The sequence below is a fragment of the Ideonella sp. WA131b genome, assembly GCA_023657425.1.
GTDB lineage: Bacteria > Pseudomonadota > Gammaproteobacteria > Burkholderiales > Burkholderiaceae_C > Rubrivivax.
Genome location: JAGTJW010000001.1, coordinates 1416130 through 1473800 on the forward strand (window position 1 = coordinate 1416130; position 57671 = coordinate 1473800).

Here is a 57671-nt window from a genome sequence, read left to right on the forward strand (position 1 = left end):
TCAACACCGTCGGCCGGGCCGGCAAGCTGGGCCAGCACGTGCGCTGCGTCGTCAGCGTGGGCATGCTCACCGAAGGCTGGGACGCCAACACCGTGACGCACATCGTCGGCGTGCGCGCCTTCGGCTCGCAACTGCTGTGCGAGCAGGTGGCCGGCCGTGCCCTGCGCCGCCGCCACTACCTGCTGGACCCCAAGACCGGCCGCTTCCCGCCCGAGTACGCGCACATCATCGGCGTGCCCTTCAAGTTCTTTCGTGGGGGCGAGATCGATCCGCTGCCCGTGGTGGAGCCCAAGCCCATCCGCGCGCTGCCCGAGCGCGCGGCGCTGGAGATCCGTTTTCCGCGCCTGCTGGGCTACAAGCTCGCACACGCGGCCGATCGCGTGGAGGCCGACTTCGATGGTGTGCCGCCCTTCCGGCTCGACCTCACCAGCCACCCCGCGCACACCGAGCTGGGCAGCGCCTTCTCAGGCGAGCGCGAGGCCCTGCGCCTGGATCTGGACCGCCTGCGCGACCAGGAAGTGGTGTTCTGGGCCGCCGCGCAAGTGCTCTCGCGCTACTACCGCGGCGACGACGGCCGCGTGCGGCTGGAGCATTTCGGCGACCTGCGCCACATCGCGCAGACCTGGTACGAGCGCCAGGTTGACCTGATCGGCGAGCGCGACCCGCGCTTCAAGCGCCTGCTGCGGTTTGAGGACGCCACCCGCGTGGCGGCCAGTGTGTTCATGGGCATCGAGCAGGCCGCGCGGCGGCACCCGGCCGCGGCGGCCGGCGGCCCCAGCGTGCTGCCGCTCTTGAACCACCACAACCCGCGCGGCAGCACGGCGCATGTGTCGGGCAGCACCACCAAGCCGGTGTTCGCCACCACCAAGAGCCACGTCAACCGCGTCGTGGCCGACACCGACAGCTGGGAGCAGATCGCCGCCAAGACGCTGGAGCAGAACCCGCGCGTCGAGAGCTACGTGAAGAACGCCTTCCTCGGCTTCGAGGTGCCGTATGTCGACGCCGCCGGCACCGAGCGCCGTTACCTGCCCGACTTCATCGTGCGCGTGTGCACGCCGCAGGGCCGCTGCTTGAACCTGGTGCTGGAAGTGACGGGATTTGCCAAAGACAAGGCCGAAAAGCGCTACTTCATGCGCGAGCGCTGGCTGCCCGCCGTCAACGCGCACCTCGAGCTGCTGCAGACCGAGCCCTGGCACTTCTTCGAGGTGACCGAGATCGAGCGCGTCAAGGAGCAGCTCGAAGCCGAGCTGGAGCGCCTGGCGGCCGGGCTTGATGCGCCCGCGCCAGCGCAAGGCAAAACCGCCTGGGACGTGTTCCAGGTGCTGCTCGCCATGCCGGACGAGATGTTCGTCAGTGTGAAGAATACCGCGCCCCCCGAACACCGCCCCGGCCTGCTGGACGACGACGAGTACTAGCCCCAACACGATGCCCACGTACCTGCTCGACACCAATGCCTGCATCGGCATTCGCCAGCATCTGAAAGGCCGACCGCCACGGGACGTGGCTCGGCAGGTTCGACACCAGCGGCTGGTGCAGCGGCTTCAAGCCGTGCCGGCCTCGGACCTGGCGATGTCGCTCATCTCCCTGGGTGAGCTGCGCTATGGCGCCGAGAAGAGCCTCGACCCCGAGGCCAGCCGCGCGGAGCTGGATCGCCTGCAGGCCCTGGTGCCCGTGCTCGACCTCACGCCGCCCGTGGCCACGCGCTACGGTGAAGTGCGCCGCGCACTGGAGCTGGCGGGGCAGCCGATCGGCCCGCAAGACCTGTGGATTGCCGCCCACGCCCTGGCTGCCGGGCTGGTGGTGGTGACGCAAAACACCCGCGAGTTCGCCCGCGTGCCGGGCCTGCGGGTTGAAGATTGGACGGAGGCTTGACCATGCTGACCCGCTTGTCGCTCCGCAACTTCAAGCGCATCTGCGAGGCGCAGATCGAACTGGGCGGGCATGTCGTCTTTGTAGGCCCCAACAACTCCGGCAAGACGAGCGCACTGCAGGCGCTGGCCTTGTGGCACACCGGGCTGCAGCAGTGGGTGCGTCAGAAGTCCGACGATGCCAGCGGTCGCAAACGCCAGGGCGTGACGCTCAACCGGAAGGACTTGTTTGCCCTGCCGGTGCCCCACACCAACTTGTTGTGGAAGGATCTCCATACGCGTACCGGCGGCCAAAACGCTGAGGGCAAGCCCACGACGGAGTCCATCCTGGTCACGGTCGCGTGCGAGGGTGTGCTCGGCGACGAGGCATGGTCCATCGCGCTCGATTTCGACTACGCCAACGCCGAGTCGCTGTTCTGCCGACCCTCGGCCGCCCAGCCGCTGGACGAGGCTCAGATTCAGCGCATGAAGCGTGTGTCTGGCGCCTTGAATGTGGCCTTTTTACCGCCGATGTCGGGCCTTGCCACCGAGGAGCCGCTGCTGCCGCCCGGCCGTGTGAATGTGCTCATCGGCCAGGGTCGCACCGCGGAGGTGTTGCGCAACCTGTGCTATTCGGTGGCCGAGACCTCACCTGCCGACTGGCAGCAGGTCGTGAGCCGGATCGAGCAGCTGTTCGGCGTTCAGATTCAAGTTCCTGAGTTCGATGCCGTCCGCGGCGAACTTCGCCTGGCCTATCGGGCTGCAGGCCGGGCGCTGCTCGACATTTCTGCTGCGGGGCGTGGCCTGCAGCAGACGCTGTTGCTGCTGACCTACCTGTATGCCTACCGGGGCAGCACCATCCTGCTTGACGAGCCCGACGCGCACCTCGAAGTGCTGCGCCAACGCCAGAACTACGACCTCATCACCGAACTGGCCAACCGCACCGGTTCCCAGCTGATTGCTGCCACACATTCGGAAGTGGTGCTCAACCGTGCCGCGGGCCGCGATACGGTGATCGCCTTTCTGGGAGCGCCACACCGCATCAACGACCAGGGCTCGCAGCTGAGCAAGGCCCTGCTGAGCATCGGCTACGAGCATTACCTCCAGGCCGAGGCACGAGGCTGGGTGCTGTACCTGGAAGGCTCCACCGATGCCGCGATCTTGCAGCGCCTGGCCGCGCGGTTGGGGCACCCGGTGGCGCCGCTGCTCGACGCGGCCTATGTGGACTATCTGGACACCAACTCGCCACCGCTGGCCCGCGACCGCTTTCATGGCCTGCGCGAGGCAGTACCCGACCTGCGCGGCCTGGCGTTGTTCGATCGCTTGCAGCGCGCACTACCCGAAGACGCGGTCCTGCAGATGGTGGCATGGCGCAAGCGCGAGATCGAGAACTACATCTGCACGCCCGAGGCCTTGCTGGCCTATGCCGCGGCCGACGGCCGACCCGAGCTGGCCGTACCCGACGCCGGTGATCTGATCGACCAGGCTGAGGCACCCCAAAGGGCAGAAGCCATGCAGCGCGCCATCTCGGCCATGGAACAGGCCCTCGAGCGCCTGCGCAAGCCCTCGCCGTGGACTGGCGACCTGAAGGTCAGCGACGAGTTCCTGGAGCCTCTGTTTGCCAGCTACCACCAGAGCCTGGGCCTGCCCGAGGCGCTGATGCGCAAGAAGCGCTATCACCTGCTCGCCGACTTCGTGCCGTTGGAGCAGATCGACCCCGAAGTGCTGGAGAAGCTCGACGCGATCCTGGCCGTGGCCCAGGCGGCCCACCCCACCGACTGAACACGCCATGCCGACCAAGAAGACGCCCGCCACCAAGCCCGCTGCGCCTGCTGCGGCGCCGGCCTCTGCCCCCGTGGCGCAACCGGTCGACGCCCTGGTGCATGCCGGCGACGGCCGCCTGTTCATCCCCAGCCGCGAAGAGGCCGGCCAGGAGGCCGAGGCCCTGGCCGGCCGGCCCACCGAGAAGACGGTGCCGCTGAACCCCGTCACGACGCGCGGGCAAGACCCCGAGCTGTACTGGATGCACAAGTACGGGCCGGGCGACGACCAGCGCGCGCTGCGCATCGACATCCGCAGCCTCTACCGCCACGAGCACGTGGAGCCCGAGCGCCTGATTGCGCGGCTGTATGCGCTCAAGGCCCAGGCCGCGAGGCAGAACGACCTGTTCACGGCCGAGCTGCACGGCAACCCGCTGGCCATCGACGAGCTGGAAAAGCCCGCCAGCTGCTACAAGCGCCACGACGCCTGGCGCAACCGGCTCATCCAGGGCGACAGCCTGCTGGTGATGACGAGCCTGCTCGAACGCGAAGGCATGGCCGGGCAGGTGCAGTGCATCTACATCGACCCGCCGTATGGCATCAAGTACGGCAGCAACTGGCAGATGCGGCAGAACGACCGCAACGTGAAGGACGGCGCCGACGACCACTTGAGCGGCGAGCCCGAGGTGATCAAGGCCTTCCGGGACACCTGGGAGCTGGGCATCCACAGCTACCTGAGCTACCTGCGCGACCGGCTGCTGGTGGCGCGTGAGTTGCTCAGTGCGAGCGGGTCTTGTTTTGTGCAGATCAGCGACGAGAACGTGCACTTGGTGCGCTCGCTGATGGATGAGGTATTCAAGAGCGAGAACTTCTGTTCGCTGATTGCGTTCAAGAAGACATCTGGCGCTGGCAGTCTGGCGCTCGGCACTGATGTGCTCGCCTCGACTTGTGACTACATCATCTGGTATGCCAAGGACAAAGAACAAGCGAAAAGCAAGTTCCACCAGCTCTACACCGAGAAGACATCCGCTGAGGGTGAAGGCGCGTACACATGGCTTGAGCTGGCCGATGGGACGCGTCGCAAGATGAGCTTGGAGGAGCGCAGGGAGCCGAGTCTGTGGCCAAGCAATTCAAGAGTTTTCCGCGCGGATAACCTGCAATCGCAAAGCGGTGTTGACACGACGCGCTACCCCGTTGAGTTCGAAGGCCGGACCTTCGTACCGACGAAAGGGGTCTGGAAGACGAGCAAAGCGGGCATGGCTGCATTGAAGGCGGCCAAACGACTGATCCTTATCGGCAACACGCTTTCGTACCTTCGCTACTTTCAAGACTTCCCCGTTCAGTCAATCAATAACTTCTGGGACGACACAACGGTCGCCGGATTCGCTGACGAAAAGGTGTATGTCGTCCAGACCACCGCGAAGGTGGTCCAGCGCTGCCTCCTGATGACCACCGACCCCGGCGACCTCGTGCTCGACCCCACCTGCGGCAGCGGCACCACTGCCCACGTGGCCGAGCAGTGGGGCCGGCGCTGGATCACCAGCGACACGAGCCGCATCGCGCTCAACATCGCCAAGACGCGGCTGATGACGGCCACCTACCCTTGGTACACGCTCGAAGACGCGGCCGGCGGCGACATCCGCCACGGCTTCAAATACAAGCGCGTGCCCCACGTCACGCTCAAGTCCATCGCCAACGGCGAGCCGCCCGAGACCGAGACGCTGTTCGACCAGCCCGAGGTCGACAAGAAAAAGCTCCGCGTGGCCGGCCCCTTCACGGTGGAAACGCTGCAGGGCTTCGAGCCGCTGCCGCCCGAGGCGCTGGCCACGGCGCACACCCGCGCTGCCGACGTGCAGCGCTTTGCCGACCGCGTGTTCGAGCACCTCAAGCACGCCGGCATCAAGAACGGCCTGAAGAACGAGACCGCGGTGTTCAACCGCGTCGACGCCATCAACGAGCAGATGGGCGACGGCGGCGCGCTGCACGCCGAAGGCTGGTATGAATCACGCAAGGACGGCGCCGCCCGCGAGAGCAAGGCCTACTTCCACATCGGGCCGCAGTTCGGCACCGTCAGCAAGAAGGCCGTGAACGACGCCATCCTGGCCTGCCGCCGCCGCGCCGACGCCGACTGGCTGGTGATCCTGGGCTTCGGCTTCGAGAGCGATGTCGACAACCGCAGCGTCACCGTCAAGCTCGGCAGCTTCGAGGTCACCAAGGTGCGCATGCACGATGACCTCATGCAGGACGGCCTCATCAAGAAGGACAAAAAGGCCGCCAGCTTCGTGACGATCGGCGAGCCCGACATTGCCACCGTGCCGGCCGCCCTGGCCGACGGCAGCAAGGGGGTGGCGGTGGAGATCCGCGGCCTGGACCTCTACGACCCCATCACCGACGAAGTGAAACCGCGCAATGTGGCCGACATCGCCTACTGGATGGTGGACGAGCACTACGACGGCAGCAACTTCGTCGCCACGCAGGTGTTCTTCTGCGGCGGCGACCACGACGAGTTCGAGAAGTGGAAGAAGGGCCTGTCAGCGCTGGCCCTGGCCGACACCAAGGCCCGGGTGGAGAAGACGTTGAAGCTCGAACTCGACGACGAGGCCTTCGGGCGCGTGTACGGCCACCGCTCGCACCCGATCGAAGTGCGTCCGGGCCGGCGCGTGGCGGTGCGGGTGATCAGCCAGTTTGGTGAGGAAAGTACCAAGGTGCTGACGCTTTAGCAGGGGCCGCGAGAGAGCAGGCGGCGGGCACAATCGCCGCATGAGCTTTCGTGCGCAACTGGACGCCGCCACGGCCCGCCACGCCTCGATGCTGTGCGTGGGTCTCGATCCCGAACCGGCCCGGTTCCCGCTCGCCTGGCGCGGCGACGGGCGCCGCATCTTCGACTTCTGCGCGGCCATCGTCGATGCCACGGCCGATCTGGTCTGCGCCTTCAAGCCCCAGATCGCGCACTTTGCCGCTGCACGTGCCGAGGAGCAGCTGGAGCGGCTCATCGCCCACATCCACACCCGCGCCCCCGGTGTGCCGGTGATCCTGGACGCCAAGCGCGGCGACATCGGCAGCACCGCGGCGATGTACGCGCGCGAGGCTTTTGTGCGCTACGGCGCCGATGCGCTCACCCTCTCGCCCTTCATGGGCCTGGACAGCCTGGAGCCCTACTCGGCCCTGGCCGAAGGCGGCGCTTATGCCGGCAAGGGCCTGATCCTGTTGTGCCGCACCAGCAACCCGGGCGGCGCGGATCTCCAGGGCCGGTGCCTGGAGGGCGGGGAGCACCTGTTCGAGCGTGTCGCGCGGCTGGCGGCGGATGAGTGGCCCGGGCGCCTGGGCGGCAGCGAGCTGGGCCTCGTGGTCGGCGCCACCTACCCGGAAGAGATCGCCCGCGTGCGCGCGCTCGCGCCGACGCTGCCGCTGCTGATTCCCGGCGTGGGTGCGCAGGGCGGCGACGCCGAGGCCACCGTGCGCGCCGGCTGGCGCGAGGGCGGGCCCATCGTCGTCAACAGCTCGCGCGCCGTGCTGCACGCCGGGGGCGATGCCCCCGACATCGCGGCGTTCGCCAGCGCCGCCCGGGCTGCCGCCGAGGCCACGCGGGCGCTGCTGCAGCGTGCGCTGCCGGCCGCCCAGGGCCCTCGGCCGGCCCAGCGGGGACGAGATTCATCGCCTCAAGGGGTCTGAGCCGCATGGCCGCGGTGCCGCCGCCGCCCGGACCGGTCGTCTCGCCCGAGCTGCTGCGGCTGTACCTCATGCTGGGTGCGGTCGCCCTGCTGATCGGCAGCGTGCTGATCGCGTTGGAGCACCCGCGCCAGCCCTGGGCCCTGCCCATCGCCCTGGTCTACGCTGTGGTCGGCCTCGCCGGTGCCGGCATGCGCTGGGCGTCCTCAGCCTGGCTGGCGCGCTGGGGCGCACGCGCGCTGCTGCTGGTGGTGGCACTGGCCATCGTCGCGGCCAGTGTGGGTGCCGGCGTGCGGGGCTACGGCGTGGCCGCGCCGTCGATGCTCCTGGTGCCGGTGCTGGTGTTTGCGATCGCGGCCTTGCTGGGCTGGCGCGCCGCTGGGCTGATGGCCCTGCTGGCGGCGCTGTCCGTCGGCCTGGCGCAGGCGCTGGCCGAACTGGTGCCGCAGGCCGTGCCCTGGTCGTCGCTGCTGGCGGGCCAGGCCGTGGCGCTGGCGGTGGCGGTGCTGGCCGGTGGCGCGCTGCACGCACGCATCCACGACGCCGTGCAAAGCGCCACGCGACGCGAGCAGCGCTTCCGGCGCCTGCTCGGTCTGGCGGCCGACGTGTACTGGAAGGTCGACGACGAGCTGCGGCTGGTGACTGTCGGCCTCTACGACAAGAGCTGGCGCCCGCTGGCTGCCCGGCAGTCCTCGGGCCAGCGATTCGACACGCTGCCGGGCTTCGTGATGCAGCCGCCCGACCGCCAGAAGCTCGATGCCGACGTGGCGGCGCGGCGCGCCTTCCGCGACGTGCCCGCGGCCCGGCGCAACCGCGACGGCCAGCCCCGCTTCTACCTGCTCAGCGGCGAGCCGCGGCTGGGGCCCGACGGCCGCTTCCGCGGCTACTGGGGCGTGGCGCGCGACGTCAGCGCGCTGGAGGCCACGCGCACGGCGCTGGCTGACTCGCACACACGCTTCGAGGCGCTGTTCCGCCACGCGCCGCTGCCGCTGATGGTGCACGTGGACCGCCACATCGTGGACGCCAACCCGGCGGCGGCGCGGCTGCTTGGCTTCGAGTCGGTTGATGCGATGCAGGGTGTCTCGTTGCTGGCGTTCTACCCCGACCAGGCCGACCGCGACAAGGTCGAGGCCCGGTTGCGCAGGCTGGCCGCGCAGCCGGCCGGCGTGCGGCTTCCGATCGCCGAGCTGCGCATGCGCGCCTGCGACGGCCGCATCGTTGTGGTCAACGCCACCGCGGTGAGCGTCGAACTCAAGGGCGAACTGGCCGTGCTGGCCATGTTCGTCGACAACACCGAACGCCACGAGGCCGAGCAGGCCCTCCGCCGATCCGAGGCGATGCTGTCGCATCTGGTGAACACCAGCCCCGACCTGATCACGCTCACCGAACAGGCCAGCGGGCGTTACCACATGGTGAACCCGGCCTTCGAGCGCATGCTCGGCTGGTCGCAGGCCGAGGCCGTGGGCCGCACCGCACTGGATCTCGGCGTCTGGGGCAGCGCGGCGGCGCGCGAGCAGTTCTTGCAGCGCCTGCGGGTCGAGGGTGGCGTGTCCGACCTGCCGATCCCGTTCCGCTGCCGCGACGGCAGCCCGACCACCCTGATGATCTCGGCGGCGAACTTCGCGCTCGAGGGCCGTGACATGCTGGTGATCAACGGCCGCGACGTCAGCGCCGGCGAGCGCGAGCGCCTGGAGCGAGCCGCCATCCTTGACAACGCCAGCATCGGCATTGCCGTCACGCGCGAGCGGCGCTTCGTCATCGCCAACGCGGAGTTCGAGCGCATGATCGGCTGGCCCTGTGGCAGCCTGCTGGGGCAGAGCGGATCCGTCGTCTGGAAGAGCGAGGCCGACTATGCCGAGGTCGGCCGCCTCGTCGGCCCGGCGCTGGCCCGCGGTGAGACGGTGGAGCTCGAGCGCGAGGTGCAGCGCCGCGACGGCGGCCGCTTCATCGCGCGGGTGCGTGCCGGCGTCGTCGACGCGCAGCGGCCCAGCGCCGGCGGCACAGTGTGGATCGTCGAGGACGTGACCGAGCGCCGCCTGTTCGAGGAGGCGCTGGCGCGCGCGCGCGATGCCGCCGAGGCTGCCAACCGCGCCAAGAGCGCCTTCCTGGCCAACACCAGCCACGAACTGCGCACGCCGCTGAACGGTCTGCTGGGGCTGGCGCGGCTGGCGCGCGACACCGGCGTGCCCGAGGCGCAGCGTCAGCAGTACCTGTCGCAGATCGAGGACAGCGCGCAGACCCTGGCGGCCATCATCTCCGACATCCTTGACCTGTCCAAGATCGAGGCCGGCCGGCTGCCCATCGACTCGGCGCCCTTCGACCTGGTGGAACTCTTGCAGTCGCTGGCCCGAACCTACAGCACGCTGGCCGAGGCCCGGGGCCTGCAGCTCCTGCTCGACATCGACCCCGCGCTGGGCCCCGGCGTGCACGGCGACGCGCTGCGCGTGCGCCAGATCGTCACCAACTACGTCGCCAACGCCATCAAGTTCACCGAGCGCGGCTTCGTGCGCCTGTCGGCGCGGCGCCTGCCGGGGCGGGGCGGCGGGGTGCGGCTGGAGTGCGAGGACACGGGCCCGGGCATCGCCGCCGAGGTGCTGCCCGAGCTGTTCAAGCCCTTCACGCAGGCCGACCAGAGCACAACACGGCGCTTCGGCGGCACGGGCCTGGGCCTGTCAATCTGCCGCGAGCTCGCGGCCTTGATGGGCGGGCAGGTGGGCGTGGCCAGCGAGGAGGGCCGCGGCAGCCGCTTCTGGGCAGATCTCCCGCTGGCGCCCGCCGTGGCACCCGCGCCGCCCGCCCCGCCGGCGGCGTCAGCCGACGCCATGGCGGCCCTGGCTGGTCTGCACGTGCTGCTGGTGGAGGACAACGCGGTGAATATGCTGATTGCCGCGGCCACCCTGGAGCGCTGGGGCGTGCACGTCACGCAGGCGCAGGACGGCGTGGAGGCGCTGGCCGCGATCGACCGCGCCCCGCGACCCTTTCACCTCGTGCTGATGGACGTGCAGATGCCCGGCATGAGCGGCTACGAGGCGACTCGGCTGCTGCGCAGCCGGCCGGCCGGCCGGGCGCTGCCGGTGGTCGCGCTCACGGCAGCGGCCCTGGTGAGCGAGCGCGAGCAGGCCCTGGCCGCCGGCATGGACGACTTCCTGACCAAGCCGATCGACGCCGAGCGCCTGCAGGCGGCGCTGCTGCGCTGGCGGCGCGGGCGCGAGGCCTGATCAGGCCGCCGCCGGGCCGGGCAGCGCCGAGGGCGGCATCGGCTTGCCGGCGATGTCGAACAGCCGCCCCGGCGGCAGCTTCAGCCGCGGGCATCGATGACGAGATCGCACTGTGCGTCGCGGCCGATGCGCAAGCGCAGCTTGGTGATGCCGTGGCTCACGCGCGAGCCGTCGGCTGCCACGGGCTCCAGGAACCAGCGTCTCATGCCCTCTACGCCACGTTCGTGCCCGCGGTGCGGGCGGCGCTGCGGCGCCATGCAGACCCGGGGCGCGGCGCCCCACAATTGCAGGGATGCAGGCCGCCATCGTTCACCGCGCGGAACAGCAGGCCTTCGTGGCCGAGATCGACGGCCGCACCGCCGTCTGTGCCTACCGCCGCGACGGCGACACGCTGCTGCTGCACCACACCGAAGTGCCCGCGGCGCTGCAGGGCCGCGGCCTGGCGGCGGCGCTGGTGCAGGCGGCGCTGGCCTGGGCCCGCGCCGAGCGGCTGCGGGTGCGGCCCACCTGCAGCTACGTGGCCGCCTACATGCGCCGCCATCCCGACACGCAGGACCTGCTCGCGCCCCGCGGCTGAGCCGCCGCAGCCGGCCCCGTGGGCGCCGCTACAGCACGCGCGGCAGCTCGCGCCGCACGCACTGGCGGTCGCCGTGGTCGAAGTGCCACCACTCGTTGGGGATGCCCTCGAAGCCGCCGGCGCGCAGGGCGGCGGCCAGCAGCTCGCGCTCGGCCACCTGGGCCGGCGTGAGCACGCCCGCGGCCAGCAGCTCGGCGTGCAGCGCCGGGTGCGAGCGCGGGCTCATCTCGTCGAAGCCGCTGCCCATGTCGGCCTCGCGGTCGTCGGGGCCCAGCAGCGTCGCGTCGATCGCCATGCCGTAGCTGTGGATGCTGCCGCGCTCGGGGTTGGCGAAGTACTCTTGCGCCGGCGTGCCGGCCACGTCGAGCCAGATCGCCTCCTGCACGCGCTGCGGGCGCAGCGCGTCGAGCACCAGCAGCCGCCAGCCCGGCCGCGCCTGCGCGAGCCAGCGCGCGGCCGCCTCCAGCCCCGCGGCCGCCTCGCGGCGCAGCCAGGCGCAGTCGAGCCGGCCGTAGAGGTTGCGGCCGGCGAAGTTGTGGGTGCCGGCGTAGCGCAAGTCGACCGCGATGCCGGCCAGCGTGCCCAGGTGGCGGTAGTCGGCGTGGGCCGCGATGTCCTCGACGCGGATCATCGGGCGCGGCGGCGGGCGGGCGGCAGACGGAACGTCATGCGAACCATCATAGCCAGCGCCCGCTGTGGTGAATCTTCACCGGTCGCTACGAAGCGATTCACCCCCCCGCGCGGGGTCGTCTGCCCACCATCGGGTGGATGACGCACGGCCGTGCGTGCACCCCAGGCCCGCCCGAAGCCGAATCAGGAGAAGCCCATGCTCGACACCGTCACCGACACCGAGCCGGTCCCGACGCCCGCGCTGCGGTTCGCCCCGTCGGGGACCGAGCGGCCCGGGCCGCAGGCCATGCAGCTGGCCCATTGCCTCACGCGCATGCTCGACGAAATCGACTACGGCATGCTGCTCGTGGGCACCGATTCGCAGGTGCTCTACTGCAACCACGCCGCCTGCTTCGAGCTTGACGGCGAGCACCCGCTGCAGCTGCTCGGCCGCACGCTGCGCACCCTGCGCCCCGAAGACGTGCTGCCGCTGCACGCCGCGCTGGCGGCGGCGCAGCGCGGGCTGCGCCGGCTGGTCACGCTGGGCGCCGGCGTGCACCGCGTCGGCGTCTCGGTGGTGCCGCTGCCGGAGAACGCCGCCGAGCGCGACTGCGGCGAGAAGCCGCTGACGCTGCTGGTGCTGGGCAAGCGTCAGGTCTGCGAGCAGCTCTCGGTGCACGGCTACGCCCGCAGCCTCAACCTCACACCGGCGGAGACGCGCGTGCTCGAGCTGCTCTGTGACGGGGTGCGGCCCACCGCCATCGCACGGCAGCAGAACGTGGCGGTGAGCACGGTGCGCACGCAGATCGGCAGCATCCGCGCCAAGACCGGCGCGGGCAGCATCAGCGAGCTGGTGCGCCAGGTGGCCGTGTTGCCGCCGCTGGTCGGCGCGCTGCGCGGGACCGGCTGGCCCCTGGGGGGCCCGGCCGGGCTGGGCGTCATGGGCGCTCGCTAAGATCCGGCCCCGGGCGGCGCGGCGCACCGGATCCCCGGTGCGCCGCGCCGTCCAGGCCGCGATGTCCCAGCCCCCAGCCACCCCGATCCCGAGCGATCCCAGCGCCGACGCCGCCGCCGCCTGGTCGCCGTCGCTGCAGCGACTGGCGGCGCGCGGCGTCGTCAAGCGCTTCCGCAGCGGCACGCAGTTCATCACCGAGGGCGAGCCCGGCGACACGCTGTACATCGTGCTTGAGGGCCGCCTGCGCACCTTCAGCGAATGCGCCGACGGCCGCGAGGTCCGCTACGCCGAGTACGGCCCGGGCGACTACGTCGGCGAGATGAGTCTGGACGGCGGCCTGCGCGCGGCCAACGTGGCCACGCTCACGCCCTGCCGGCTGGCGATGGTGACGCGGGCCACCCTGCAGGCGCACCTGGCCGAGGAGCCGGCGTTTGCGTTCGAGCTGCTGGCCAAGGCCATCCGCCGCGCCCGGGCGGCCACCGTGGGGCTGCGCGAGATCGCGCTGAACGATGTCTACGGCCGCCTGAAGCGACGGCTCGACGAGAAGGCCGGGCCCGATCCCGGCGGCGGCCGCGTCATCGCCGCGCCGCCGTCGCACGCCACGCTGGCGGCGTCGATCGGCTGCACGCGCTCGATGGTCAGCCGGGTGCTGAAGGACCTGGAGCGCGGCGGCTGGCTGGTCGTCGTGCCGCGCGGCGGCTGGCGGCTGCCGCGCGAGCTGCCGGCCAAGTGGTGAGCGCCGCCGCCAGGACCGCCCCGGCTTGCCCGGGTCACCGGTGCCATCCACAATCCGGGGGAAACAGGTCCCAGGCCTCGCATGACTCTTGCTGATCGGTCCGGTGAGCCGGGCCTCAGCCCCGACCGGCGCATCCTCACCGTCCTCTTCGTCGATCTGTGCCGCTCCACCGCGCTGTCGGGCGCGCTGGAGGCCGAGGTGCTGGCGGCCCTGATCGGCGACTTCCGGCGCCTGTGTGAACAGGAGGTCCACGCCCGCGGCGGCACCCTGAGCCAGCTGCAGGGCGACGCGGTGCTGGCCGTCTTCGGCCACCCGCACCCGTCCGAGGACGACGGCCGCGTCGCGGTCGAGGCCGCGCTGGCCATCCACGCCGGCATGCGCGCGGTCGAGGCCACGTACACCGCGCACGGCACCGGGCCGCTGCGCGTGCACTCGGGCGTGCACGCCGGCCTCACGCTCGTCGGCGAGGGGGATGCCGCCGGGGGGCGCCTGGGGCTGTACGGCCCGGTGCCGGGCCTGGCCAAGCACCTGTCCGACGTTGCCGAGTCTGACGAGATCCTCGTCAGCAGCGAGGTGCTGGGCCCCATCGCGGCCTTGTTCGCCGCCGAGGAGCGCCTGCTGCCCACGCTGCAGGGCAGCCGCGGGCCGGTGCGCGTGCACCGCGTGCACGGCCGCAGTGCGCTGCGCACGCGCTTCGAAGCCCACCGCCAGCGCGGCCTGCTGCCCTTTGTGGGCCGTGCCGCCGAATGGCAGGCCTTGCGGGCCCGGCTCGGCGCCGTCGCCGCCGGGGGCGGGCCGGCGCTGCTGGCGCTGGAGGGCGCGCCCGGCGTGGGCAAGACGCGGCTGGCGCACGAGTTCCTGGCCGAGGCCGAGGCGCGCGGCCACCGGGTCCTGCGCGGCTGCTGCAGCGCCGGTCTCGATGCCGAGCCGATGCAGCCCCTGCTGCAGGCCCTGGGCCAGGGCCCGGGCACGCTGCTGCCGGCGCTGCAGGGCTTGCGCCCCGACGCCTGGCGCGCGGCCCTGCAGCAGCAACTGCAGGCCGCGGTGGTGCCGCCGGTCACGCTGCTGTTTATCGACGACTGGCAGTGGGCCGACGACGCCTCGCGCCAGGCCGTGAACGGGCTGCTGGCCCTCGCCGGGCTGGCCATGTTCGTGCTCGTGACGACACGCCCGCGACCCCCGGGCGAGGCGGCCCTGCAGCCCGCGGCCGCGCTGCCACTGGGGCCGCTGGCCGAGGCCGAGGCCGAGCGCGCCGTGCAGGCCGGCCTGCCGTCCGCCGACCCCTTCCTGCGGCGCGAGATCGGCCGCCTGGCCGGTGGCAACCCGCTGTACATCGAGGAGCTTTGCCACCAGGTGCGCCACGCCCCGCTGCCGATGCTGCCGCTGGCGGCGGTCGGCCTGCCGTTGGCGGCCGACGCCCAGCGGCCGGGCGGCAGCTGGCTGCGTGCGTTGATCGACATGCGCGTGGCCCGGCTGGCCCCGCCCGCCCGCAACCTGCTGGCCGCGGCCGCGGTGCTGGGCACCCAGGCCCCGGCGGCCCAGGTGCGGCGGCTGGCGGCGCAGCCGCCCGACGACGCCGTGCTCGCGGCGCTGGCCCGCGAAGACCTGCTGTTCTTCGAGGCCGAGGCGCCCGACGACGCCCAGGCCAGCGTGCGCTTCAAGCACGGCCTGACGCGGGACGCGGTCTACGAGTCGCTGGCGCTCGAGGACCGCCGCGCGCTGCACCGGGCCGCCGCGGCCCTGCTGCTCGACAGCGCCCCCGGCGGCGATCCCCGCGCGCTGTGCGAGCCGCTGGCGCTGCACAGCGCCGGCGCCGGCGACGCCGAGGCCGCTGCGCACTGGTCCGAGATGGCGGGCGACAAGGCCATGGCCACCTCGGCCCTGGACCGCGCGCGGGCCCACTACCGCGCCGCGCTGCACTGGCTGGAGCGGCAGCCCGACACCGCCGAGTGCTACCAGCGCTGGCGCGCCGTGGTGCGGCGCCTCGGGCTGGCTTGCGTGTTCGACCCCGCGCGCGCCGACCTGCCGCTGCTGCAGCGGGCGGTGAGCGAGGCCACCGCCCGCGGCGACACCGGCGGCGTCGCCTACGCCACCTACTGGCTGGGCTACCTGCACTACGCCCTGGGCGATGGCCGGGCCGCTGTGGTACTGCTGGAGCGCGCCGCCGACATCGCCGGCGCCGCCGGCGACCGCGGCCTGCCGATGCAGGTGGCCACGACCCTGGGCCAGGTGCTGGCTGCCACCGCGCAGCACGCGCGCGCCGAGGCGCTGTTGGCGCCGGCGCGCGCGCTGGCAGCGGCGCCGCCGGCCGGCCGGCCATTGCCCTCGGGCGTGGCGTACTCGCTGGCCTGCCTGGCCAGCCTGCTGGGCGACCAGGGCCGCGACGCCGAGGCCGACGCTGTGTTCGAGGAGGCGCTGCGCGCCGTGCCCGAGCCTGGCCACGAGGTCGAGGGCTCGGTGCGCTGCTCGCGCGCCGGCCTGCGGCTGTGGCAGGGCCGGGCCGAGGAGGCACGGGCCGACGCGCAAGCCGCGCAGCGCGTGGGCGAGCGCGTGGGCAGCCTGTACCTCTACGGCATGGGCCGTGCCCTGGCGGCGCGGGCCGCCTGGGCCCTGGGTGGTGGTGACGCGGCCCTGCAGGATCTGGCGTCGGCCGCCACCTGGCTGCGCACGCACGACAAGAACCTGTTCGTCTCCCTGCATGCCGGCTGGTTGGCCGAGGCCTGGGCCGGCCTTGGCCGGCGCCGCGAGGCGCGCCACGAGGCGGCGCGCGCCCTGGCCCGCACGCGCCAGGACGACTGGCTCGGCGCCGCGATGGCCGCGCGCGCCCTGGCGCGCCTGGCAGCCGTCGAGGGCCGGGCGGCCGCGGCGCGGCGCCACCTGGCGCTGGCCGACCGCGCGGCCGATCGCCGCGGCTCGCCGCACGAACGGGCGGCCAACGCGCGCTGCCGCGCCGAACTGGGCCTGTAGCGGGCTGCGCCCGGGTTCAGGGCCGCAGCGTCAGCAGCGCCGGCGAGGGCCCGGGCTGCAGGCCGGGCTCGGCCATCAGCGCATCCAGCGCGCCGGTCAGCACGCCCAGCGCCATCGCCTGACCGGGGCAGGCATGCAGCGGCACGCTGTCCTGGCCGGGCGAGTGCCGGTCGCCGCCGAACAGCGCGCTCAGGGACGGGTCGTCCTCGAGCTGCCGCTGGTGCAGCGCCGAGCCGATGCCCACGACCACGACGTCGCCGGGCTGCAGCGACACCTCGCCCAGCGTGTGCGCTTGCACGACGGTGCGCCAGACCAGGTCGGGCACCGGCCGGCGCTGCAGGCCGCGCGCCAGCGGGGCGTCGAGCACGGCGCGGACCCGGGCCAGCGCGTCGTCGTCGTCGGCCGGCTCGCCAGCGGGCCGGGCTGCGGCCAGGCGCCGGCGCAGGTCCCAGAACGTGCCGTCGTCGAGCCAGTCGAAGAGCACCCCGCGCAGGTTGCCGTCGACCGTGGGCAGGAAGCCCATCATGACGCCGACCAGCGTGCGCGCGACCAGGTCCTGCGCGTCGGCCTCGTCGGGCTCCAGCGCGTGCAGCGCGGCATGGATGGCCATGCCCAGCCGGCCCAGCGGAGCGGGCTGCCGCCAGTGACGGGCCACCAGGTTGCCGACCTGCTGGCGCAGCAGCTGGCCATGGGCCTGGCCCACGGCCGCGGCCTCGGCGCCCGGGTGCGGCTGGAACAGGTACCGCGACGGCGTGTGGAAGTGCCCGGGGCAGCGGGGCGGGCCGTCGCGCCAGTGCCAGCCGCCCTCGTGCACGAACCCGTCGTCGGGCAGGCCGAACCACGACCGGCTCAGCGCCGCCAGCAGGGTGTCGACGAGGTCGCGCAGGTCCAGCACCGCGTCGCTGCGGCCGGGTCCGGCCGGCGGCCGACGCGCCTGGAGCACCGAGGCCATCGCCGCCCGGGCCTCGCGCCAGGCCTCGGGCAGGGTGACGTCCATGATGGCTGCGTTGACCTGCGTGGCCTCACGCGCGTAGTCTGCGCCGGCGTCCATGCCCAGGAAGATCGGCCCGAAGGACTTCTCCATGCGCGCCTGGTAGCCGGCCACCGTGTAGCGCCCGGAAGGGGCGCCGAAGACCTCGGCCACGCGCTCGGCCGAGCCCACCAGCACGCCGAAGGGCGTGCGCAACAAGCCGCCCGGGGCCGCGCGCACGGCGGCCCACACGGCCTGCGGCAGGCCCTGGCGCCGGGCGCCCGGGTCCTCGAGCAGCAGCTTCCATTCGCGCAGGGCGGTCTGCGCGTCCAGCCCCAGCGCCTGCTCGGCGCGCTGCAGGCCCTGCACCACGCGCTGGCCGGCGACGGCCAGACCCAGCCGTTCGCGTTCGAGCGCCAGCCGGCGCTCCTCGCGCATCGGTCCGGCCGCGGGGGCGGGGTGCCGCGCCACCTGCGCCGCGATGGCGATGCGCCGCAGCTCGTCGAGCCCTTCCACCGATGGCGCGAACAGGTACAGCCCCCACTCCAGCACCGTGAAGGGCTCGGTCCCCAGCGAGACCTCGTGCTCGACGCAGGGCACGGCCGCGCCGGCCGCTGCCGCCGTGCGGAAGCGGAAGCGCGCCGGCTCCCCCGGGTGGTGCGCCGCCAGGAACGGGTCGGCCAGGCGGGAAGGCAGCGTCGGGCTGCTGCTGTTGCCGCCGGCCAGCCAGCCCTGGATCACCTCGAACTGCTCGGCGATGGACGTGTTGTAGGCCATGAACACCAGCCCGCGCTCCGCATCGGCGGGCCCCTCCTGCGACGAGGGCCCGTACGACATGCCCCGGCGCATCAGCCGCGGCAGCGTGACCTGGTCGGCCACCGCCGCCCCGTGGCGCGTGGCGCGCGGGTTGGCGCGGCGCACGTGCGACTGCCACGGGCACTTCACCCCCTGCGGATCGGCCTGGTAGTCGAAGCGGTTGCCGGTGGTGTCGTCGACGAGGTTGCGGCCGTCGTGCCGGCGACCCATCAGCAGCGCGGCCACGTCCTGGCTTGACAGCGTCAGCCCCTGCGCCGCCAGTTGCTGCACCGCCCCCTGCAGCGCCCGCTCGTACGCGGCGACGTCCTGGCGCAGGCGGCGCACGACGAGGAAACTGCCGTTCTCCCACAGCCGCCCGGTCAGCGGCTCGTCGCCCAGGCTGTTGGGATGGCCCAGCAGCAGGTCGCCGGCGGGGACCTCGTCGGCGCCGGCAGGCGCGGTGGCAGGAGCCCTGCCGTCGGGCGCGACGACCGGCTGACTCAGGCCGTCGGCGAAGCCGAAATGCCCGCCGGCCGCGGCCGCGCCGGCCGGCTGCGGGGGCGGCACCCGGCGCATGGTCTGCACCGACAGCAGCCGCACGCCCTCGCCACCCGCCCGGCCTGGCAGATCGGCAAGCAGCCGCCGGATCGAGCCGTGCAGCGCATGGGCAGGATCCGTGGCCTCGCACCACGGCGCCGGTGGGCCGCCACGCAGCGCCACCTGCACCACCGCGTGCACGCCGGCCAGCTCGACGCGGCCGGGCTTCATGACGGCCTTCCCGTCGGGCGCGCAGGCCAGCGGCGGCCGCCAGCGCGAAGGGTGGTTGTGCTGCACGTCGCCCAGCACGCTGGCCCGGGCGGCCATGCCCTGCACGAACTCCGCCGGCAACTGCTCGAGCTGCCCGGCGTCCAGGCCCAGGCACGCCAGGCCGTTGGCCGTGAAGGACACGGTCCAGTACACGTCGCCGGCGGCCGGGGCCGGGTGCGCGGGCTCGCCCCGCGCCAGCCGGCCCTCGACCACCAGCCACTGCAGCAGCGCGGCACCGGCCTGCGGCGAGTCCAACGACAGCAGCAGCAGCGCGGCGTGGTGCACGCCCTCTTGTCGACGCACGATGCCGGACTGCACCTGCGACAGCGACCAGGGAATGTCCGGCCAGAGGGGCCTGGCCGCCGGCACCCGCGGCTGCAGCCAGGCCAGCGCCGCGGACTCGGTGGCGGTGGGCGCGCGGCCGAGCGCGGCCGTGAGGTCGGCGTCGCCCAGCCCGTCCAGGCCCGGCAGCAGCAGGCGCGCGGCGTGCAGCAGGGTCAGGCCGTCGTCGGCCGCCAGCCCCTGCAGGCCCGGCTGCGCGGTCACCGTGGCCGGCGGGTGCATGTCCGTCAGCCGGTACAGCGCGGTCAGCGCCGGAAGGCACTGCCGCAGGAGCTCGGAGGTCGGCACCCCAGGCTCCGGCGCCGGCGTGCTGGCGCGCGGGCTGCGGGCGAACACGGTGACGAGATCGTTCACCGTCGCGGCGCCCCAGTGGTAGACGAACTCCGTGGTGGCCTGTGATCGCCGCACCCAGCGTGCGTAAGCCGCGTAGCCGCTGCGGCGCGACAGCGGGTAGCCGTCGCAGTTGCCGAACAGCAGGTCGAGGAAGGGCCCGAGCTCGCGCCAGATGCGGCGCAGGTAGGGCTCCCACCCGCCGTCGAAGCTGACTGCCAGCAGCAGCTGGCGCCGCAGCGGCTCGCCCACCACGGCGAGGCGGAACGAGTGGATGCCGCGGATGCGCTCGATGACGTCCTGGATCAGCGGCGTCGGCTCGGTCTCGACCGACGAGACGCGGAACGCGTCGAGCGTGCGCATCACGGCCACGACGCGGGTCTCGTGGCTGCGCGTGTCCATCGCGGCAACGGGTCCGCGCTTCAGCGGCGCCAGCACCGTGAGCTCGGTGACGCCGTGCAGGCTGCGCGACGGGGTGCGGTCGGTGGCTCTCTGGGTCATCGCGGCTCCTGGTGGCGCGGGTTCACAGTGGGGGTCGCTGGCGCAGTTCGGGCGGCGGGCCGGGTGCGTCGGGCACGGCGCCGGCGGCGCGGCGCAGCGCCGGCTCGGCGGTCTGCAGCGCCTGCAGCAGGCCCTGCAGCGTCGCGGCCTCGTGGGCCAGCAGCGTGGCGCGGCGCCGCCGTCGGTGCTCGGCCTGCGCCGTGCTGCGCGCCAGCGGGGCGTCGTGCCGTGCGCGCTCGATCTGCTGCGGCAGCGGCTCGGCGTGCGGCGCCCGCAGGGCCGACCAGCCCAGGCTCTCGCCGGCCTTGGCCAGCGACTGCGCGAGCAGCGCGAAGCGCGTCCAGCGGTGCTCGCTCCAGCCGCGCGCATGGCCGCCGGGGCCGAGCTCGAGCACGTAGCGGCGCAGCAGCTGGTAGCCGGCCTCGCCGCCCAGCTGCGCCAGCTGGCGGATGCGCTGCGGCGACATCCGGATGTTGAGCCCGCCGACGTCAGGCCGCAGCGAGACGTGCGCCACGCGGTCGCGCACGCCGGCCATGCGGCGCACGGCGTTGTCGTTCCAGCCCGTCAGCGTGGACAGCAGGGCGCCGGCGAAGCCGACAAGGTCGGCCAGGCCGCGCGGCGGCTGCGAGGGCGTGTCCCAGCGCTCGGGGCCGAGGTCGTCGGCGCCCGCAGCCACGCGGACCCGCCCGACCTCGTCCTCGGACAGCGCCTGCAGGTCGTCGGCGCCCAGCGGGTGCAGCGCGATGCCGAAGGTCGGCCAGGCCGGCAGCAGGCTGTCGAACAGGTGCATCGGGAAGGCCGAGATCAGCCCGCCGTCGGAGAACAGGCAGCGGCGCAGTTCGGGCGGCGGGGGCGGCTGGCCCGCGCGGGCCGCCGGGCGGCTGAGGGCCCACAGCGGCACGGCGCGGAACAGCAGCGGGAAGCTCACCGTCATGCGCGCGGCCACGATCACCGGCAGCTGCGCGCCGGGCAGCCGGCGGAACCCGGACAGCGCCGGTGCCCCGGGGCCGCCGGCCACGCGCAGCCCCTGCCCCGGCGCCGGGGGCGACACGGCCAGCAGGTGCGCCATCACATCGGCCGGGAACAGCGTGGCCAGCTCCTGCGGCAGGAAGTACAGCGCGGCGTCGTCCGGCACGCTGGGGTCGCTGCCGGGGGTGGCGTCCGGCAGCGGCAGCTGCAGCGGCAGGCCGCGCGTGACGTCGGCGCTGAACATGCGCAGGTCGATCGAGCGCGCGCCGGCCGAGGAGCCGTCGTTCAGCGCCTGCGCCGGGCCGCCGGGCGCGCCGTGCAGGTCGGCAAAGCTCAGCGGCGCCTCGCCGGGCGCGCGTCCGGCCACCTGCTGGATCAGGCCGTGCAGCCAAGGCGTGATGGGCTCGCGCGGCGCGTCGGCCTGGCGCGCCAGGCCCGAGCACAGGCCGTGGTCGGCGGCGGCCAGGCGGCGCAGGTCGCGCCACAGCACGAGGCCGGCGACCACGGCGCCCGCGGCCAGGGCCAGCGCCAGCAGCCCGAAGCCGGCCAGGGCGCCGAGCCACGAGGCGGGGAAGTGGCTGGCCAGCGCGAGGTAGGCGACGCTGCCCAGGCCCGCGGCCGGCACGAGCGCAAACGGCCCGTAGGCGAGCAACAGCCCGCGCACCAAGGCCCAGAACTTGCCGGTGGGTGCGACCACGCCCGGCACGATGGCGTCGAACAGCCGCTGCAGCCCGGCGTCGGGCTGGAACAGCCACGCCAGCCCGGTGCGGCCCTCGAAGCCATCGGCGACCTCGGCGCTGCCGGCGAGCATCTGCCGGAAGCCCTCGGCCGAGCCGTGGCGCCGGCGGTACTCGGCCGCCGCGGCCAGCGCCGCCGTGCCGCCGCCCGACGACGACCCGCCGATGCCGTTGAAGCGGAACACCGAGCCGAGCGCGTGCACCGCGCCGGGGTAGGCGATGGAGCTGGTGACGCCGCCGGTGAGCACGAGGTCGCAGAAGCGGTCGGGCTCGGCACGGTCCACGAAGCCGGGCAAGGGGCCCGGCTCGGAGCCCTGCGGCGTGTTCGGCTGCGGCTCCATGCGGAACAGGCCCCTCCTGCGGCGCGCCTTCGGTGGCGGGCGCGGCTCGCGGACATTCTAGTCAGCGGGGTGGCCGCCGGGCCTCACCCCGTCTGATGACGGATGGGCACGGCCTCGGCGGGCCGGCCGGGCGTCGGGGCGCCGCTCAGGCCGGCGGCCCGAAGCGCCGGGGCGGCTTGGGCGCGCGCTCGAACACCGGCGTCAGCTGCGGCAGCCGCGCCTGGATGTCGGCGATGCGCCGCTCGCCCGCCGGGTGCGTGCTCAGCCAGGGTGGCGGCTGGTCGCCGCCGATGCGGATCATCTTCTGCCACAGCGTGACGCCGGCCCGCGGGTCGTAGCCGGCCTGGGCGGCGATGATCAGGCCCAGTGCGTCGGCCTCCGACTCGTCGTCGCGGCTGTACTTCAGGCCCAGCAGCTGGCTGGCGCCGGCTGCGGCGGCGTCGCCCAGGCTGCCCAGGCCGAGCAGCGCCGCACCGCCGCGCAGCAGCAGCTCGGTGCCGCCGGCCTTGACCAGACGCTCGCGCGCGTGCTCGAGCAGCGCATGCGCGATTTCGTGGCCCATGATCATCGCCACCTCGTCGTCGTCGAGCTTCAGCCGCGCGAGGATGCCGGTGAAGAAGGCGATCTTGCCGCCGGGCATGCAGAAGGCGTTGATCTGGCTGGAGCCCAGCAGGTTGACCTCCCAACGCCACTGGCGCGCGCGCTCGTTGCAGCCGGGTGCGAACGGCACCATGCGCGCGGCCATGTCACGCAGCCGCTCCAGCTGCACGCCGCCGGTGGCCAGCGCGCGCTGCTGCTGCGCCTGGCGCAGGATCTGCGCGTACTGCTGCTGCGCCATGCTCTCGACGTAGCTCGCCGGCGCGACCGCGGCCGCCCGAGAGCGCCGGCACTCGGGGATGCTGGCCAGGGCCGGGGCGGCGGCGCTGGCCAGGGCCAGGCCGGTGAACAGCCGCCGGCGGGCCGAAGCCGGCGCGTTCGGCGCCCCCGCCCGGTGGCAGAGGCAGCCCAGAAACGAAGATGGCGGCGGGGCTGTGCCCATGCGCCGGATTCTAGGAAGCCGCGGCCTGACCCTGGGGCGTGCACGGGGCTGCGCTTGCGGCGGGCGCATCCAGCGCATCCACCTCGCGCCGCAGCCGGCGCAGCATCACCAGCGCCGGCGCCGCCAGCACGGTGCTGATGATGAAGAAGGTCGGCCAGCCGATGCTCTCGGCCAGCACGCCCGCCAGCGGCCCCACCCAGACGCGGCCGACGCTGGCAAAGGCGCTGAGCAGCGCGAACTGCGTGGCCGTGAAGCGCTGGTTGCACAGGCTCATCAGGAAGGCCACGAACGCGGCCGTGCCCATGCCGCCGGAGATGTTCTCGAAGGCCACCACCATCAGCAGGCCGCCGTCCACTGGCGTGGGCGTGGCCAGCGCGACGAAACCCCAGTCGAAGGGCGGCAGCGTGAGCCCGGGCAGCACGCCCTTGCCCGAGACGGCCAGCCACCAGAAGCCCAGGTTCGACAGCAGCTGCAGCGCGCCGAAGAGCATCAGCGAGCGCCACAGCCCGAGCTTGAGCATCAGCGCGCCGCCCAGCAGCGCGCCGCCGATCGTCATCCACAGCCCGAGCACCTTGTTCACCACGCCCACCTCGGCCGAGGTGTAGGCCATGGCCTTGAGCAGGAAGGGCGTCATCAGGCTGCCGGCGAAGGCGTCGCCCAGCTTGTAGAGCACGATGAACAGCAGGAAAGCGGGCGCGCCCTTCTGGCTGAAGTAGCTCTCCAGGCCCGACAGCAGCGTGGTGAAGCCTGCGCGCCGCGCCGCCCAGGCCGCCAGCGGCAGCGTGAAGGCGATGCCCAGCAGCAGCGCCACCAGGTTGATCCAGCGCTGCTGCAGCGGCGCGGGCAGGCTGCTGCCCTCGAGCAGCGGTCCCAACAGCGCACGGGCGATGTCGGTGCCGAAGCGGTCGGTCAGCCACCAGCCGGCGCCCACGGCCAGCAGCACGGCGGCAAAGCCGCGCAGGTCGCGCCCCGCGCTGGCCGGCGGCGTGGCGCCTGGCGGGACTGGCGGCAGGGGCGGCAGCGCGGGCAACAGCAGCGCCGACACCCCCGCCGCGCCGGCCATCAGCAGCGCCATGAAGCGGTAGACCTCGGGCCAGGTCCAGCCCGCGGCCTGTGCGGGGTCGGTCCAGATCATGGCGATGTCGCCAGACAAGATCATCGCCAGCCGGTAGCCCATGACGCCCAGCGATGCGCCCATGCCGCGTTCGGCGGCGGGCAGCAGGTCGGTGCGGTAGGCGTCGACCACCACGTCCTGGCTGGCCGACAGGAAGGCCACGGCCACCGCCAGCAACGCAAACGCGCGGATGCCCTCGCTGGGCGACGTGGCGGCCAGCGCCCACAACGCCAGCGCCAGCAGCAGCTGCGTGGCCACCAGCCAGCCGCGCCGTCGGCCCCAGCGCCCGGCGATGGCAATGGGCAGCTCGAAGCGGTCCATCAGCGGCGCCCACAGGAACTTGAAGGTATAGGGCAGCCCGACCAGGCTGAGAAAGCCGATGGTGGCGAGATCGATGCCGTCGAGCGTGAGCCAGGCCTGCATGGCCTGGCCGGTGAGGGCCAGCGGCAGGCCGCTGGCGAATCCCAGCAGCGCCACGGCGGCCAGCCGGTGCAGCCGCAGCAGCGTCAGCGTCAAGGGCATCGGGGCATTCTAGGGAGCGCGTCGTCGCCGCCCCCTGCTCCCCCGCGATCAGGGCACGGCGAGCAGCCGCTGCCCGGCGCGACGCTGGCCGGCGGCCGTCCACCAAGGCGTCGGCCTTGGCGCCGAGATCAACGCCGCCGCGGCCATGCTGCGCACCGGCGTCGGCGTGGCCGTGCTGCCCACCTTCATGGAGCAGCGGCTGCCCGAGCTGGTAGCGGTATCCGAGGTGATCCCGGCCCTGGACGTGCCGGTGTGGATGCTGACCCATCCCGATCTGCTCGGCACCGCCCGCGTGCAGGCCTTCATGCGCTTCGTGGGCGACGCGGTGGCGCAGCGGCTGGCCCAGGCTTGAACACCCGGCCGACGCCTCCATGTGCCTGCGATGAACGACGACACCCGACTGCACGCGGCCTGCCCGCACTGCGGCGCCACCAACCGCGTGCCGGCCACACGCATCGACGAGCACCCGAACTGCGGCCGCTGCGGCAAGCCCTTGCTCGACGGCCAGGTGCTGGCGCTGACCGACGCCGACTTCGACGCCGTGGCCCTGGCCACAGACCGGCCCATGCTGGTGGACTTCTGGGCCGCCTGGTGCGGCCCCTGCCGCATGATGGCGCCGGCCTTCGCCCAGGCTGCGCAGCAGTTGGGTGACCGCGCGCTGCTGGTGAAGGTGGACACCGACGCCAACCCGCAGCTGGCGCAGCGCTACGCCATCCGCAGCATCCCGACGCTGGTGAAGGTGGTGCAGGGCCGCGAGGTCGCGCGCACGAGTGGCGCGCAGCCGGCCGGGGCCATCGTGCAGATGGTCGCTGCCTGAGGGCAGGCGCGGGCCGGGGCCAGGCGCTGCGCTATCGTCGCCGCGCCCGCTGCCGCCCATGCCAGAAGTCCCGCCTCCCCCGCTGCTCGAGGTCCGCGACCTGCGCGTCACGCTCGCCACCGCGGGCGGCCGGCTGCCGGCGCTGCGGGGTCTGGACTTCAGCGTCGGGCGCCGCCAGACCCTGGGCCTCATTGGCGAGAGCGGCTGCGGCAAGAGCCTCACGGCGCTGGCGCTGATGGGCCTGTTGCCCGAGGGCGCCGGGGTCTCGGGGTCGATGCGGCTGCTGGGCACCGAGCTGGTCGGCCTGCCCGAGCGCGACTGGTGCCGGCTGCGCGGCAACCGCATCGCCATGGTTTTTCAGGAGCCGATGTCGGCCCTGAACCCGCTGCACACCATCGGCGCCCAGATCGCCGAGCCGCTGCACCTGCACCGCGGCCTGGGCCGCCGCGCGGCGCGCGCCGAGGCGCTGCGGCTGCTGGAGCGCGTGCAGATGCCGAACGCGCAGGAGCGGCTCGACGCCTGGCCGCATCAGCTCTCGGGCGGGCAGCGCCAGCGCGTGGTCATTGCCATCGCGCTGGCCTGCGCCCCGGCGCTGCTGGTGGCCGATGAGCCCACGACGGCGCTGGATGTGACGCTGCAACGCGAGGTGCTGGCGCTGATCGGCGAGCTGGTGCGCGAGGACGGCATGGGCCTGGTGCTGATCAGCCACGACCTCGGCCTGGTGGCCGATCACGCCGACCACCTGCACGTGATGTACGCGGGCGAGATCGTCGAGCGCGGGCCCACCGCGGCGGTGTTCGCGCAAGCGACCCACCCCTACACCCGCGGGCTGCAGGCGGCGCGGCCGCGCGTCGGGCTGCCGCGCGGGGCGCGGCTGGCGACCATCCCCGGGCGCGTGCCGTCGCTGGGGGCGATGCCGGAGGGTTGCGCCTTCGCAGCGCGCTGCGCGCTGGCCGGCGACGACTGCCGCGCCGGCCCGGTGGCCGAGTTCGCCGTGCCCGGGGCTGCGGGCCATGCGGCCCGTTGTCTGCGCACACAGGTGCCGGCGGGGGCGGCACCATGACGGCGCCGCTGCTGCAGGCCGAGGGCCTGCACCAACGCTACCGGCTGCCGCGGCGCCGCCTGTTCGCCGCCGCGCCCGAGGTCGAGGCGCTGGCCGGCGTCGGCTTCACGCTCGAGGCCGGGCGCAGCCTGGGCATCGTCGGCGAGAGCGGTTCGGGCAAGAGCACGCTGGCGCGGCTGGTGATGGCGCTGGAGCGCCCCTCGGCCGGCACCGTGCGTTTCGACGGCGTCGACCTGCATGCGCTCGGCGCCGCGGCGCTGCGGCGCGCGCGCGCCGGTTTCCAGATGGTGTTTCAGGATCCCTACGGCTCGCTCGACCCTCGCCGCAGCGTGCTGCAGACGGTGGCCGAGCCCTTGCGCGCGCTGCTGGGTGCCGGGCCGGCCGGGCAGCGTGCGCGCGCGGCCGAGGCGCTGGAGGCGGTGGGCCTGGCCGCGGCCGACCTTGAGCGCTACCCGCACGAATTCAGCGGCGGCCAGCGCCAGCGCATTGCCATCGCGCGCGCACTCGTCACGCGGCCGCGGCTCATCGTGGCCGACGAGCCAGTGAGCGCGCTCGACGTCAGCATGCAGGCCCAGGTGCTGAACCTGCTGCGCGATCTGCAGCAGCGCTACGGCCTGGCCTACCTCTTCATCAGCCACGACCTCGCCGTGGTGGACCTGGTGTGCGACGAGGTGCTCGTGCTCCAGCATGGCCGCGTCGTTGAGGCCGGGCCGCCGGGGCGGCTGTTCACCGCGCCCGAGCACCCGTACACGCGCCGTCTGGTGCAGGCCGTGCCGGGCGCTGCGCGCAGGCTGGGCGCCTGAGCGGCGGGCGCTTCGGCCGCGCAGCGGCTCCTAGAATCCCGGGTTCCCTGTCGCCCAACCGCGCGATCCCCGCGCCGCCCCGATGTCCCGCTCCGCCCCCGACACCTCCTTGATGGCCAACGCCGTCCGTGCACTGGCCATGGACGCCGTGCAGCAAGCGAACTCCGGCCATCCCGGCGCGCCCATGGGCATGGCCGAGATCGCGGTCGCTCTGTGGGGCCGCCATCTGAAGCACGATCCGGCCGACCCCGCCTGGCCCGACCGCGACCGCTTCGTCCTGAGCAACGGCCACGGCTCCATGCTGCTGTACGCGCTGCTGCACCTGACCGGCTACGACCTGCCGATGAGCGAGCTGCGCCGCTTCCGCCAGCTGCACAGCCAGACGCCCGGCCACCCCGAGGTGGACGTGACCCCCGGCGTCGAGACCACCACCGGCCCGCTGGGCCAGGGCCTGGCCAACGCCGTGGGCATGGCGCTGGCCGAGAAGCTGCTGGCGGCCGAGTTCAACCGGCCCGGCCATGAGATCGTCGACCACCGCACCTGGGTGGCGGTCGGCGACGGCTGCCTGATGGAAGGCATCAGCCACGAGGCCATCGCGCTGGCCGCGGCCTGGAGGCTGAACAAGCTGGTGGCCGTGTACGACGACAACGGCATCAGCATCGACGGCGCGATTGCACCCTGGTACCCCGACAACGCCGCTCAGCGCTTTGCGGCGATGGGCTGGAACGTGCTTGGTCCGGTCGACGGCCACGATGTCGCGGCCGTCGACGCCGCGCTGGCGCAGGCCCGCCACAACCGCACCCGACCGACGCTGGTGATCTGCCGCACCACCATCGGCAAGGGCAGCCCCAACCGCGCCGGCAGCGCCAAGGCGCACGGCGAGGCGCTGGGAGCGGAGGAGATCAAGCTCACGCGTGCCGCCTTGGGCTGGCCGCACGAGCCCTTCGTGCTGCCCGAGGCCGCCTACGAGGCCTGGGATGCGCACGCGGCCGGCAGCGCCGCGCACGGCGACTGGGCCGCGCGCTTCGAGGCTTATGCCGCGGCCCACCCCGACCTGGCCGTGCAGCTGCAGCGACGCCTGGCCGGCCAGCTGCCCGAGGACTTTGCCTCGCAGGCCGCCGTCGCCATCGCGGCGGCCCACGACAAGGCCGAATCGGTGGCCACGCGCAAGGCCAGCCAGAACGCGCTGGAGGTCTTCACCGCCGCGCTGCCCGAGCTGCTCGGCGGCAGCGCCGACCTCACCGGCAGCAACCTCACGAACACCTCGCACACCCCGGCGATGCGTTTCGACGATGCGGGCAAGGTCGTCACCTACACCCACGCGGCGGCCACCCCCGACGCGGTGCGCGTCGGTCGCCACATCAACTACGGCGTGCGCGAGTTCGGCATGGCCGCCATCATGAACGGCGTGGCGCTGCACGGCGGCTTCATTCCCTACGGCGGCACTTTCCTCACCTTCAGCGACTACAGCCGCAACGCCATCCGCATGGCCGCGCTGATGAAGAAGCGCGTGGTGCACGTGTTCACGCACGACAGCATCGGCCTGGGCGAGGACGGCCCCACGCATCAGAGCGTGGAGCACGCGGCCAGCCTGCGGCTGATCCCCAACCTCGACGTCTGGCGTCCGGCCGACGGCACCGAGACCACGGCGGCCTGGGCCATGGCGCTGGCCAACGCCACGCGGCCCACGGCGCTGCTGCTGAGCCGCCAGGCGCTGCCGCATCTGCCGAAGGCCAGCCTCGCCGACCTGGCCAAGGGCGCCTACGTGCTGGCCGAGCCGGCCGAGGTGGGACTGAAGAAGAAGGCGCGGGCCGTGATCCTGGCCAGCGGCTCCGAGGTGCACCTGGCGCTGCAGGCCCAGGAGGCGCTGGCCGCGCTGAAGATTGCCGTGCGCGTGGTGAGCGTGCCCAGCACCACGGTGTTCGACCGCCAGAGCGTGGCCTACAAGCGCAGCGTGCTGCCCGACGGCCTGCCGCGCATCGCCGTGGAAGCCGGCGTGACGGACGGCTGGTGGAAGTACGGCTGCGCCGCCGTCGTCGGCATCGACACCTACGGCGAGAGCGCGCCGGCCGGCGCGCTGTTCAAGCACTTCAAGCTCACCACCGAGAACGTCGTGGCGGTGGTGCGCGCGGTGCTCGGCCGTTGATCCCCACCCCCCGATCCCGCATCGACCCAAGGAGTCCGACATGACCATCCGCATCGGCATCAACGGCTTCGGCCGCATCGGCCGCATGGTGTTCCGCGCCGCGGTGCAGAACTTTGCCGACATCGAGGTGGTCGGCATCAACGACCTGCTCGAGCCCGACTACCTGGCCTACATGCTCAAGTACGACAGCGTGCACGGCCGCTTCAAGGGGGACATCGCCGTCGACGGCAGCACGCTCATCGTCAACGGCAAGAAGATCCGCCTGACGGCCCACAAGGATCCGGCGCTGCTCACCTGGGGCGAGGTCGGCGCCGACATCGTGGTCGAGAGCACGGGCCTGTTCCTCACCAGGGACACCTGCCAGAAGCACCTGGACGCCGGTGCCAGGAAGGTGATCCAGAGCGCCCCCAGCAAGGACGACACGCCGATGTTCGTCTACGGCGTGAACGACAAGACCTACGCCGGCCAGGCGATCATCAGCAACGCCAGCTGCACCACCAACTGCCTGGCGCCCGTGGCCAAGGTGCTGAACGACAGCTTCGGCATCAAGCGCGGCCTCATGACCACCGTGCACGCCGCCACCGCCACGCAGAAGACGGTCGACGGTCCGAGCAACAAGGACTGGCGCGGCGGCCGCGGCATCCTGGAGAACATCATCCCCAGCAGCACCGGCGCCGCCAAGGCCGTGGGCGTGGTGATCCCCGAGTTGAACAAGAAGCTCACCGGCATGAGCTTCCGCGTGCCCACGTCCGACGTGTCCGTCATCGACCTGACGGCCGAGCTGGTGAAGGAAGCCAGCTGGGACGACATCTGCAACGCGATGAAAGCCGCCGCCGCCGGCCCCATGAAGGGCGTGCTGGCCTACACCGAGGACAAGGTGGTGGCCACCGACTTCCGCGGCGAGCCCTGCACCAGCGTGTTCGACGCCGACGCCGGCATCGCGCTGGACAAGACTTTCGTCAAGGTCATCGCCTGGTACGACAACGAGTGGGGCTACTCGAACAAGGTGCTCGAGATGGTGAGGGTGATGGCGTCGACCTGATGCCAAGACAAGCCGGCACTCCTAAACTACGGCGATGAGCGCCACCCCATCGAAGATCTCTCTGAGCCTGGCCGCCGCGATGGCGGCCCTTTTGTGGGCCCTGCCGCCCGTGGCCGCGGCGGCGGGTCCGACCGCCGAGGTGATCGTCGGCTTCAAGCCCTCCGCCGACGTGCTGCGCTGGCACCCGATGGCCGAGCGCATCGCGGCCGCGCAGGCGCAGCGCGTGCTCCAGCAGCGCGCCGACCGGCTCGGCCGGCGGCTGGATCGCGGGCTGCAGGCCGGCCCCGCGGTGGGCCGCGGCGTGCAGGTGATGCGTGCCGAAGGCGTGGATTCCCTCACCCTGGCGCGGCAGCTGGCCGCCCACCCTGATGTGGCCTACGCCCAGCCCAATGGGCGAAAGGTCATCGTGGCGGCGCCGAACGACCCGCTGTACGTGGCCAGCCCCACCGAGCGCCGCAGCAACGGCAGCACGCTGCAGGACGGCCCGGCCAGCGGCCAGTGGTATCTGCGCGCGCCCGACGCCACGGTGCGCTCGGCCATCAACATCGAAGCCGCCTGGGTGCGAACCCGCGGCAGCGCGAGCGTGGTGGTGGCCGTGCTCGACACGGGCGTGCGCTTCGATCACCCCGACCTGGGGCGCGTGGCCACCGGCGGCAAGCTGCTGCCGGGCTACGACTTCGTCAGCAACGCGACCGTGGCCAACGACGGCAATGGCCGCGACGCCGACCCCACCGACCCCGGCGACTGGGTGTCCAGCGCCGAGGCCGGGCTCGCCCCGTTCAACGGGTGCCCGGCCCGGAGCAGCTCCTGGCACGGCACCGCCACCAGCAGCCTGGTGGGCGCCGCCACCGAAAACGCCCTGGGCATGGCCGGCGCCGCCCCGGACGTGCGCGTGCTGCCGGTGCGCGTGCTGGGCAAGTGCTTCGGCACCGACAACGACATCATCTCCGGCATGCGCTGGGCGGCCGGGCTGACGGTGGACGGCGTGCCCGACAACCCGAACCCGGCGCAGGTGCTGAACCTCAGCCTGGGCGGCAGCGGCGCCTGCGGGGCCGCCTACCAGGCCGCGGTGGACGAGATCATGGCCCGCGGTGTGCTGGTCGTGGCGGCGGCCGGCAACAGCGTGGGCGGCGCGGTCAACGAGCCGGCCAACTGCCGCGGCGTGCTTGGCGTGGCGGCGCTGCGCCACGTGGGCAGCAAGGTGGGGTTCTCCGACATGGGCCCGGAGATCGGCATCGCGGCACCCGGCGGCAACTGCATCAACGTGCAGCCCGGCACGCCCTGCCTCTACCCCATCCTGGCGGCGTCGAACAGTGGCACGACCGTGCCGGTCGCATCGGTCTGGACCGACAGCTACGACTTCACCGTGGGGACCAGCTTCGCGTCGCCGCTGGTGGCGGCGGTGGCGGGGCTGATGGTGTCGAAGCGGCCCGTGATGACGCCGTCGGAGCTGACAGCCGCCATCAAGGCCAAGGCGAAGCCCTTCCCCACCAGCGGTGCGGACAACGGCGCCAATGACCCGACCCCGGTGCCGATGTGCACCAACATCGCCGCGGCCGGGCCCAGCGGCCAGTGTTACTGCACCACCGGCCTGTGCGGCGCCGGCATGCTCGACGCGGGCGCCGCAGTCGCTGCCGCTGCCGGCGTGCTGGCGCGCATCCAGGTGCAGACGCCCGCTCCGGCGGTGGGCTCGCCTGTGTCGCTGAGCGGCGTCGGCAGCCTGGCCTCCATCGGCAGCAGTGTGACCGCATGGTCTTGGCAGTTGGTCTCTTCGGAGGCTGGCGTGGCCAGCGGCTTCACGAGCGCCACCGATGCCAGCACGGCGACACTGACGCCAACCGCAGCCGGCCGGTTCACGGTGGAGCTGCGGGTCACCGACAGCAGCGGCGCCAGCCAGGCGTCGCAAGTGACCGTCTCGGTGGCCGCAGCGGGCGGGCCGCCACCGGTCGCGCAGCCGTCCGATGGCGGCGATGGCGGCGGCGGTGGTGGCGGCGCCGTCACCGCCGGCTGGATGGGCGGGCTGCTGTTGGCCGTCCTGGCGCTGATGCCGGGCCGGCGGCGCTGAGCAAGGCCGTCGCCCTCAGCGAGCGGCGCTGCAGGGCTTGAAGCCGGCTGCGGCCAGCCGCCGGGTCAGATCGGGTGGCGCCTGCGGCAGGCGCAGCACGGTGCCCGCCGCATCGCGACCGGGCCTGGTGGCCGCCAGCCGCTGGACATCGTCGGGGGACACCAGGGCTTCGGCCAGGCGGGCCTCGGCGGCGCCGAGATCGGGCTCGCGCAAGGGGTCGGTTTCGATGCAGGCCAGCACCGCGGCGCGGGCGGCCTGGACGGCGGCGCTGGCAACGGGCGCCGGCAGCACCGTCACCGATCCCGGCGCGACCTGCGCGGCCAGCCGCTGCGGCTCGCGCTCGGCCTGGCGCGGCGGTGTGCCCAGCCACCCCTGCGCCCAGGCAAGGTACAGGCCGTTGGCGAGCAGCAGCAGAACGACGAGGATGCGCAGCATCGGTGGTGGCTGGGCTTCAGCGCGCGCCGGCCGGGTGCGCCAGCCGCACGCTGGCCTCGCCGCTGACGATCCGGTGCTCGCCGGCTGCCGTGCGCAGGCGCAGGGCGCCCTGCTCGTCCACGCCGGCGGCCACGCCCTCCAGCGCGCTGCCGCCGTGCACGACGACGGCCTGGCCCAGGAGCAGGTCGCGCGCGGCAAAGCCTTGCACAAACGGCGCGAAGCCCCCGCGCTCGAAGCGCTTGAGGGCCTGTGCCAGCGGCACGGCCACGGTGGCCAGCGTGGCCGGCGCGGCCGCGGCCGCGTCCAGCTCCTGCAGGCAAGCGTAGCCGTGCGCCAGCGGCGGGCCGGCGGTCGCCACTTCGGCGCGCGGCAGCACGTTCAGCCCGACGCCCACCACGACCATGCGGTGGCGGCCCACGGACACGGTCTCGATCAGCACACCGCCGAGCTTGCGGCCGAGCACGGGCGCGGCGGCGTCGTCGCGCAGCCACAGGTCGTTGGGCCACTTCAGGGCCAGCCGCGGGGCCGCCGGCCGTGTCTCCAGCGCCTCGGCCAGCGCCACGCCCACGGCCAGCGAGAGGCCGTCCCACTGCACAGGCGCCAGCGGCAGACCCAGCGAGAACGTGAGCGAGCGGGTGGCGGCGCTGCTCCAGCCGCGGCCCAGGCGGCCGCGGCCGGCCGTCTGCTCCTCGGCCACCAGCAGGCAGGGTGTGAGGTCGGCGGCACACCGGCCTGGCGGCGTGGCACCGCCCTCCGCGAGCGACGCACCGTGCCCGGGACCGCCAGGGTGGCTGATCGGAGCGTGCCGGTCGCCGCCCGCCTCGCGGGCGCGCGCCAGCAGGCGCGAGTTGGTACTGTCCACGCGTGCCACGATCTCGACCTCGATGCCCGGCAGCAGCGGTTCAAGCTGCTCGCGCAGCGCCTCGGCACCCCAGCGCAGCGCCAGCGCCGGCGGCTGCGTCGCTGGCGCTGGCGCTGGCGGGTGGGCGGGCGTGTCCACGCCGTCTCAGCGCTTGGGCGCCAGCATCGTGCGACGGCAGCGCGGGCTGCCGCAGCGGCACTCGTACTGCTTCTTCAGCTTCGGCGTATAGCGCTCGTCGATCACGAGGCCGTAGTCGTAGAACAGTTCCTCGCCGGGCGAGAGTTCGCGCAGCGCGTGGATGAAGACGCGGCCGTCGGCGGTCTCCTCGGCTTTGCAGTTGGGTTCGCAAGCGTGGTTGATCCAGCGCGCGGCGTTGCCGCCGAACTTGGCGTCGATGACGTGGCTGCCGTCGTCGAGGCTGAAGTAGAAGGTGTGGTGCGGGTCGGAGGGGTCGTGCGGGTGGCGGCGCAGCGCCTCGGGCCAGGTGATGGTCTCGCCGGTGTATTCGATGATGCGCTGGCCAGCGGCGATGGACTGCAACGCGAAGACGCCTTTGCCGTGCACGCCGCTCCTGCTCACCTGGATGCGCCGGCCCCGGGGGGCAACGGCCTTGGCCTCGGAACGCAGTTGCGGGGTCTTCTTCATTCGGTACATTGAACTCATGCAGGTGCGCGCGCGTGCCTGCGCGGCGCCCGCGCACACACACGCGAGAAGGGGCGCATTGTAGGGATCGGGCTCAGCCAGCTGACATCACAGGACCATGACGAAGACGATCATCATTGCCGAAAAGCCCAGCGTGGCGCAGGACATCGTGCGCGCGCTCGGCTCGGCCGACGGCAAGTTCGACAAGCAAGCCGACCACTTCGAGAATGACCGCTGGGTTGTCACCAGTGCGGTCGGCCATCTGGTGGAGATCAAGGCCCCGGACGACTACGAGGTCAAGCGCGGCAAGTGGAGTTTCGCCAACCTGCCGGTGGTGCCGCCGCACTTCGACGTGGCGCCCATCGACAAGGCCAAGAGCCGGCTCACGGCCGTGGTGCGGCTGGTCAAGCGCAAGGACGTCGGCGCCATCATCAACGCCTGCGACGCCGGGCGTGAGGGCGAGCTGATCTTCCGGCTCATCCTGCAGTACGCCTTTGGCGACAAGGTCCACGGCAAGCCGATCCGCCGCCTCTGGCTGCAAAGCATGACGCCGCAGGCCATCCGCGAGGGCTTTGACAAGCTGCGCTCCGACCGCCAGATGCTGGGCCTGGCCGACGCTGCGCGCAGCCGCTCCGAGGCCGACTGGCTGGTGGGCATCAACGGCACGCGCGCGATGACCGCCTTCAACTCGCGCGACGGCGGCTTCTTCCTCACCACCGTGGGCCGCGTGCAGACGCCCACGCTCAGCATCGTGGTCGAGCGCGAAGAGAAGATCCGCAAGCACGTGAGCCGCCCGTACTGGGAGGTGAAGGCCAGCTTCGACGCCACGGCCGGCCTCTACGACGGCAAGTGGTTCGACCCGAAGTTCAAGAAGGGTCGAGCCGGGGAGGGGGCACCGCTTGACGCCACGCCCGATGCGGATGCCCGCGCCGACCGTCTGTGGAACGAGGCGGAAGCAAGGGCCATCGAGCAGGCGGTGCGCGGCCAGCCCGCCAGCGTGGTGGACGAAGCCAAGCCCAGCACGCAGGCCAGCCCCTTGCTGTACGACCTGACGACCTTGCAGCGCGAGGCCAACTCGCGCTTCGGCTTCAGCGCCAAGACCACCTTGTCGCTGGCCCAGGCGCTGTACGAAAAGCACAAGGTGCTCACCTACCCGCGAACCGACAGCCGCGCGCTGCCCGAAGACTACGTGGGCACCGTCAAGCAGACCATGGCGATGCTGGCCGACGAAGACCTGCCCGGCCCGCTGCGCGAGCTGGGCGGCCACGCGCGCAAGGCCTTGAACGACGGCTACGTGAAACCCGTGAAGCGTGTGTTCGACAACACCAAGGTGTCCGACCACTTCGCCATCATCCCCACGCTGCAGGCGCCAAAGAGCCTGAGCGAGATCGAGCTCAAGCTCTACGACATGGTCGTCAAGCGCTTCATCGCGGTGTTCTACCCGAGCGCCGAGTTCATGGTCACCACGCGCATCAGCACCGTGAAGGTGGGCGCCGCAGAGCACCGCTTCCAGACCAACGGCAAGGTGCTCGTCAACCCCGGCTGGCTGGCGGTGTACGGCAAGGAGGCGCAGGACGACGACGCCAACCTGGTGGCCGTTGAACCGGGCGAGCTCGTCAAGACCGAGAGCGTGGAGGTGCTGGCGCAGAAGACGCGTCCGCCGGCGCGCTACACCGAGGCCACGCTGCTCTCCGCAATGGAGGGTGCCGGCAAGCTCATCGACGACGAGGAGCTGCGCGACGCCATGAAGGAGAAGGGCCTGGGCACCCCGGCCACGCGCGCCGCCACCATCGAGGGCCTGATCAACGAGAAGTACATGCTGCGCGACGGCCGCGAGCTGGTGCCCACGGCCAAGGCCTTCCAGCTGATGACGCTGCTGCGCGGCCTGGCCATCGAGGACCTGACCAAGCCCGAGCTCACCGGCCAATGGGAGCACCAGCTCGCCGAGATGGAGCACGGGCGGCTCTCACGCGACGCCTTCATGGCCGAGATTGCCAGGATGGCCGAGCGCATCGTGAAGAAGGCCAAGGAATACGACCGCGACACCATCCCGGGCGACTACGCCACGCTGGCCCAGCCTTGCCCCAATTGCGGCGGCGTGGTCAAGGAGAACTACCGCCGCTACGCCTGCGCGGGGGCCGATGGCGACACCGAAGGCTGCGGCTTCTCCATCACCAAGATCCCGGCCGGCCGGGCCTTCGAGATCGTCGAGGCCGAGGCCTTCATCCGCGACCACAGGATCGGCCCGCTCGAGGGTTTCCGCAGCAAGGCCGGCTGGCCGTTCACGGCCGAGCTCAAGCTGGTGCGCGACGACGAGATCGGCAACTGGAAGCTGGAGTTCGACTTCGGCGATGACGAGCGCCAGGGGCAGGCCGACGGCGAGCCGGTGGATTTTGCCGGTCGGTCCAGCCTGGGTGCCTGCCCCAAGTGCAAGGGCCGCGTCCACGAGCACGGCAGCAACTATGTCTGCGAGCACGCCGTGGGCGCACACGTGACCTGCGACTTCAAGAGCGGCAAGATCATCCTGCAGCAGCCGGTGTCGCAGGAGGAGTTCACGAAGCTGCTGTCCACCGGCAAGACCTCGCTGCTGCAGGGCTTCGTCTCGAACAAGACGCGGCGAGCCTTCAGGGCCTACCTGGCCTGGGACGCGAAGGAGGGCAAGGTCGGCTTCGAGTTCGAGCCAAGGCCTGAGCGCAAGCCCGGCGCGAAGCGGGGTGCCAAGGGCTGAGCTGGGGGGCGGCGCAAACCTGCCCGGCGACAATGCCGGGATGGACACCCAGGACCGCTCCTCCAACGCCAGCTCTGTCGGCACCCTGATGCAGGGGCTGGGCGTCGCCGCCCGAGCCGCGGCCACCCGCATGGCCGCAGCGCCGACGGCAGCCAGGGACGCCGCGCTGCGAGGGCTGGCGCGCCGCTTGCGCTCGGTCGGCGCGGCGGTGGCCGAGGCCAACGAGATCGACCTCGCTGCGGCGCGGGCGGCAGGCCTGGACGGGCCGATGCGGGACCGCCTCAGGCTCACGCCCGATGTCGTCGCCACCGTGGCCGAGGGCTGCGAGCAGATCGCGGCCATGCCCGACCCGGTCGGCGAGATCACCGGCGTGAAGCGGCGCCCCAGCGGCATCAGCGTCGGCCAGATGCGTGTGCCGATCGGGGTCTTCGGCATGATCTACGAGAGCCGTCCGAACGTCACCATCGAGGCCGCGAGCCTGGCCATCAAGAGTGGCAACGCCTGCATCTTGCGCGGGGGCTCCGAGGCCATCCACAGCAACCGCGCGCTGGCGGCGCTGGTGCAGGGCGCCCTGGCCGAGGCCGGCCTGCCGCCCGAGGCGGTGCAGCTCGTGCCCACCACAGACCGTGCCGCCGTGGGCGCGCTCATCAGCATGCCGCAGTACGTGGACCTGATCATCCCGCGCGGCGGCAAGGGCCTCATCGAGCGCATCAGCGCCGAGGCCCGCGTGCCGGTGATCAAGCACCTAGACGGCAACTGCCACGTCGTTGTCGACGCCGAGGTCGACCTCGACCTCGCTGTGAAGGTGACGGACAACGCCAAGACGCAAAAGTTCAGCCCCTGCAACGCCGCCGAGAGCCTGCTCGTGCACGCCGCGCAGGCTGCGGCCTTCCTGCCATGCATCGGCGCGGTGTTCGCGGCCAAGGGCGTGGAGATGCGCTGCTGCGCGCGCGCGCTGGTGCTGCTGGCCGGCCTGCCGAAGGTGCTGCCGGCCACCGAAGCCGACTGGGCCACCGAGTACCTGGCGCCCGTCATCAGCATCAAGGTCGTCGACTCGCTCGACGAGGCCATCGCGCACGTCAATCTGTACGGCAGCCACCACACCGACGCAATCCTGACCACGAGCCACCCGAACGCGATGCGCTTCCTGCGCGAGGTCGACTCGTCCAGCGTGATGGTCAACGCCAGCACGCGGTTTGCCGACGGTTTCGAGTATGGGCTGGGCGCCGAGATCGGCATCAGCACCGACAAGTTCCACGCCCGCGGGCCGGTGGGGCTGGAGGGCCTCACCTCGATGAAGTGGGTGGTGCTGGGGCAGGGCGAGGTCCGCGGCTGAAGGCGCGGCTGAACGCAAGGGCGAGGGCGCGGTGACGAGCTGGCTGCTGCTGGCGCTGGGGGCGCTGCTGCTCTTCTGGGTGGTGGGCGCGAACAACCGCCTGATCGCCCTGCGCGATGAGGTCTGCGCGGCCTGGCAGCGGGTGGTCGAGGCGCTGCAGCCGCGTGACGCCGCGGCGGAGCCGCTCGTGGCGCTGCTGCGCAGCCCGATGGCGGCGGAACAAGGCGCACTCGATGCCTTTGTGGCCGCCACGGCGCAGTCGCGCCAAGCGGGCGCCGCGCTGGGTGCACGCCCGCTGGACCCCACATTGGCGCAGCAGTGGCAGGCCGCCGAGTCGGCGCTCGCCGGCGCGGCCTCAAGGCTCCTGGCCTTGCTGGAGCAGCAGCCGGACCTGCGTGCCGATGCCCTGGTGGCACCGCTGCTGGCCGCCTGGAACGACGCGCAGCCCAGGCTGGCCTATGCGCGCCAGCGCTTCAACGAGGCGGCCGAGGCGCACGACGCGGCGATCGCGCTGTTCCCGACGACGCTGCTGGCGCGTGCCTTGGGCATGGCGCCCGCGGGGCGGCTCTAGGAGCGTGGGCGGCAGAAATCCAGCCCCGCGCCGGGGCGGCCAAAGCCACTGGCGCAGGCGCGTCGCGCAGCGCGGGCTTGACGCCCGCGCCAGCGGCGCAACACCCGCCAGCGGCTTTGGCCGCCCCGGCCCCTCGGGTTGGGCCGATTTCGGGGCCCATGCGGCGTTGCCACGCTGGCCCGGGCGCACAGCCCGGGCTGCGCGCGGCGCCTGGCCTGGGCCCCGAAGTCGGCCCAACGCGGGGCTGGATTTCTGCCGCCCACGCTCCTAGTCTTACTGTGTCACAAGCGTAGCCTTGCGTTTGTGCGCAGGCAGCACGGACACCTTGGCAGTGTCCTGAGCAAGGCTGCGGCGATACGCAGCCGTAAGCTCGTGATGGACGATGGGACGTGGCGCTGCGTGCGCTGGGCTGCCGCGAGGCTTGTAATGCTTGGGTAGGGTAGGTTCTTTGCTTCGTGCGGAGTTTTTTTTGCCCTCAACGCCGGGGTACCGAAGCTGTTGGGCCATCAGGAACCCGTAGGCAGCAATTGCCAGGCTGGCATGGTGATGGAAGCCGCGCCAGCCTCGGCCTTCGTAGTCGCCCAGCCCCAGGTCCTGCTTGAGGTCCTGGTAATCGCGCTCGATGCGCCAGCGCATTTTGGCTTCAAGCACCATGCGCTCAATGGGCATGTCCTGCGGTAGCGTGGACAGCCAGTATTTCATCGGCTCCTTGTGACCTTCGGGCCATTCGATGAGCGCCCACTGCTCGGGCCGTAACGCGTCGCGCTGGTAGTCGCGGTGCGCTGCGCGCACCCGAACACGGGCAAAGCGAGAGCGCAAGGTGAAGTTGCTACCTTCTCGCCACTCGACGTTGTGCCATTGCCCGGCCGGCAACGCGTGCGCCAGTTCCTTCATCGACAGCGGCCTCTCATGTGCAGCGTCACCCAGGCGTTGCCGCGTGGGCACGTTGCCGCGCCCGCTGTAGGCCGCCGGGGGCAGCGGTGCGTGCCCGGGCGGCCAGACGTTAACCTGTCCCGTCACGCCCACCACATAGGCCAGCCCCAATTCGCTCAAGCGCTCGCGGAACGCAGTCTCTGTCCCGTAACCCGCATCGGCCAGCACGCAGTGCCTGGGTGCGCCCTGGTCCAGCAGCCGCTCGATCTGCGCCAGCGCCATCGCCGGCTTGGTGGCGAAGCCCGCCTCCTGGGGCACGCCCGCCTTCTGTCGCCTGGCCTCGTCCTCGCACCACTCCTTGGGCAGGTACAACTGCCAGGCCACTGGCAGGCTGCCGCCCTGGGCCGCCAGGGAGACGCTCACCGCCACCTGGCAGTTGTCCTGCTTACCCAGCATGCCGCAATACTGGCGTGCCACGCCCACCGAGTGTGTGCCCTGCTTGGGAAACCCTGTGTCGTCCACGATCCACCAACCGCCGTCGCTGAAGTCCATCGCCGGCACCACCCACTGCGCCACACGCAGCAGCATCTCCTTGTCCGACCAAGCTGAGTCGGCCACGAAGTGATGCAGCGACTGATGCCGTGCCCGCGTGGCAGCCGGCGCCAGGTGCGAGGCCATCGGCTCCACACTCTTGCGCTTGAGCGGCGCCATCAGGCCCGTGCAGTAGCCACGCAGACCCGCATGCCGATCCGAATGCCCCAGCCCAGCGCACAGATGCGCCATGTACCTCTCAAACTCCGCCAACTCCTTCACCAAGGCTCACCTCTTGCTTGAAGAAGTGCGCATAATGCCTTGGAATTTACTAACACAGTAAGACTAGGAGCGTGGGCGGGGCGTCAGCGCCGCGGTGCGGCTGTCAGCGGTGCCTGGCCCCCAAGAGGTGCCAGATCGGGCTCGCCGTCGGCATCGGTGGCGATCTGCATGCACACGGCCCGGCAGAGCGTGGCCGCGCGCTGGCTGCCGATGCGGTAGTAGATCTGCGTCGCATCGCGGCGGCGCGACAGCACGCCAGCGCGGTGCAACGTGGCCAGGTGCTGGCTCATGTTGGGCTGTGTGGTGTCGATCTCGGCAAGCAGCTGCGAGACGTTTTTCTCGTGGCCGCAGAGTGCGCTGATGATCTTCAGCCGGACGGGCGTGGACAGCAGCCGGAACAACTCGGCGGCGGAGTCGAACACGACGTCGGACTCATCGGCCGGTTCGGCGGCGGCGGGTCTGGACATGGCGGGTCCTCGGGGGCGGGCTCAGGGGCGTCCGGCCGCGCGACCGGGGAACGGGTCGTCGTGCCGCAGGGCTGCGGGCGCGTGCGTCACGAGCGAGCCTTCGGCTCGGTGCGGGCCAGGTCCAGCAGCTCCATCACGTCCTCCTCGAACATCTCGCCGGGCAGCACCTGCACCAGCCTGCCGCCGCGGCCGACCACGGCGGTCTGCGGGATCAGGTTGCGCGGGGCCAGCGCTGCAGCCAGTGGGTCCACGTCCTGCGTGATCTCGAAGCTGTAACCCTGGGCCTTCGCATAACGCTGCACCGTGGCGGCATCGCGGTCGCGCGCCACACCGAGCACGCGCAGAGGGGCCCCTGCAGCCTGCGCGGCGCGGTGCAGCTTCTCGACGTGCTGGTTGTGCCGACGGCAGAAGGGACAGGTCGTCGACCAGAACACCACCACGACAAGCTGACCCTGCCAATGCGTGGCATCGACGCTGCGGCCGTCGAGCAGCCGCACCGTGGGCCATGCCACCGGTTCGCCCGGGAGCGCGGCACCGGCGGCGGCCAGCGGCAAGCCCGACACCAGCCCCGCCAGGGCCCACAGCACCGGCCGGCGGCGCCACGGCGTGTCGCCGCCCGGCGCTGCCGCTGCCTGGACGGCACCCACCCGGGTTTCCTCGGCCGTGCGCCGCCTCGCCTGAACGTACATTCGCATGGAGTGATATTAACGGCTCGCCAGCGTGCGCAGCCCCTGGTGGGTGGGCACCACCCGCCGAGGCCGGTGCCAGCAGACCGCGGCGCGCCGCACAATCGGTACCGGCAGCCCCGCTGCCTGTTCGCCCATCGCTGGGCGCCGGAGCCCCGGTGCCCGTTGTTGCCCGAGGAGACATCGACGTGATCCGACACCCCGCCGTGGCGGCGCTGGCCACCGCCGTGACCGCCCTGTTCATCCTGGCCGCCCCGCTGGCGGCGCAGGCCCAGGCCACCGCACCCGACATGGTGCTGGCGCGCAACCTCGCCGCCACCTGCGCCAACTGCCACGGCACCAACGGCAACGCGCGCGGCGACATGAAGCCGCTGGCCGGCATGCCGGCCGACAAGCTCGTCGCCCTCATGGCCGACTACCGGGCCGGCAACCTGCCCGCGACGATCATGCACCAGATCGTCAAGGGCTACACCGAAGACCAGATCAGGCTGATCGCTGCGCACTTCGCGGTGCAGAAGCCGGCCAAGTGAGGGGACACGCACCATGAGCCAGACACTCCATCCCTCCCGCCGCCGCCTGCTGGGCGCCGGCGCCGCCCTGGGCGGCATCGCCACCCTGGGCCTGGCCGGCTGCGCCACGACCGCCGGCCCGTCGATCGGCCGCGTCGTCGTCATCGGCGGCGGCTACGGCGGCGCCACCGCGGCGCGTTACCTCAAGATGTGGGGCGGCCACATCGACGTCACGCTGGTGGAGCGCAACGCGCAGTTCGTTTCCTGCCCGATCAGCAACTACGTGCTCGGCGGCCATGCCGGCATGGACCGCATCACCCGCGGTTACGACGGCCTCAAGGCCATGGGCGTGAAGCTCGTCCAGGGCGAGGTCACCGCGATCGACGCCGCGGGCAGGAAGGTGCGGCTGAAGGACGGCAGCGAGCTCGCCTACGACCGCCTGGTGCTCAGCCCCGGCATCGGCTTCATGACCGAGCAGACCGGCGGCCTGAAGGCCCAGCTCGACAGCGGCCGCGTGCTGCACGGCTGGCAGGCCGGCCCGCAGACCGTGGCGCTGCGCCAGCAGCTCGAGGCCATGCCCGACGGCGGCGTGTTCGCGATGACCATCCCCCGGGCGCCCTATCGCTGCCCGCCCGGGCCTTACGAGCGCGCCTGCATGGTGGCCAGCTACTTCAAGCAGGCCAAGCCCCGGGCCAAGGTGCTGGTGCTCGACGCCAACCCCGAGGTGCAGAGCAAGAAGGCCCTCTTCGAGCGCGCCTTCAAGCAGCACTACGAAGGCATCCTCGAGTACCGCGCCAACAACGAGGTCCGCGAGGTCTCCACCCAGGGGAGCCAACTGGTGGCCAAGCTGGAGTTCGACGACGTCAAGGCTGACGTCCTCAACGTGATCCCGGCGCAGCGCGCGGGCGATCTCGCGGTGGCCACCGCGGGCCTCGTGAACATGAACAACCGCTGGGTCGGCGTCAACTGGCTCACCATGGAAAGCAGCGCCGTGCCGGGCGTGCACGTCCTGGGTGACTCCACCTTCAGCGCGCCGGCCATGCCCAAGAGCGGCCACATGGCCAACCAGCATGCCAAGGTGGCGGCCGCGGCCATCATCCAGCTGCTCAAGGGCGAGCCGGTCAGCCCCACGCCGGTGGTGATGAACACCTGCTACAGCTTCGTCACCCGGACCGACGTCGTGCACGTGGCGAGCGTCCACCAGTACGACGCCGCCGACAAGACCTTCAAGACGGTACCCGGCTCGGGCGGCGTCAGTGCCGCGGCCAACCAGATCGAGGGCCGCTACGCGCTGAGTTGGGCCGACAACATCTGGGCCGACATGCTGAACGTCTGACGCCGGGGGCGCCCCGACGCCCAGGCGTTCAGCGCAGCAGCACGCGCCCGGACAGCGCGGGCAGCACGAACTCGATCTCCTCGCCGTCGGCCGCCACGGCCGGGGCGCCCAGCGCGTCAGCCAGTGGCCCGCGCGGCAGCCCTGCGGGCCGCGGCAGCCGCACGGTGCGTGCCGCAGCGGCGTTGTTCACCGCCACCAAGGCCCAGCGCTCCTGCCCCCCGGCGGCCAGCCGGCGCGGCCACACCACCACGTGCTCGTCCACCACCAAGGGCGCCATCAGCTCGCCGCGCCGCAGCACCGGGTTCGCGTGGCGCATCGCGATCAGGCGCCTGAACTGCTCGCGCAGCGCCAGGTCGGGCTGGCCGCCTTCGTCGGGCCAGGGCCAGGTGGCGCGGTTGTAGGGGTCGTCGCCGCCCGTCACGCCGACCTCGTCGCCGTAGTAGACGGTGGGCGCGCCGGGGTAGCTCATCTGCAGGAACACACCGAGCAGCAGGCGCTGCTTGGCGCGCTCGATGATGGCTGCGTCCTTGGTGTCCTCGTGCCAGCCGAAGACGTGCAGCGCGCGCGCCTGGTCGTGGCTGGACAGCAGGTTCATCAGCGCGCGGTGCACGGGGGCCGGGTAGGCCTCGCGCAGGTGCTCGAGCTGCGCCACCAGGCCCGAGGCCTTGCCACCCGCCGCGTAGTCCTGCACGGCGTTGCGGAAGACGTAGTTCATGGTCGAGTCGAACATGTCGCCGAGGAAGTACTTGCTCGAGTCGAACCAGGTCTCGGCCACCGTCAGCGCGTCGGGCTTCGTGCTCTTCACGGCCTGGCGCCACTCGCGCCAGAAGTCGTCGCTCACCCAGGGCGCGACGTCCATGCGCCAGCCGGCGGCGCCGCGCTTGAGCCAGGTGCGCGTGACGCTGTCGGGCTGGCGGTAGGCGAAGTCGCGCCACGCCGGGCTGGCCTTGTCGAGTTCGGGCAGGTCGGGCACGCCCACCCAGCCGCGGTACTGGCGCTCGGGCTCCTTCTGCGTGAGGTCGAACTTGTACCAGCCGAAGTACGGGCTCGTGGGGTTGGGCCGGCCGCCGCTGAAGGCACCGGTGCCGCCGAAGTGGCCGTAGCGGTCGAAATAGATCGAGTCGCTGCCGGTGTGGTTGAGGCTGGCGTCGGGGATGACGCGGATGCCGCGCCGCGTGGCCTCGCGGATGAGCCGGTCCCAGGCGGCGTTGCCGCCGAAGGCCGGGTCGACGTTCAGGTAGTCGGCGTGGTCGTACTTGTGGTTGCTGGCGGCGCGGAACACCGGCGTCATGTAGATCGTGTTGGCGCCCAGCTCGCGGATGTTGTCGAGCTTGTCGGCCAGGCCCTCGAGGTCACCACCGAAGAAGTCGTTGTTGTAGACCTCGTCGCTGCCGTCGCCGGTGCCGGGCCGGTAGGGCCGGTCGGTCCAGCGCGCGTGTTTCTCGACGTTGGTGTTGCGGTAGCGGTCGCGCCCGGGCTGCGGGTCGTTGGCGCGGTTGCCGTTGCGGAAGCGCTCGGGGAAGACGTAGTAGTAGACGATGTCGGCGGCCCAGTCGGGCACGCGCAGGTCGGGGGCGTGCACGGTCTGTCGGAAGCGGCGGATGCCGCCGGGGTTGCCGGGCCGCTCGGCCACGGCGCCTGCGCCGCCGGTGCCCTTCTCGCGCGTCCAGTGCAGCGGCTCGGTGTTGTTCTGGTAGGCGTAGAGCCGGCCGCCGATCTCGACCTCGAACCAGTAGCCGTAGACCGCCACCTCGCCGAAGCGGTGGCTCACGGCGAAGCGCTCGCGGCCGTCGGGCTCGGCGCTGCGCACCATGGCCACGCGGGCGGCGGGCAGGTACTCCAGCACCTCCTGGTTGCCTTCGAGGCGGCGCTTCTCCACCACCAGCGTGGCGCGCTGCACGCCCGGCGCGGCGGTGAAGGCGAAGCTGATCTCGGTGCCCGCCGGCACGGCGCCGAAGGGCCGCTTGTGCGTGGTGCTGCGCGAGTCGAAGCGCAGGCTCAGCGCCACGGGGTCGGTGACGGCGGCGGCGCGCGGGTCGGCCCAGCTCTTGGGGCCGATGTCCAGCTGCGGCCGGCCGCCGGCCCAGGCCAGGCGCAGCGTGTGCTCGCCGCTGAAGGTGTGCGCGAAGTTGGCGCCCTGGCCGAAGCCGCCGGGGCCGATGGTGCTGGTGTCCTTCCAGGCCGCGTCGGCGATCTTGAACTCATGCCGGCCGTCGAGCCTGAGGTTCAGGTAGTAGGCGTCGCAGCTGAACTGGAACTGGTAGTCGTCGAGCGCCGCCCAGTTGTTGGGCGTGCCGCGCAGGAACAGCGCCGTGGCGCCGAGAGGCGCCTCGTTCACCGGGCACTCGTCGATGCGCAGCTCGGGGTTGGTGGGGTCGCTCATCGTCACCGTGAATCGGTAAGTGCCGGGGATTCCCGCGGCGGACAAGCCGCCGAAGCGGCGTTGCAGCTCGGGGCCGCGGCGCACCAGGCGCCGGCCGTCGGCGCTGCCGAAGTCGGCATCGGCACTCCAGCCCTCGTCGCCGAGCTTGAAGCGGTGCTCGCCTTGCAGCCGGGTGACGAGCTCCCAGCGGTTGCAGGCCCAGGTGAAACGCTGCGCCTCGGGCGCGGCCCAGGCGTTGAAGCTGCCGCGCAGGTAGAGGGCCCGGCCGTCCAGCGGGTCGGGGCGGCAGGCCGTGGCGGCGGGCGCCGTCGGCGCCGCCTGCGCCAGGGCCGGCGCGGCGGCCAGCAGCAGGCCCAGCGCCGCCGCGGCGCGCAGCATCGGCGCGACCGTCATCCCTTCACGCCCCCGGCGGTGAGTCCGTTGACGATCCAGCGCTGCGCCAGCAGGAACACCAGCGTGATGGGCAGGCCGCTCAGCACGGCCGCCGCGGCGAAGTCGCCCCACAGGTAGCGCTGCTCGTACAGGTAGAACTTGCTGCCCACCGCGAGCGTGAGGTTGGGCTCCTCGCGCAGCAGGATGCTGGCCACCGGGTACTCGATGATGGTGCCGATGAAGGCCAGCACGAACACGACCATCAGGATGGGCACGGCCATCGGCAGCAGCACGTGGCGGAAGGCCTGCCAGTGGGTGGCGCCGTCGACCTTGGCGTTCTCCTCGATCTCCACCGGGATGGTCTCGAAGTAGCCCTTGATCGTCCAGATGTGCATGGCCACGCCGCCGAGGTAGGCCACGATGAGGCCGGCGTGGGTCTCGATGCCCAGCCAGGGGATCTGCGTCCCCAGGCCCTCGAAGATGGCGTAGATGGCCACGAGGGCCACCGCCACCGGGAACATCTGCAGCAGCAGCATGGTGTTGAGGATGAGGGTCTTCCGGGCGAACTTCAGGCGCGCAAAGGCGTAGGCCGCGGTGGTGCTGATGGCCACGATCAGGAAGGCCGAGATCGTGGCGATCTTGATGCTGTTCCACAGCCAGAGCAGCACCGGGAAGGGCGGCTGTGTCACCGTGCCGTCGGGGTTGGTGACGGGGATGCCCAGCGCCAGCTGCCAGTGCTCGAAGCTGATCTGCGTGGGAATGATGCTGCCGGTGGCGAAGTTGCCCGGCCGCAGGCTGATGCTGATGACGGCCAGCAGCGGGAAGAGCGTGAAGGCCAGCAGCGTGCACAGCAGCGCGTGCGCCGCCCAGGCGCGCCAGCGCTGGCGCTTGCCGGTGACGATGGGCATGTCAGCGCGTCCTTTCGGCGGTCTGCGTGAACTTCAGCTGCACCAGCGCCATCACCGCCACCATGATGAAGATGAGCGTGCTGATCGCCGCCGCCAGGCCAAAGTTCTGGCCGCTGTCGGTGAAGGCGATGCGGTAGGTGTAGCTCACCAGGATGTCGGTCGTGCCCGCCGGCAGCTTGGTGTTCAGGAAGTCGGGCCGCCCGTCGGTGAGCAGACTGATGAGCACGAAGTTGTTGAAGTTGAAGGCAAAGGCGCTGATGAGCAGCGGCGACAGCGGCTTGATGATCAGCGGCGCGGTGATCTTCCAGAAGTTCACCCAGGGGCTCGCGCCGGCCAGCGCGCTGGCCTCGTACAGGTCGGCCGGGATCGCCTTGATGAGCCCCGCGCACAGGATCATGATGTACGGGTAGCCCAGCCAGGTGTTGACGACGAGGATCATCACCTTGGCCAGCATCGGATCGGCAAACCAGGCCGGCCGCACGCCGAACAGCGCATCCAGGATGGCGTTGATCTCGCCGAAGTTCTGGTTGAACAGGCCCTTCCACACCAGGATGCTGATGAAGCCCGGCACGGCGTAGGGCAGGAACAGCAGCGTGCGGTACAGCGTGCGGTGCTTCAGGCCCTCCCACTCCAGCAGCACCGCGAGCGACATGCCCAAGGCCGTGGCGAACAGCACCGTGAGGCCTGCGAAGGTCACCGTCCAGATGAAGATGCTGACGAAGGGGCCGCGGAAGTCGGCGTCCAGCAGCATGCGGCTGTAGTTGGCAAAGCCGATGCCCACGGTGAAGCCGGGCGAGATGCGCTCGACCTCGCCGCTGGCGGCCGTGGACTCGAAGAAGCCGGTCTCGCGGTTGGCCACGAACACGCGGCCGCTGCCGGCCTGCACCAGCGCGCCGTCGGCGCGGGCGGTCCACAGCGGCTCGATGACGCCGAATTCGCGCAGGCCGGCGTAGCGCAGCACCTCGCCAGTGCCCTTGGCGTCTGGCAAGCGCAGCGCCAGCCGCTGCAGGCCCTCGCGCTGCGCGATCACGCCCTTGAGGTCGAGGGCCGGCCCGAGCGCCGCGCCGGCCTCGGGCGCCATCGCCACCGGCGCGGCGGGGGGCTCGCGCAGGTCCAGTGGCGGCGATACCAGCGGCTCGCCGCCGCTCTCGCCCGGGGCCAGACGCAGGCGTAAGGCGCTTCCTTGCGCATGCAGCGTGTACGGCCGCGCGCGGGCCTCGTCGACCACGCTCTGCTCGAGCAGGTACTGGCGCGAGCCCTGCTCCGACAGCAGGTGCGCCGACGAGTAGTTCGTGAAGCCGATCTGCACCGTGTAGACCAGCGGAAAGGCCACGAACAGCAGCATGCCGGCCACGCCCGGGAACAGGTACTTCCAGGCCACCGAGGTGGCCGTGCCGTACACCACAAGCGCCGCGCTGCCGAAGGCCAGCACGCCCACCGCCACCAGCGGCTGGCCGGCCACCCACAGGTTGAACACCAGCCACAGCAGCGCCAGCGACGCCAGGCCCACGACGAGCGCGCCCAGCAGCCGCCGCGGAGCCGGCTTCGCCGGGCCGCTGGGGGCGCCCCCCTGGGGGGACACGCCGGAGGCGCTTCGGGGCGGGGCCCTCATCGGCTCCTCATCCGCGCCGCGGCGCCGTCCAGCGCTTCCTTCGGCGCCTGCCGGCCGCTGGTAACGGCCTCCAGCGCCGCGTCCATGGCCGGGAAGAAGCGGCCCATCTCGGGGATGTTCGGGATCGGCTCGCCGGCCCGCGCGTTGGCCATGGTCGCGGCGATCTTCGGCTCGCTGCTCAGCTCGGCGTAGTAGGCCTTGTCGGCCGGCACGCCCAGCGGCACGTCGGCGCTCACGATCTTGAGGTTCTCCACCTTCAGCAGGTGGTGCTCCAGGAACTCGCGCGCGATGTCCTTCACGCGGCTGGGCGCGGTGATCATGCAGCCCAGCACGCCCACGAAAGGCCGGCTCGGCTTGCCGCCCACCGACGGCAGCGGCGCCACGGTGAAGTCGATGCCCACCTTGCGCACGTTGTCCCAGGCCCAGGGGCCGTTGATCATCATCGCCACCTGGCCCTTGGCGAACGCGCTCTCCATCTCGGCATAACGCGCGCCGCGCGGCATGTGGCCGTCCCTGATGAGCCGCTCCAGCATCAGCACGCCCTGCAGCGCGCCGGGGCTGTTGACGCCCACTTGCGTGGGGTCGAGCTCGCCCTGCGCGTTGCGGCCGAAGACGTAGCCGCCCGGCCCGGCGAACATCCCCCAGCTGAAGAAGCTGTTGTTGTAGGCCCAGAGGATGGCGCCCGTGCGCCCGCCGGACGCGGCCTTGAGCTTGCGATCGATCTCGATGATCTGCTCGAAGCTGGTCGGCGGCTCGGGCACCAGCGCTCGGTTGACGATCAGGCCGACGGCCTCGATGGCGATCGGATATCCCCAGGTCTGACCGCGGTAGCGGAAGGCCTGCCAGGCGGACTCGTCAATGCGCTCGCGCAGGGCGCGGCCGGGGCGGATGGGCACGATCAGGCCACCCTTGGCCCACTCGCCCACGCGGTCGTGCGGCCAGCACATGATGTCCGGGCCCTTGCCGGCGGCCGCCGCGGACTGGAACTTGTCGGGCGCGCCCTCGGGGTGCTGCACCACCACCGGCACGCCGCTCTTGGCGGTGAAGGCGTCGCCCACCTTCTGCAGGCCGTTGTAGCCCTTGTCGCCGTTGATCCACACCAGCAGGCGTGGCGAGGCCTGGGCGTGGGCGGCGAGGGTGGCCAGCAGCGCCACTGCGCTCGCGCACTTCGACAGGCTCAGTGCGAACGGAGGAGATCCACCGTTCGCACGGGACCTGTCGGAGCGCCGCCTGGTCAACAGCAGCCCAAGCCGGGTTCGTGCAAACGGAGGGCATCCTCCGTTCGGGCTGAGCTTGTCGACGCCGCGCTGCAGCAGTGGGTGCTTGGACAGGTTTTGTGCGAACGGATGGCATCCACCGTTCGGGCCGAGCTTGTCGACGCCGCGCTGCAGCGGTGGGAGCTCGGACAGGTTTTGTGCAAACGGAGGGCATCCACCGTTCGGGCTGAGCTTGTCGACGCCGCGCTGCAGCGGTGGGAGCTCGGACAGGTTTTGTGCAAACGGAGGGCATCCACCGTTCGGGCTGAGCCTGTCGAAGCCCCCCTGAGGCAGCGGGCGCTCGGGCGGATTTCGTGCAAACGGAGGACATCCACCGTTCGGGCTGAGCTTGTCGAAGCCCTGCACGAGCCCGCGGTTCTCAAGCTGCATGCACACGCTCGGTCGGCGCCACGGCCAAGCGGCGGAAGGCCAGGCCCTGGGCGTCGAAGAGGTAGGCTTTCTCAGGCGGCACACCCAGGGCCAGTGCCGCCCCGGCGGCCAGGCGGCGGTCGCCTTCGACGGCACAGGTCAGCACGTCTTCCACGCCGGGGTGACTGCAGTAGGCGTAGGTCATGCCGCCCAGGCTCTCGACGAAGGTGACGGTGGTCGCCAGGCCGTTGGCGGCCTCGCCCGCGCGCAGGTGTTCGGGCCGCACGCCCAGCCTGACGGCGTCGCCCGGCTGCGCGCGGTGGGCGTCGACGAGGCAGCGCACCTGTTCATCGCCGCCCTTCACGCGCACCAGCGCGTGCTGCGCCGAGGCCTCCACTACGGTGGCGTCGAGCAGGTTCATGCCCGGGCTGCCGATGAAGCCCGCCACGAACAGATTGCACGGGTGCTCGTAGAGCTCCAGCGGCGCGCCCACCTGCTCGATGCGGCCGGCCTGCAGCACGACGATGCGATCGGCCAGTGTCATGGCCTCGACCTGGTCGTGCGTGACGTAGACCATGGTCGTCTTGAACTGCTCGTGCAGCTTGGCGAACTCGTAGCGCATCTTCACGCGCAGCGCGGTGTCCAGGTTGGACAGCGGCTCGTCAAACAGGAACACCTCGGGCTGGCGCACGATGGCGCGGCCGATGGCCACGCGCTGGCGCTGGCCGCCCGACAAGTCTTTGGGTTTGCGCTCGAGGAGGTGCTCGATGTGCAGCATCTTCGCGGCCTTGGTGACGGCTTGCTGGATCTCCGCCGTGGGCACCTTCGCCAGCTTGAGCCCGAAGGCCATGTTGTCGAACAGGTTCATGTGCGGGTACAGCGCGTAGCTCTGGAACACCATCGCGATGCCGCGCTCGGCCGGGGGCAGGTCGTTGACGACACGGCCGCCGATGGACAACTGGCCTTCGGTGATGTCTTCCAGCCCGGCGATGGTGCGCAGCAGCGTGCTCTTGCCGCAGCCGCTGGGCCCCACGAAGACCATGAACTCGCCGTCGTGGATGTGCAGGTCGATCCCCTTCAGGATCTTCGCGTCGCCGTAGGCCTTGCCGACCCCGGACAGCTTCACTTCGGCCACGGCCTGGACTCCGGGTTTGCCACCGCTGATGAATCTGTAACGAATATACAGGCCCACAACCCGGCCTCACAACGGGCGACGGGGACCGATCCCCGGGCTTGAACGCTTATGAATCAAGCACTTGGGATGACACCCGGGAATCCACCATGTAGCATTACTACATGATCGAAGCGCCTTCCATGACACTGGCGCCAGGACGCCGCGCGCCGCATGGCGCGCAGGCGGTGGCCGGGGGCGTGAACCTGACGCTGTGGTCGGAGCATGCCCCGCCTTGAGCATCCCCGACATGTCCTTCGACCTCAGCAGGCGCCGTTCCGGCGTCGTCGTGCACCTGACCTCGCTGCCCGGGCCGCACGGCCTGGGCGACCTCGGCGACGACGCGCGCCGCTTCGTCGACTGGCTGGCCGCCTGTGGCCAGAGTCTGTGGCAGGTGTTGCCGGTCAACCCGGTGGGGCCGGGACACTCGCCTTACCAGTGCCCCTCGGCCTTTGCCGGCAGCCCCTGGCTGGTGGCGCTGGCGCCGCTGGTGCGCGCCGGCTGGCTGCCGGCTCAGGCGCTGGCCCGCGCCCCGGCCTTCGACCCCGCGCGCGCCAACTACGAGAGCGCCATCCCATGGCGCTGGCAATGCCTGCGCGAGGCGGCGGCGGGCTTCTTCGCCCGCGCCACGGCCCCCGAGCGCGCGCGTTTCCAGGAATGGTGCGGAGCCGAGCACGACTGGCTCGACCCCTGGTGCCTGTATGCCGCGCTAAAGGACGCCCACCATGGTCAGCCCTGGTGGGCCTGGGGCGCGGCGCTGGCGCGGCGCGACGCCCCGGCGCTGGCGGCGGCGCGCACCGCGCAGGCCGGGGCGATGCGCGTGCACGCCTTCGTGCAATGGCAGTTCGACGAGCAGCAGCAGGCGCTGCGCAGCTACGCCCACAGCCGCGGCGTCTGTCTGATGGGCGACCTGCCCATTTTTGTGGCCCACGACAGTGCCGATGTCTGGGCCCGGCCTGACCTGGTCTTCATGGACGAGCGCCACGAACTGACCGTGGTGGCCGGCGTGCCGCCCGACGGCTTCGGCCCCGACGGCCAGCGCTGGGGCAACCCGCTGTACCGCTGGGACCGCATGGCCAGCGACGGCTACGCCTGGTGGGTGGCGCGGCTGAAGCGCGCACTGGCGCAGGCCGATCTCGTGCGCATCGACCACTTTCGCGGCTTCGCCGGCTATTGGGAGGTGCCGGCCTCCTGCCCCACGGCGCGCGAGGGCCGTTGGGTGCCCGGCCCGGGGCCGGCGCTGTTCGAGGCTTTTCGCGCCGCCCTCGGCCACGAGCTGCCGGTGGTGGCCGAGGATCTGGGCACGATCACGCCCGACGTGATCGCGCTGCGCGACGGTTTCGGCCTGCCGGGCATGCGCATCGTGCAGGAGGCCTTCAACGGCTGGGGCGACGGCTCCGCGGCCGCCAACGCGCAGCACCCCTTCCTGCCGCACCACCACGTGCCGCATGCGCTGGCCTACAGCAGCACGCACGACAGCGACACCGCGCGTGGCTGGTGGGACTCGGCCCGTGCCGAGGTGCGCGCCTTCGCCGCCGAGTACCTGGCCTGCAGCGACGCCGCGAGCATCCACTGGGCGCTGATCCGCGCCACCAGCCAGAGCGTGGCGAAGCTGGCGCTGTTCCCGTTGCAGGACGTGCTGGGCCTGGACAGCGGGCACCGCATGAACCGCCCCGGCACGGCCGACGGCAACTGGCGCTGGCGCTGCACCTGGCCGATGCTGGAGCCGCAGGTCGCCGCCTCGCTGGCGCGCATCACCACCGCCGCCGGCCGCGCCGGCTGACGGCGCCAGGCGCCGCCCCGGCCGGCCGTGGCCTGACCGGCGGCGGGGGCTAGACACCGACACCCAGAACTTTTTTGGGGTCGTCAAGTTACATTTCACGCCCACTTTCGGCCCCTGGCGGGGCTGCTCCGGCGGTACACCCATGGACGCGATCAGCCCTTACGACCTCAGGCCCTGGGTCGGACAGTACGGCCCGCACATCCGGGCCGACATCGCGGCCCCGGTGCTGGCCAGCGTGCCCGCGCTGGCGGCCGCAGCGGCTGCGCGATTTGCGACGCAGACCGCCTTCACCACCGTCATGCCCAACGGCATGTACGGCTCGCTCAGCTACTGCCAGGTCAACGAGAAGAGCGACCACTTCGCACGCTACCTGCGCCAGGTGCTCAAGATCGAGGCCGGCGACCGCGTGGCCATCCAGATGCCCAACTGCCTGGCTTACCCGGTGGTGCTGCTGGGCGTTCTCAAGGCCGGCTGCGTGGCCGTGAACACCAACCCGCTGTACACCGCCAGCGAGATGGCGCACCAGTTCAAGGACAGCGGCGCCAAGGTGGTGGTCGTCGTCGACCTGTTCGCCGACAAGCTTGAGCAGGCGCTGCCGCAGACCGACGTGAAGCACGTCGTCATCACCCGGGTGCCGGAGTTCTTCCCGCCGGTGATCGGCGGCATCGTGCACGCGGTGATGAACTACTGGAACCGCCAGATTCCGAAGCACGGCGTGTCCTTCACCGCGTTGCCCCGCGCGCTGGACCAGGGTGCGGCCGCCGGCGGCGACGTGCCCGGGTGGTGGTCCAGCCTCAACCACGACAGCCTGGCGCTGCTGCAGAACACCGGCGGCACCACGGGCGTGGCCAAGGGCGCGATGCTCACGCACGGCAACCTGCTGTGGAACCTCTCGCAGATGCGGGCGATGTGCGCGAGCCACATCGAGGACGGCAAGGAGGTGGTGCTGACCGCGCTGCCCCTGTATCACATCTTCGCCTTCACGGTGAACTTCCTCAGCATGTTCGAGGCCGGCGCGCGCAACATCCTGGTGCCCAGCCCGCGGCCGATCCAGAACCTGCAGCGCGCGATCGAGAACTACAAGATCACCTGGCTCACGGGCGTCAACACGCTGTACAACGCGCTGCTCGGCGAGGAGTGGTTCACGGCCTTCCCGCCCAAGCACCTCAAGGCCGCCGGTGGCGGCGGCGCGGCCATGCACCACGCCGTGGTGGAGCGATTCGAGCAGGTGACGGGCGCGCCGCTCGTCGAGGGCTACGGCCTGACCGAGAGCTCGCCCGTGGTGTGCTTCCAGCCGCTGAATGGCCGCCGCCAGAAGGACACCATCGGCATCCCCGCCCCGATGACCGACGTGCGCCTGGTCGATGACCGCGGCGAGCCGGTGCCGCTGGGCCAGCCGGGTGAGCTCATCGTGCGCGGCCCGCAGGTCATGCGCGGCTACTGGCAGCGGCCCGAGGCCACGGCCGAGGTCATCAAGGACGGCTGGCTCTACACAGGCGACGTCGCCGTGATGGACGCCGAGGGCACGTTCAAGATCGTCGACCGCAAGAAGGACATGCTCCTCGTCAGCGGCTTCAACGTGTACCCCAACGAGATCGAGGACGTGCTCACGCGCCACGACGGTGTGCTGGAGGCGGCGGTCATCGGCGTGCCCGACAGCAAGACCGGCGAGGCCGTGCGTGCCTATGTCGTCAGGCGCGACGACGGCCTCACCGCCGAGGCCCTGATGGCGCACTGCCGCACGCTGCTGACCGGCTACAAGATGCCCGCGCGCATCGAGTTCCGCGACGAGCTTCCCAAGACGCCGGTGGGCAAGATCCTGCGCCGCGACCTGCGTGCCGAGGTGCTGGCCGCGCAGAAGAACAAGACCTGAGGACCCGCCATGCTCTCCGAAACCGAAACCCGGCTGCTGGGCGTGATGATGATGGTCATCATGCTCGGCATGGGCGCGAGCCTCACCTTCAAGGACTTCGCCATCGCGCTGCGCAAGCCCGCGGGGGTGGGCATCGGCCTGGTCACCACCTACGTGCTGACGCCGCTGCTGGGCTACACGCTGGCGATGCTGCTGAAGCTGCCACCGGCCTACGCCGTGGGCCTGATCCTGATGGCCTGCCTGCCCGGTGGCACCACCAGCAACATCTTCAACTACTTCAGCAAGGGCGTGCTCAGCCTGTCGATCCTCATGACGGTGGTCTCGACGCTGTTCGCGGTGGTGCTGGTGCCGCTGACGCTGGGCATCCTGTCTTCGGGCATCGAGGGCGAGTGGCAGATCCCGCCCGGCAACGTGGCGCAGGTGCTGTTCGTGCTGCTGGTGCCCACGCTGATCGGCATGCTGCTGCGCAAGTGGAATGCCAACGTCGGCGCGGTGATCGAGATGATCGGCGGCGCGCTGGGCATTTTCGTGATCCTGTTCCTGATGGTCAGTTGGGTGCCGCGCAACTACATGCTGCTGGCGACGACGCCCTGGCAGGTGTACTTCGGCGCCATCGGCTTGGGGGTGTTCGGGTTCGGTGTCGGCTACATCTTCGCGCGGCTCGTGCGCCAGGACGGCCGCCGCGCGCGCACCATCGCACTGGAGACGGGCATCCAGAACGGCCCGCTGGGTGTGCTCATCGTGCTGCTGACCTTCAGCGGCACGCAGCAGCAGGAGGTGCTGCTGATCCCGGTGCTGTACTCGCTGTTCATCGTCCTCACCTCGAGCGCGGTGACGGTGTGGTTCCGCCGCATCACCACCCGCGAGGACCTGGCGCGCGACGCCGCCAAGATCGGCGCCCTGGCGCGCGCCTGAGTTCAGCGCCGCCGGGCCGCGCGGCGCCGCGGCTCGGGCGCCGTGCGCACCTGCAGCACGCGCACCGACAACGGGGCCAGCAGCAGCGTGGCATGGCCTTGTGCGTCGGCGCGGGTGGCGGTAGCGCCGCCGGCCGGCAGCAGCGACACCAGCCGCGCGCGCGGCGGCAGGCCGCTGATCTGGGCCGGTGCCGGTGCGTCGTCGAAGTTGACGATGGTGACGGTGTGCTCCTTTGCGCTCGGCTCGTCCAGACGACGCTGCCAGACCGCCACCCGCCCCTGCGCCGAACCGCACTCGAACGAGCCGCGGGCGATCGACGGATGGGCGTTGCGCAGGCCGATCACGGTGCGGTAGAAGTTGCGCAGCGAGCCGGCCTCGCGCCGCTGTGAGTCGATGTTGTGGGTGGCCGCGTTCGGCGCCACGGGCCGGAACGGCGTGCCGGTGGTGAAGCCGCCGGTGCGCGGGTCGGCCGTCCAGCTCATGGGCGCGCGCAGCGGCGGGTCGCCTTCGAGCCCGTGCTCGGGGCCGTGCACGCCGGCCTGGCCGATGGGCTCGCCGTAGTAGACGAAGGGCGTGCCCGGCTGCAGCAGGTAGGTGGCGGCGGCCACGCGCATGCGGCGCTCGTCGCCCTGCAGCTGGTCCCACAGGCGGCGTCCGGCAAACGAATCGTGGTTCGACAGGAAGGTCGCCATCGTCGCGCTCGCCGTCAGCCAGTGCGTGGCCACCCGCTGCACCGATTCCGCCTTGCCGCGGGCTGCCTCCACGATATGGTGAACATAGCCGAAGGCGAAGGCGCCGCCACAGACGGCAGGGTCGCCCCACTCGTCGGGCTTGGCGGTGGCCTCGCAGACCACGTAACGTGACGGGTAGCTCTTGATCAGGTCTTGCAGCTGCTTCGTGAAGGCGCGGCTCTCGGGCTGGTCGTTCCAGTCCTTCGCGCTGGTCTCGAAGAGGTGCGGTGTGGCGTCGAGCCGGAATCCATCGAGCCCGCGGTTGAGCCAGAAGCGCAGGCTGTCCAGGTGGTAGGCCT

General features: G+C 71.9%; 42 protein-coding genes (2 of these 42 only partly in view). 25 read left to right on the forward strand and 17 right to left on the reverse strand.

Annotation, left to right across the window (positions count from 1 at the left end):
• The 7 genes from KA711_06540 to KA711_06570 all read left to right on the forward strand — a co-directional run.
• Positions 1-1415 carry the final stretch of a DEAD/DEAH box helicase family protein gene (locus KA711_06540; GenBank protein ID MCM0608644.1) on the forward strand. The gene continues 1882 nt to the left of window position 1, outside the view, so 1415 of the gene's 3297 nt are visible here — the last part of the coding sequence; its start codon lies beyond the left edge, outside the window; its stop codon occupies positions 1413-1415.
• Positions 1416-1425: 10 nt separating this feature from the next.
• Positions 1426-1872 carry a type II toxin-antitoxin system VapC family toxin gene (locus KA711_06545; GenBank protein MCM0608645.1) on the forward strand — a complete coding sequence of 149 codons (447 nt, stop codon included), beginning with the start codon at positions 1426-1428 and terminating at the stop codon, positions 1870-1872.
• Positions 1873-1874: 2 nt separating this feature from the next.
• Positions 1875-3629: an AAA family ATPase gene (locus KA711_06550; GenBank protein ID MCM0608646.1), complete on the forward strand. Its 1755-nt coding sequence runs from the start codon at positions 1875-1877 to the stop codon at positions 3627-3629.
• A 7-nt stretch (positions 3630-3636) separates the two neighbouring features.
• A complete protein-coding gene (locus KA711_06555; protein MCM0608647.1) occupies positions 3637-6327 on the forward strand; it encodes a site-specific DNA-methyltransferase in 2691 nt (896 codons plus the stop codon).
• A 40-nt stretch (positions 6328-6367) separates the two neighbouring features.
• Positions 6368-7279, forward strand: coding sequence for an orotidine-5'-phosphate decarboxylase (pyrF, locus tag KA711_06560; GenBank protein ID MCM0608648.1), 912 nt, complete (start codon positions 6368-6370; stop codon positions 7277-7279).
• A gap of 5 nt (positions 7280-7284) precedes the next feature.
• A complete protein-coding gene (locus tag KA711_06565) occupies positions 7285-10494 on the forward strand; it encodes a PAS domain S-box protein (protein MCM0608649.1) in 3210 nt (1069 codons plus the stop codon).
• Positions 10495-10786: 292 nt separating this feature from the next.
• Positions 10787-11071 (forward strand): N-acetyltransferase, encoded by a 285-nt coding sequence (locus tag KA711_06570; GenBank protein ID MCM0608650.1) that lies wholly within the window; start codon positions 10787-10789, stop codon positions 11069-11071.
• A 28-nt stretch (positions 11072-11099) separates the two neighbouring features.
• Here KA711_06570 and KA711_06575 read toward each other — a convergent pair whose 3' ends face one another.
• Positions 11100-11702, reverse strand: coding sequence for a D-alanyl-D-alanine dipeptidase (locus tag KA711_06575; GenBank protein ID MCM0608651.1), 603 nt, complete (start codon positions 11700-11702; stop codon positions 11100-11102).
• A gap of 285 nt (positions 11703-11987) precedes the next feature.
• On the opposite strand from KA711_06575, the gene KA711_06580 reads away from it, so the two are divergent.
• The 3 genes from KA711_06580 to KA711_06590 all read left to right on the forward strand — a co-directional run bounded on the left by KA711_06580 (position 11988) and on the right by KA711_06590 (position 16338).
• Positions 11988-12635: a helix-turn-helix domain-containing protein gene (locus KA711_06580; GenBank protein ID MCM0608652.1), complete on the forward strand. Its 648-nt coding sequence runs from the start codon at positions 11988-11990 to the stop codon at positions 12633-12635.
• Positions 12636-12696: 61 nt separating this feature from the next.
• A complete protein-coding gene (locus tag KA711_06585) occupies positions 12697-13371 on the forward strand; it encodes a Crp/Fnr family transcriptional regulator (GenBank protein ID MCM0608653.1) in 675 nt (224 codons plus the stop codon).
• 81 nt (positions 13372-13452) lie between these two features.
• Positions 13453-16338 (forward strand): AAA family ATPase, encoded by a 2886-nt coding sequence (locus KA711_06590; GenBank protein MCM0608654.1) that lies wholly within the window; start codon positions 13453-13455, stop codon positions 16336-16338.
• A gap of 16 nt (positions 16339-16354) precedes the next feature.
• On the opposite strand, the gene KA711_06595 is transcribed toward KA711_06590, so the two are convergent.
• The 4 genes from KA711_06595 to KA711_06610 form a co-directional block, all read right to left on the reverse strand.
• Positions 16355-20083 (reverse strand): Dyp-type peroxidase, encoded by a 3729-nt coding sequence (locus tag KA711_06595; GenBank protein MCM0608655.1) that lies wholly within the window; start codon positions 20081-20083, stop codon positions 16355-16357.
• Positions 20084-20105: 22 nt separating this feature from the next.
• Positions 20106-22130, reverse strand: a complete 2025-nt coding sequence (locus KA711_06600; GenBank protein ID MCM0608656.1) for a patatin-like phospholipase family protein — start codon at positions 22128-22130, stop codon at positions 20106-20108.
• A 145-nt stretch (positions 22131-22275) separates the two neighbouring features.
• Positions 22276-23169, reverse strand: coding sequence for a M48 family metallopeptidase (locus KA711_06605; GenBank protein MCM0608657.1), 894 nt, complete (start codon positions 23167-23169; stop codon positions 22276-22278).
• A gap of 10 nt (positions 23170-23179) precedes the next feature.
• A complete protein-coding gene (locus KA711_06610; GenBank protein ID MCM0608658.1) occupies positions 23180-24805 on the reverse strand; it encodes an MFS transporter in 1626 nt (541 codons plus the stop codon).
• A gap of 145 nt (positions 24806-24950) precedes the next feature.
• Here KA711_06610 and KA711_06615 point away from each other — a divergent pair, with 145 nt between their 5' ends.
• The 7 genes from KA711_06615 to KA711_06645 all read left to right on the forward strand — a co-directional run bounded on the left by KA711_06615 (position 24951) and on the right by KA711_06645 (position 32741).
• Positions 24951-25157, forward strand: coding sequence for a hypothetical protein (locus KA711_06615; GenBank protein MCM0608659.1), 207 nt, complete (start codon positions 24951-24953; stop codon positions 25155-25157).
• 30 nt (positions 25158-25187) lie between these two features.
• Entirely contained in the window at positions 25188-25622 is a 435-nt protein-coding gene (trxC, locus tag KA711_06620) for a thioredoxin TrxC (protein ID MCM0608660.1), read from the forward strand.
• Positions 25623-25680: 58 nt separating this feature from the next.
• Positions 25681-26685 (forward strand): ABC transporter ATP-binding protein, encoded by a 1005-nt coding sequence (locus KA711_06625; protein MCM0608661.1) that lies wholly within the window; start codon positions 25681-25683, stop codon positions 26683-26685.
• A complete protein-coding gene (locus tag KA711_06630; protein MCM0608662.1) occupies positions 26682-27488 on the forward strand; it encodes an ABC transporter ATP-binding protein in 807 nt (268 codons plus the stop codon). The genes KA711_06625 and KA711_06630 overlap by 4 nt, the downstream gene beginning before the upstream one ends.
• Before the next feature lie 112 nt (positions 27489-27600).
• The gene (gene tkt, locus KA711_06635) at positions 27601-29634 is read left to right on the forward strand and encodes a transketolase (protein ID MCM0608663.1); all 2034 of its coding nucleotides are present in this window, start codon (positions 27601-27603) and stop codon (positions 29632-29634) included.
• Positions 29635-29674: 40 nt separating this feature from the next.
• The gene (gene gap / locus KA711_06640) at positions 29675-30676 is read left to right on the forward strand and encodes a type I glyceraldehyde-3-phosphate dehydrogenase (GenBank protein ID MCM0608664.1); all 1002 of its coding nucleotides are present in this window, start codon (positions 29675-29677) and stop codon (positions 30674-30676) included.
• A gap of 34 nt (positions 30677-30710) precedes the next feature.
• A complete protein-coding gene (locus KA711_06645; protein MCM0608665.1) occupies positions 30711-32741 on the forward strand; it encodes a S8 family serine peptidase in 2031 nt (676 codons plus the stop codon).
• A 15-nt stretch (positions 32742-32756) separates the two neighbouring features.
• Here KA711_06645 and KA711_06650 read toward each other — a convergent pair whose 3' ends face one another.
• From KA711_06650 to KA711_06660, 3 genes are read right to left on the reverse strand one after another with little or no spacing between them, the layout of a single operon-like run.
• On the reverse strand, positions 32757-33176 hold the full coding sequence (locus tag KA711_06650; protein ID MCM0608666.1) for a hypothetical protein: 420 nt from the start codon (positions 33174-33176) through the stop codon (positions 32757-32759).
• Positions 33177-33192: 16 nt separating this feature from the next.
• A complete protein-coding gene (locus KA711_06655) occupies positions 33193-34122 on the reverse strand; it encodes a biotin--[acetyl-CoA-carboxylase] ligase (protein MCM0608667.1) in 930 nt (309 codons plus the stop codon).
• Positions 34123-34182: 60 nt separating this feature from the next.
• Positions 34183-34683, reverse strand: coding sequence for an SET domain-containing protein-lysine N-methyltransferase (locus KA711_06660; protein MCM0608668.1), 501 nt, complete (start codon positions 34681-34683; stop codon positions 34183-34185).
• A gap of 115 nt (positions 34684-34798) precedes the next feature.
• Between KA711_06660 and KA711_06665 the strand changes: the two genes are divergently transcribed.
• Genes KA711_06665 through KA711_06675 form a run of 3 tightly spaced genes read left to right on the forward strand, consistent with a single transcriptional unit; the run spans position 34799 to position 39315 of the window.
• Positions 34799-37408 (forward strand): DNA topoisomerase III, encoded by a 2610-nt coding sequence (locus tag KA711_06665; GenBank protein ID MCM0608669.1) that lies wholly within the window; start codon positions 34799-34801, stop codon positions 37406-37408.
• A gap of 40 nt (positions 37409-37448) precedes the next feature.
• A complete protein-coding gene (locus KA711_06670) occupies positions 37449-38744 on the forward strand; it encodes a glutamate-5-semialdehyde dehydrogenase (protein MCM0608670.1) in 1296 nt (431 codons plus the stop codon).
• Between the two features lie 31 nt (positions 38745-38775).
• The gene (locus tag KA711_06675) at positions 38776-39315 is read left to right on the forward strand and encodes a LemA family protein (GenBank protein ID MCM0608671.1); all 540 of its coding nucleotides are present in this window, start codon (positions 38776-38778) and stop codon (positions 39313-39315) included.
• Positions 39316-39588: 273 nt separating this feature from the next.
• Here KA711_06675 and KA711_06680 read toward each other — a convergent pair whose 3' ends face one another.
• The 3 genes from KA711_06680 to KA711_06690 form a co-directional block, all read right to left on the reverse strand.
• Positions 39589-40971, reverse strand: a complete 1383-nt coding sequence (locus KA711_06680; GenBank protein ID MCM0608672.1) for an IS701 family transposase — start codon at positions 40969-40971, stop codon at positions 39589-39591.
• 113 nt (positions 40972-41084) lie between these two features.
• Entirely contained in the window at positions 41085-41468 is a 384-nt protein-coding gene (locus KA711_06685) for a winged helix-turn-helix transcriptional regulator (GenBank protein MCM0608673.1), read from the reverse strand.
• Between the two features lie 86 nt (positions 41469-41554).
• A complete protein-coding gene (locus tag KA711_06690; protein MCM0608674.1) occupies positions 41555-42163 on the reverse strand; it encodes a TlpA family protein disulfide reductase in 609 nt (202 codons plus the stop codon).
• Between the two features lie 218 nt (positions 42164-42381).
• On the opposite strand from KA711_06690, the gene KA711_06695 reads away from it, so the two are divergent.
• Together KA711_06695 and KA711_06700 are read left to right on the forward strand one after the other, a co-directional pair.
• Positions 42382-42684 (forward strand): cytochrome C, encoded by a 303-nt coding sequence (locus KA711_06695; GenBank protein ID MCM0608675.1) that lies wholly within the window; start codon positions 42382-42384, stop codon positions 42682-42684.
• A 13-nt stretch (positions 42685-42697) separates the two neighbouring features.
• Positions 42698-43999, forward strand: a complete 1302-nt coding sequence (locus KA711_06700) for an FAD-dependent oxidoreductase (protein MCM0608676.1) — start codon at positions 42698-42700, stop codon at positions 43997-43999.
• Positions 44000-44027: 28 nt separating this feature from the next.
• Here KA711_06700 and KA711_06705 read toward each other — a convergent pair whose 3' ends face one another.
• From KA711_06705 to ugpC, 5 genes are read right to left on the reverse strand one after another with little or no spacing between them, the layout of a single operon-like run.
• Positions 44028-46775: a hypothetical protein gene (locus tag KA711_06705; GenBank protein MCM0608677.1), complete on the reverse strand. Its 2748-nt coding sequence runs from the start codon at positions 46773-46775 to the stop codon at positions 44028-44030.
• Positions 46772-47662, reverse strand: coding sequence for a maltose ABC transporter permease MalG (malG, locus tag KA711_06710; GenBank protein ID MCM0608678.1), 891 nt, complete (start codon positions 47660-47662; stop codon positions 46772-46774). The genes KA711_06705 and malG overlap by 4 nt, the downstream gene beginning before the upstream one ends.
• Position 47663: 1 nt before the next feature.
• Positions 47664-49274, reverse strand: a complete 1611-nt coding sequence (gene malF, locus KA711_06715; GenBank protein MCM0608679.1) for a maltose ABC transporter permease MalF — start codon at positions 49272-49274, stop codon at positions 47664-47666.
• A complete protein-coding gene (malE, locus tag KA711_06720; GenBank protein ID MCM0608680.1) occupies positions 49271-50920 on the reverse strand; it encodes a maltose/maltodextrin ABC transporter substrate-binding protein MalE in 1650 nt (549 codons plus the stop codon). Before malE ends, malF begins: the two co-directional genes overlap by 4 nt.
• Positions 50910-52034 (reverse strand): sn-glycerol-3-phosphate ABC transporter ATP-binding protein UgpC, encoded by a 1125-nt coding sequence (gene ugpC / locus KA711_06725; protein ID MCM0608681.1) that lies wholly within the window; start codon positions 52032-52034, stop codon positions 50910-50912. The genes malE and ugpC overlap by 11 nt, the downstream gene beginning before the upstream one ends.
• 286 nt (positions 52035-52320) lie before the next feature.
• On the opposite strand from ugpC, the gene malQ reads away from it, so the two are divergent.
• From malQ to KA711_06740, 3 genes are all read left to right on the forward strand, one after another.
• A complete protein-coding gene (gene malQ, locus KA711_06730) occupies positions 52321-53853 on the forward strand; it encodes a 4-alpha-glucanotransferase (GenBank protein ID MCM0608682.1) in 1533 nt (510 codons plus the stop codon).
• A gap of 142 nt (positions 53854-53995) precedes the next feature.
• Positions 53996-55726 (forward strand): AMP-binding protein, encoded by a 1731-nt coding sequence (locus KA711_06735; GenBank protein ID MCM0608683.1) that lies wholly within the window; start codon positions 53996-53998, stop codon positions 55724-55726.
• Between the two features lie 9 nt (positions 55727-55735).
• Entirely contained in the window at positions 55736-56641 is a 906-nt protein-coding gene (locus tag KA711_06740) for a bile acid:sodium symporter (GenBank protein MCM0608684.1), read from the forward strand.
• Between the two features lie 2 nt (positions 56642-56643).
• On the opposite strand, the gene KA711_06745 is transcribed toward KA711_06740, so the two are convergent.
• Positions 56644-57671: the 3' portion of an alpha-amylase gene (locus tag KA711_06745; protein MCM0608685.1), read on the reverse strand. It continues 727 nt past the right edge of the window; the window shows 1028 of its 1755 coding nt (coding positions 728-1755); its start codon lies off the right edge, out of view; its stop codon occupies positions 56644-56646.

Excerpts from the sequence above, each read along its gene's own strand:
- KA711_06545 (MCM0608645.1), top strand. The coding sequence starts at position 1,426 with ATGCCCACGTACCTGCTCGACACCAATGCCTGCATCGGCATTCGCCAG.
- KA711_06550 (MCM0608646.1), top strand. The coding sequence starts at position 1,875 with ATGCTGACCCGCTTGTCGCTCCGCAACTTCAAGCGCATCTGCGAGGCG.
- KA711_06555 (MCM0608647.1), top strand. The coding sequence starts at position 3,637 with ATGCCGACCAAGAAGACGCCCGCCACCAAGCCCGCTGCGCCTGCTGCG.
- pyrF (MCM0608648.1), top strand. The coding sequence starts at position 6,368 with ATGAGCTTTCGTGCGCAACTGGACGCCGCCACGGCCCGCCACGCCTCG.
- KA711_06565 (MCM0608649.1), top strand. The coding sequence starts at position 7,285 with ATGGCCGCGGTGCCGCCGCCGCCCGGACCGGTCGTCTCGCCCGAGCTG.
- KA711_06570 (MCM0608650.1), top strand. The coding sequence starts at position 10,787 with ATGCAGGCCGCCATCGTTCACCGCGCGGAACAGCAGGCCTTCGTGGCC.
- KA711_06575 (MCM0608651.1), bottom strand. The coding sequence starts at position 11,702 with ATGATCCGCGTCGAGGACATCGCGGCCCACGCCGACTACCGCCACCTG.
- KA711_06580 (MCM0608652.1), top strand. The coding sequence starts at position 11,988 with ATGCAGCTGGCCCATTGCCTCACGCGCATGCTCGACGAAATCGACTAC.
- KA711_06585 (MCM0608653.1), top strand. The coding sequence starts at position 12,697 with ATGTCCCAGCCCCCAGCCACCCCGATCCCGAGCGATCCCAGCGCCGAC.
- KA711_06590 (MCM0608654.1), top strand. The coding sequence starts at position 13,453 with ATGACTCTTGCTGATCGGTCCGGTGAGCCGGGCCTCAGCCCCGACCGG.
- KA711_06595 (MCM0608655.1), bottom strand. The coding sequence starts at position 20,083 with ATGACCCAGAGAGCCACCGACCGCACCCCGTCGCGCAGCCTGCACGGC.
- KA711_06600 (MCM0608656.1), bottom strand. The coding sequence starts at position 22,130 with ATGGAGCCGCAGCCGAACACGCCGCAGGGCTCCGAGCCGGGCCCCTTG.
- KA711_06605 (MCM0608657.1), bottom strand. The coding sequence starts at position 23,169 with ATGGGCACAGCCCCGCCGCCATCTTCGTTTCTGGGCTGCCTCTGCCAC.
- KA711_06610 (MCM0608658.1), bottom strand. The coding sequence starts at position 24,805 with ATGCCCTTGACGCTGACGCTGCTGCGGCTGCACCGGCTGGCCGCCGTG.
- KA711_06615 (MCM0608659.1), top strand. The coding sequence starts at position 24,951 with ATGCTGCGCACCGGCGTCGGCGTGGCCGTGCTGCCCACCTTCATGGAG.
- trxC (MCM0608660.1), top strand. The coding sequence starts at position 25,188 with ATGAACGACGACACCCGACTGCACGCGGCCTGCCCGCACTGCGGCGCC.
- KA711_06625 (MCM0608661.1), top strand. The coding sequence starts at position 25,681 with ATGCCAGAAGTCCCGCCTCCCCCGCTGCTCGAGGTCCGCGACCTGCGC.
- KA711_06630 (MCM0608662.1), top strand. The coding sequence starts at position 26,682 with ATGACGGCGCCGCTGCTGCAGGCCGAGGGCCTGCACCAACGCTACCGG.
- tkt (MCM0608663.1), top strand. The coding sequence starts at position 27,601 with ATGGCCAACGCCGTCCGTGCACTGGCCATGGACGCCGTGCAGCAAGCG.
- gap (MCM0608664.1), top strand. The coding sequence starts at position 29,675 with ATGACCATCCGCATCGGCATCAACGGCTTCGGCCGCATCGGCCGCATG.
- KA711_06645 (MCM0608665.1), top strand. The coding sequence starts at position 30,711 with ATGAGCGCCACCCCATCGAAGATCTCTCTGAGCCTGGCCGCCGCGATG.
- KA711_06650 (MCM0608666.1), bottom strand. The coding sequence starts at position 33,176 with ATGCTGCGCATCCTCGTCGTTCTGCTGCTGCTCGCCAACGGCCTGTAC.
- KA711_06660 (MCM0608668.1), bottom strand. The coding sequence starts at position 34,683 with ATGAAGAAGACCCCGCAACTGCGTTCCGAGGCCAAGGCCGTTGCCCCC.
- KA711_06665 (MCM0608669.1), top strand. The coding sequence starts at position 34,799 with ATGACGAAGACGATCATCATTGCCGAAAAGCCCAGCGTGGCGCAGGAC.
- KA711_06670 (MCM0608670.1), top strand. The coding sequence starts at position 37,449 with ATGGACACCCAGGACCGCTCCTCCAACGCCAGCTCTGTCGGCACCCTG.
- KA711_06680 (MCM0608672.1), bottom strand. The coding sequence starts at position 40,971 with ATGGCGCATCTGTGCGCTGGGCTGGGGCATTCGGATCGGCATGCGGGT.
- KA711_06685 (MCM0608673.1), bottom strand. The coding sequence starts at position 41,468 with ATGTCCAGACCCGCCGCCGCCGAACCGGCCGATGAGTCCGACGTCGTG.
- KA711_06690 (MCM0608674.1), bottom strand. The coding sequence starts at position 42,163 with ATGCGAATGTACGTTCAGGCGAGGCGGCGCACGGCCGAGGAAACCCGG.
- KA711_06700 (MCM0608676.1), top strand. The coding sequence starts at position 42,698 with ATGAGCCAGACACTCCATCCCTCCCGCCGCCGCCTGCTGGGCGCCGGC.
- KA711_06705 (MCM0608677.1), bottom strand. The coding sequence starts at position 46,775 with ATGACGGTCGCGCCGATGCTGCGCGCCGCGGCGGCGCTGGGCCTGCTG.
- malG (MCM0608678.1), bottom strand. The coding sequence starts at position 47,662 with ATGCCCATCGTCACCGGCAAGCGCCAGCGCTGGCGCGCCTGGGCGGCG.
- malF (MCM0608679.1), bottom strand. The coding sequence starts at position 49,274 with ATGAGGGCCCCGCCCCGAAGCGCCTCCGGCGTGTCCCCCCAGGGGGGC.
- malE (MCM0608680.1), bottom strand. The coding sequence starts at position 50,920 with ATGCAGCTTGAGAACCGCGGGCTCGTGCAGGGCTTCGACAAGCTCAGC.
- malQ (MCM0608682.1), top strand. The coding sequence starts at position 52,321 with ATGTCCTTCGACCTCAGCAGGCGCCGTTCCGGCGTCGTCGTGCACCTG.
- KA711_06735 (MCM0608683.1), top strand. The coding sequence starts at position 53,996 with ATGGACGCGATCAGCCCTTACGACCTCAGGCCCTGGGTCGGACAGTAC.
- KA711_06740 (MCM0608684.1), top strand. The coding sequence starts at position 55,736 with ATGCTCTCCGAAACCGAAACCCGGCTGCTGGGCGTGATGATGATGGTC.